Below are 57671 nucleotides of genomic sequence, written 5' to 3' on the forward strand. Positions count from 1 at the left end.
TGTCGACGACGACCGTGTCGCCGTCGTTGCTCACCCGGATTGCGACGTCGGCGGGCAGGCCGACCACGAAGCTCCGGGCCACGGCCGATATCGTCACCTCGTCCTGACCGTCTGTCACCGGGTAAGGTGCAGTAAGCTGCCAGTCGCGACGGTCGAGCACGGTTTCGACGGCGTCGACGACGGTTTCGAACGGCAGATTGTAGCTGTGCCCGGTGACCAGTGGATAGGCGTCGGCCTGCAGGCGCGCCTCGCCCGGCGTTGGCGGCGCGAGCACGTTCATGTCCTTGGTGCGGTCGCTGGTATCGAGATCAGGCGGATTGTCGAGATCGGTCGAGATGTCCCGGAGCGGCGGTGTCGTCGCCGCCCAATAGGCGGCGACGCCGTAGGGCGTCAGCACCAGCAGCGCCAGCAAGGCGCCAACCGAGAGGTCGCGGCCGCCGCGGTCGCCGAAATGCCACAGCCGGGATAGAGCGAGGCCGGCAAACAGCAAAGCGAACGCGGCAAGCAGGGCGACAATCGCCACTACCCACAGGAAGGCCGGCGTTTCAACCAGTTCGAAATGATGGCCGGCCAGCACGGTCAGCAGCAGCACCAGGGCAAAGGCGCCCGTGCGCCGCGACCAGCCGGCCGCCTTCGATGTCTGCCGCTCGTCAACGTCCATTGTCTTCAGCACCGCCCCAACCCGCACAGAGGCTTAGAACGGTTCAACGGTTGATGGAACCGTTGAACCGTTCCAGCTCTTCTTTTTGCGCGCAATTCCGGACGGAAAACCGCTGCGCACTTTTCCTGGAATTGCTCTAGAGCAACGGATGCTCAAATTGAACATCCCCTGCCTAACGTTTTTGAAGGTCAAGGAATCGCACGGTCCCGATCAATCCGTTGGCAGGCGATAGTCGCTGAACTGCTTGCGCAAGGTGATCTTCTGGATCTTGCCGGTGGCGGTGTGCGGGATTTCGCCGACAAAAGCGACGTCGTCGGGCATCCACCACTTCGCCACCTTGCCGTCCATGAAGGCCAGTATGTCGGCCTTGCTCGGCTCCTTGCCCGGCTTGGCGACCACCACCAGCAAGGGCCGCTCACCCCATTTCGAATGGTGGACGCCGATGGCTGCGGCCTCGGCAACGTCGGGATGGCCGACGGCGAGGTTTTCCAGGTCGATGGTCGAGATCCACTCGCCGCCCGACTTGATCACATCCTTGGCCCGATCGGTGATCTGCATGTAGCCGCCCGGATCGATATGGGCGACGTCGCCGGTATCGAACCAGCCGTCCTTGTCGAACTGCTCGGCGCCGACGCCGCCATAGTAGGCGCGGGCGATGGCCGGACCGCGCACCTTCAGCCGGCCGAAGGTTTTGCCGTCCCAGGGCAGTTCCTTGTCGTCGTCATCCGTCACCTTCATCTCGACGCCGAAGGGCGGGTAGCCCTGCTTGCCTTGGACATCGAGCCGCGCCTCGCCCTCGAGCCCTTGATATTGCGGCTTCATGGTGCACAGGGTGCCGAGCGGCGACATTTCGGTCATGCCCCAGGCATGGATGACCTCGACGCCGTAATTGTCCTGGAATTTTTTCGTGATGGCGCGCGGACAGGACGAGCCGCCGATGACGACCTTCTTGAGATGGGGAAGTTTCTTGCCGGTCTCCTCCAGATGCTGCAGCAGCATCATCCAGACGGTCGGCACGGCGGCGCTGAAGGTCACCTTCTCGGTGTCGAGCAGTTCGCAGATCGAGGCGCCGTCCATCTTGCAGCCGGGCATGACCAGCTTGGCGCCGATCATCGGCGCGCTTTGGCCAAGGCCCCAGGCATTGGCATGGAACATCGGCACGACGGGGAGAATCGTGTCTCGCGCGGAGATGCCCATGGCGTCGGGCATGGCGGCGATCATGGCGTGCAGCACATTCGAACGGTGGCTGTAAAGCACGCCTTTGGGATCGCCTGTCGTGCCCGAGGTGTAACACATGCCGGCGGCGGTGTTTTCAGGGAACGTCTTCCAGGCGAAGTCGCCATCGGCCTCATTCAGCCAGTCCTCATAGGCGACCACATTCGGCAGCGTCGTCTCGGGCAGATGCGCTTTGTCGGTCAGCACGATCACCTTTTTCAGCGATTTGACGGCGCCGGCGATCTTTTCCAAGAGCGGCATGAAGGTGAGGTCGACGAAGATCGCCTTGTCCTCGGCATTGTTCATGATCCAGACGATCTGCTCGGGAAACAGGCGCGGGTTAAGCGTGTGGTAGATGGCGCCGATGCCCATGATGCCGTACCAGGCCTCGATGTGGCGCGCCGTGTTCCAGGCCAGCGTCGCGATGCGGTCGCCGAGCACAAAGCCGTCGCGTTCGAGCCTTTGGGCAACCTTCAGCGCGCGGCGATGGATCTCGGCATAGGTGGTGCGAACGATCGGACCTTCGATCGAGCGCGACACGATCTCTCGTGTCCCGTGCTGCCTCTCGGCATTGTCGATCAGCTTGTGGCAGAGCAGCGGCCATTCCTGCATCAGTCCGAGCATCTGGTTCCTCCCATTGGTTCCTCGTTCTCCCGTTTTTTGTTCCATTGTGAGACGAACGGACGGATTGTCCAGTCATCAAGTCTCCAACCGTTAACGGCTGAAGCAAGCAGTGATCGAATCCCTGGGAAAACCGCCACAATCCGGCCATCCTCGGCGTTAACGTTCGTTAACGGGGCAAGGGGTGCGATAGGCGACTGAAAGAGGTTCGCATGGACGCGCAGCTCGACGACACGCAGGTGGAAGACAGGCCGTTGGACGACAACCAGGCCGGAGACGTGCTGCTGGACGATATCCAACTCGACGACAAAGAGCTGGAAGACACGCTGGCCGCAAGCCTGGCCGATCTGGTGCCGGAGGCCAAAAAGGTTTCCGAAGACGAATTTGTCGAGGTGGTCGGCGGCGCCCTCGAGGCGGTCGGCGGCACGCTGCTGTTCAAAATGTGCGTCCAGAACGAAGGCGAAGGCCAGCATGTCGCGGCCGCATCGATCGGCGATGGCGGCAATCGCCAGTTCCTGCTGCTCACCTTGCCGACAGGCGGCGGCGCGCTGAAGGTCGAGACCACGTCAAGAAGCACCAACCCGGTGGCCGGCATTGCCGCTGCCTATGCCGGCCTGATGGACGTCTTCAAGACCGCGGCCTGACGTTCGCATATTTGTGATCGTTTCAACGACAGACCAGGCTCACCTGCCTGTCACGATGGCCTTGCGCGACAGGTTCTCCGAACACACTTGAGGGATATGGGAAGCAATCCCCCGTGCTCCCAATCGGACAAGGAGAACCCCCGCATGGACCAGATCGCCAACCCCGCACCCGGCTTCCAGAGCAATCCCGGCAAGGTCATCACCGTCGAGCCCTATCGCGGTACCGTCGTCGTGCGTGCCGGTGATGCGGTGATCGCCACGTCAACGCGGGCGAAGCTTCTGTCAGAACCGCCCTACCCCCAGCATTTCTACATCCCCTTCGAAGACATCGATTTCACCCAGCTCGGCAAAACCGCCCTGTCGACGCACTGCCCCTACAAGGGCGACGCCAGCTACTGGAGCGCGCTGCCGGCCGGCGAGACCGGCAAGGACGCGATGTGGGCCTATGAGCGGCCTTTCGACGAAATGGCCGAGATCCGCGATCACGGCGCGTTCTACGCCAACAGGGTGACGATCGAAGCCACGCCTGCCTGACAGGCCGGACGCGGCTTGGTATGGACGAACGGCTCTGTTCGCATCGCTGAAGGGCAGCCAAACGCCCATCGCGATGCGCAGCCAGGCGACGATGGGCACCGCCTGCGCAGCAGCCCATCGGACCCTTGTTGCCGACACCATCGGCATCATCAAGTCTGACGAAGGTAAGGCCCTTGGCCTTGAGCGCCAGTATACCTTGCGTGGGCACGCCCGGCGGCGTCTGCTATCAAACTCTCAGCGGGTTCCGTGGTGATGTTCAGCGTAGGAACAAAGCACTAAAGTTGCCCATCATGAATCACATGGCCTCCCTGTCACGCGCACGTCTGCAGAAGACGGTGCGCGGCGTCGGGCTGCGCCAGATCCGCCTGATCTCGGGCACGATCATGTTCGCCTATCTGATCAGCCATTTCCTCAACCACGCGCTCGGCAACATCTCGATGGCGGCGCTGGCGACCGGCATCCACTACCACACAATGCTCTGGCATTTTCTGCCGGTCGCGATCCTGTTCTACAGCGCCTGTCTGGTGCATACCGCGCTCGGCGTCTGGGCGCTGTACCAGCGTCGGGAATTCAGCTGGAAGGCGATCGAGCCGCTGCAGCTGGTACTTGGCCTCAGCATCCCTATGCTGATCGTCGCCCATGTCGTCGGCGTCAGGCTCGGCCAATCCTTATACGGGCATGAGAAGTACTACCCGCAGGAGTTCTATCTGTTCTTCATTGCCTCGCAGTACCGCATCTGGGTCATGCTCACGGTGCTGGTGGTGGCGTGGGTGCACGGCTGTATCGGCCTGTATTTCTGGCTACGGCTGCGGCCTTTCTTCAAACGCGCCTCGCCGTTCCTGCTTGCCGCAGCCGTACTGGTCCCGACGCTGGCGATGCTCGGCATCTACCAGGGCGGCCGTACCACGGTGTCCAATTACCAGGATCCCAACTGGCGCCGTCAGGAATTGTCGACGCAGAAGCTCGGCACGGAGGCGCAGGGAAACATGCTCGACCGCGTCACCAGCGGCCTGACGATCGGCTATCTCGGCCTGCTCGGCCTTGCCCTGGTCGCACGCGGCGGGCGCGCTCTGCTGGAGCATCGCGGCGGAATGATCGCGCTGTCCTATGGGAACGGCCGCACCGTCCGGGTGCCGAAGGGATTGAGCGTGCTGGAGGCCAGCCTGCGCAACAACGTGCCGCACGCCAGCGTCTGCGGCGGCCGCGCGCGCTGCTCCACATGCCGCATCCGCATCATCGGCGACCACACCGCCCTGCCCGAACCGTCGCCGCGCGAGGCCTTCGTGCTGCGCCGGGTCGGCAGCGTCGATCCGTCGATCCGGCTAGCCTGCCAGTTGCGGCCGGCTACCGACTTGACCTTCTTTCAGTTGTTCCTGCCGCACATGATGTCAGCGCATGCGTTCGGCAAGGCGCCTGCGCGAATAGGCGAGGAGCGTTATCTGGTCAGTATGTTCGTCGACATGCGCGGCTCGACCCGGCTTGCCGAGAAACGGTTGCCGTTCGATACAGTGTTCATCGTCAATCGCTTCCTCGGCGCGGTCTCGCAGGCGGTGATGGAATCCGGCGGACGGCCAAACCAGTTCCTCGGCGACGGCATGCTGGCATTGTTCGGGCTCACCACCGGCCGGACGGAGGCTTGCCGGCAGGCGCTGCGGGCGGCGGCTTTGATTGCAGCCAATATCGACGAACTGAACCAGTTCCTCAGCCACGATCTGCACGAGCCGATCCGCTTCGGCATCGGCATCCATGGCGGCGAGGTGATCGTCGGCGAGATCGGCTATTCCGAGCACATGGTGTTCACCGCGCTCGGCGATGCCGTCAACGTTGCCGCCAGGCTGCAAGACATGACGAAGAGCCTCGAATGCGAAGCCGTGATCTCGGACGAGGTACGCGCGACCGCTGAAGTGGCCGAGGATGCCCTGCCGGCGCAGGACGTCGCGATCCGCGGCCGCAACGAGCCGATGACCGTGCGCACCGTCATATCGACGCGCGTGTTGTCGGCACTCGTCAACAACAAGCGCGCCGTTGTGGCCTGACCGGCCCAACCCCGCTTCTGGAAGCGTTAATCTGTAGTTCCGTCATTGCCGACGCCATCGGCGTCGTCGAGGCGCACGAAGGTCAGCCCCTTCGCCTTCAACGCCAGCAGACCTTGCACGACGCCCTCGCCGGCTGCGTGGGTCGGCTGGTTGATGTGGGCGATGATGACGTCGCCATCCTTGGCGGCGCCAATGCGACGGGCCGTTTCCTTGGCGCCGAGCAACGAGCCGCCATCGCCGTTGATCGAAAAGCCGGCGATCTTGAAGCCGAGTTTGCGGATCATGGCGATGGCCGATGGGCTGTACTCGGCGGTCGCGCCGCGGAACCACTTCGGCGCCGGCTCACCTGTGCCGGCAAGAGCGGCCGCGCCCGACTCGACTTCGGCCTGCACCGCTTCAGGGCTGCCGGCGCTGCGGATGCCGTAGATCTTGCGCGGCATGTCGACCGCCGGGATGTGACGGCCGCCATGGTTTTCCAGTTCGAACAGATCGGGATGCGCGCGCATGATTTCGACGGCGGCGGCGTTGCGCTTGAGCCAGATGCCGGTGACGAAGATCGTCGCCGGAATCCGGTTGTCCACCAGGGCCGAGAGTATCCGCGTATCGGTCTGGCCGCCGCAGGCGTCGAGCGTGAGCGCGACGCGGCCCACATTGCCGTCCGCATCCGCCTTGAGGCGCAGCGTCGGCTCGACAAGCGGCGCGGCATGGGCCGAAGGCACGGCCAAGATAGATAGCGCCAAGGCGCAAAGCAGCTTTTGCAAGGGATGCCTTGTTCTGTTTCCGGATCGGCGCTGTCATAGCCGCACCCCAAGACCCGCAACAAGGCGGAAATCGGGATATCGGCCGTGCAAAAAGCTGATATCCCGACAATGTGACCGCCGCGCACCGTCAGACGGCGTGTTCCAGCCCCACTTGCGTGCGTGACAGGATCTCGCGCACCGCGGCGACGACCGGTTCGACCTCGAGGCGCCAGACGCAGCAGGCCTTGCTGGGATCGAGCGGATTGCACAGGCTGCCCGCCACGCAATTGCACGGCATGGACGGCTGCAAAGCGAGGCTGGGCACGCCGACCGGCCCCCAGATGGCCGGGCTGGTCAGGCCGTACAGGCCGACAACCGGCGTTCCGGCGGCGGCTGCCATGTGCATGGGGCCGCTCTCATTGCCGACAAACATGCGCGCCTGCTCCAACACCGCCAGCAGCGTTTCCAGCGACAGCGCGCCGACGAGGTTGACGATCGGCGCGCCACTGGCGAGGATCTGCTCGGCCGGCTTGCGCTCGTCCGGACCGCCGACGAGCACAAAATCCAGTCCGGTTTCGCGCGCAATCGTGTCGATCACAGCGGCAAAGCGTTCATGCTGCCAGCGCCGGCCGTGAAAACTCGCGCCGGAATGCACGGCGATGAAGCCGTTGGGCCGCAAATGGTGCTTGTCCAGCAATGCCTGGGCCTTCGCCGTCTCCAGCGGCAGGGGCCGGATCGACGGCACGCGCACGCGCAGAGGCACGCCAAGCGGCTCGAGCGGCGACAGATAGCGGTAGAGATAGTGCTGCTCGCCAAAACCGAACGGCTCGGCAAACAGATTGGCCGGCTGACGCTCGTGCCAGCGCAGCGGCCTTTCCGGTGGATTGTAGCCGACACGGGTCCTGGCATTGAGGAACCTGACGATGATGCGCGAGGTCTTGGAATCGGTGAGGTCGATGGTCAGGTCGAAGCGAAATTGGCGCAGCTTGCTGGTCATCGAATAGAGTTCGCGTCCCCGCTCCAGCGGGGTGCCGCGCATGGCAGCGCGGCGGAAGGTCACGACCTCGGCGGCGATGCCGTGCGCGGTCACGAAACTGGCGAGGCGGGCTTCGCAGAGGAAGACGATCCGGACGCCGGGATATTCGAGCTGCAGGTTCCTGGCGAGCGTGGAGGATAAAACAATATCGCCGATGAACTTGGTCTGGAGGATCAGGATCGAGCGGAAGGGTTTGGGCGAAATCTGCAACATCTGTTTTCGGCACCGGGCGGGTTGGGGGACCGCGAAAGTGGGTAGAAACGATGTCGGGATTGCGTGTTAAGGCGGGCAAATCAGCGTGAATTTCCATACAAATTCGTAAGCTTAGCGCCAAACGGCCATGTCTGGGATGGCCGTTTGCGCGACGCCGAGAGGACTATGTCAAAATCAGGATGCGGCGGCGCTTTTTTTGGGGCGAGGCGCCGCTACCTTGGCAATCTGCACCGCGGCCTGCGCGGCAGCCAATCTTGCGATCGGCACCCGGTAGGGCGAGCACGAGACATAGTCGAGGCCGACCTCCTCGCAGAAGCGGATCGAGGCCGGATCGCCGCCATGCTCGCCGCAAATGCCGAGCTTGATGTCGGGCCGCGTCGCCCTGCCCTTTTCAGCCGCCATGCGCACCAGTTCGCCGACGCCCTCGATGTCGAGCGAGACGAACGGATCCTGCTCGATGATGCCCTTCTGCCGGTAGGTCTCAAGGAAGGACGCCGCATCGTCGCGCGAGATGCCGAAGGTGGTCTGGGTGAGGTCGTTGGTGCCGAAGGAGAAGAACTCGGCCGACTCGGCGATGACATGGGCGCGGATCGCCGCGCGGGGAAGCTCGATCATCGTGCCGGTGAGATACTCGATCTTGACGCCGGTCTCCTCCATCACGCTCTTGGCGACGGCATCGATGCGCGCCTTGACGTAATCGAGCTCCTTCACCAGGCCGACCAGCGGCACCATGATCTCGGGAACCACCAGCGCGCCGGCTTTCCTGCCGGCCTCGACGGCGGCCTCGAAAATGGCGCGCGCCTGCATCTCGGCGATCTCGGGATAGGAGACGGCGAGCCGGCAGCCGCGATGGCCGAGCATCGGGTTGAACTCGTGCAAGGCCTCGGTGCGCTGCCTGAGCTTGTCCGGCGACACGTTCATGGCCGCAGCAACCTCGGCGATCTCGGCTTCGGTCTTGGGCAGGAATTCGTGCAGTGGCGGGTCGAGCAGCCGGATCGTCACCGGCAGGCCGGCCATGATCTCGAACAATTCGAGGAAATCCGAGCGCTGCATCGGCAACAGTTTGGCCAGCGCCGTGCGGCGGTCCTTCTCGGTGTCGGCCAGGATCATCTCGCGCATGGCAACGATGCGCTCGCCGTCGAAGAACATGTGCTCGGTACGGCAGAGCCCGATGCCTTCGGCGCCGAAGGAGCGCGCCATGCGCGCATCGAGCGGCGTCTCGGCATTGGTGCGCACCTTCATGCGGCGCACGCCGTCGGCCCATTCCATGATGGCGGCGAAATCGCCGGAGAGTTCCGGCTGCAGCATCGACACGGCGCCCTTCAGCACCTGGCCGTTGCTGCCGTCGATGGTGATGATATCGCCCTTGCGGAAGGTCTGGCCCATCGACATCAACGTGCCGGCCTTGTAGTCGACGCGCAGCGAGCCGGCGCCCGACACGCACGGCTTGCCCATGCCGCGCGCCACCACGGCGGCGTGGCTGGTCATGCCGCCGCGCGTGGTCAGGATGCCCTCAGAAGCGTGCATGCCGTGAATGTCTTCAGGGCTGGTTTCGGTGCGCACCAGGATTGCCTTGCGGCCTTGCGTCTTCAGCTCTTCCGCGTCGGCGGAGGAGAAAACAATCTCGCCGGTCGCCGCGCCCGGAGAGGCCGGCAGGCCGACGCCGATGACGTCGCGCGCTGCCTTGGGGTCGATGGTGGGGTGCAGCAGCTGGTCAAGCGAGGCCGGATCGATGCGGGCGACCGCCTCCTCCGTGGTGATCAGCTTGTCGCGCGCCATTTCGACGGCAATCTTGAGCGCCGCCTTGGCGGTGCGCTTGCCGGAACGGGTCTGCAGCATCCACAATTTGCCGCGCTCGATGGTGAATTCGAGATCCTGCATGTCGCGGTAGTGCTGCTCCAGGCGGTCGGAGATGTCGACGAAGGAGCGGAACGCGTCCGGCATCAGCTTCTGCAGCGACGGCTTGTCGGAGCCGGCGGCGATGCGCGCCGCCTCGGTGATGTTCTGCGGCGTGCGGATGCCGGCCACGACATCCTCGCCCTGCGCGTTCACCAGGAACTCGCCATAGAGCATCTTTTCACCGGTCGAGGGGTTGCGGGTGAAAGCGACTCCGGTGGCTGACGTCTCGCCCATATTGCCGAACACCATGGCCTGGACATTGACCGCCGTGCCCCAGCTTTCAGGGATATCATGCAGGCGCCGGTAGGTGATGGCGCGGTTGTTCATCCAGCTCGAGAAGACGGCGCCGATCGCGCCCCAGAGCTGCTCGTGCGGGTCCTGCGGGAACGGCTTGTCGAGTTCCTCCTCGACCTTGGCCTTGTAGAGCGCAATGACGCCCTGCCATTCCTCTGATGTCAGCTCGGTATCGAGCTCGTGGCCGAGGCTCGCCTTCTGGTCCTCGAGGATTTCCTCGAACACTTCATGGTCGAGCCCCATGACGACATCGGAATACATCTGGATGAAGCGGCGATAGCTGTCATAGGCAAAGCGGGCATCGCCGGAATCGGCGGCCAGTGCCTCGACCGTCTCGTCGTTGAGGCCGAGATTGAGCACTGTGTCCATCATGCCGGGCATCGAGGCCCGCGCCCCGGAGCGGACCGAGACCAGCAGCAGCTTCGACGGATCGCCGAAACGGCGCCCGGTCAGCGCGCCGATATGGTCCAGCGCCTTGACGACGTCGGCCTTCAACGCGGCTGGATACGAGTTGCCATTGGCGTAATAGGCGTTGCAGACGTCCGTGGTGAGGGTGAAGCCCGGCGGCACCGGCAGGCCAAGACTGCACATCTCGGCCAGATTGGCGCCCTTGCCGCCGAGAAGGTTGCGGTCGCCCGCGCGTCCCTCCGCGGCGCCATCGCCGAAGGTGTAGACCCATTTGGTCATGCTCGCCCTCCAAGTCCTGGAAGATAGACAACACCGGAGCCAAAAGCCCGGTTCCCCCGCGTTACGACCCGAGCGTTATTATGCTGCAGTGCGAAAGGCAAGGCGTGGTCAGCCAAGCCCGGTCACTACAATCGATTAAGCAAAAGCTGCGTCAAAAAGACTTGCCGGCTAGTCGTCCGCGATATAGAACATACCATGAACAAGTTGGGAGTAGCGTGATGAAACTCAACGGAAAACTCGACTATCTCGAATTGCCTGCGACCGGCGGGACGCTGGACAGCGTCAAGGCTTTCTACAGCGCGGCCTTCTCGTGGTCGTTCACCGACTACGGGCCGACCTATTCGGCCTTTGGCGAAGGGCTCGACGGCGGTTTCCAGGCCGATGGCGCGGAGGCGCCGGCCAAACCGTTGCCGGTGCTTTATTCGCAAGACCTGGAAGCAACCCTCGACGCCGTCGAAAATGCCGGCGGCACTATCGTCAAGCCGATCTTCTCGTTTCCGGGCGGCAGGCGGTTTCATTTCACCGATCCGGCCGGCAATGAGCTGGCGGTCTGGGGCGAATAGCGAGCATCGCACCAAGAGGTGGATCAGTTTTGCACAGGGACCAACTCGGCATTGAGCTTTCGTGCCGCTCGTCCTATAAGGCCGCGCGCAGCGGGCAAAGCCCGCCTGCTGGGGCGTCGCCAAGTGGTAAGGCATCGGTTTTTGGTACCGACATTCCCAGGTTCGAATCCTGGCGCCCCAGCCACCATAGTTTAATTTAACAAAATCAAATGCTTACAGAGATTTCAATTTCTGGACGTAGAGTATTCTAGGTCACCTGTTTAGGCCTGCTGGCAAACTCAGCCTCTGGCGATCAAATCTGCTAACTCCAGCCCTTGCTGTATGCAGCAGCGTAGGCGGTGCCAGTCGCTCACAAGCACCTTGGTTATCTCGTTCATCTCTTCCAAAGCGTCTGGGCCGAGCTTCAGACCGCTGCCCAACATTCCGCCTTTACGTGCACGAAACTGCATCCAAAACCAGACAACTTGAAAGCCAGCTTCTTCCTTACCTACCGGCATTGGTTTGCCGTGTGCGATGAAATTCCGGAAATCGCCGGCAGCCTTGTTCGTGCGAGCCAACAATTTATCGGCTTGGCTCACTAGCTCTTTCCCGAATACATCCTCGCGGACATGCATTAGCCCTTGTGCCAGGTCTAGCTTGGCCTTGGCTGCTAGATGCGCGGCTACCGCCCAACCGATCAATTCATCGCCTCTGACAAGATCCTCGATAAAAAAGTCGATCTGTTGCTCTAGAATGGCCCAAGAGATCACGAACTTCCCGATAGCTCGCTCTAGCTCAAGTGCTTCGGGGGGCCATTCTGGCGTAGTGGGAGCAACTCGCTTTGCCATCGTTATCTCGACGATTCGGTGACTACGTCGGAAATGAGCCGATTATCTGCAGCACGAACCCGGTCACAATAGACAAAATTCCTAGGCCGATTGGGGGTCGATGAGCCCGAGGCCGATCTCGGGCATCCGCTAGCTTCTTCTCAAGCTCTGCGATCGCCAAAAGGCGCGAGTCAACGGTATCCAAGGGTCCAAGCGCGCCTATGGGGTGCGACAGCTGTAGCGAGGCATATAGGATCGAAGCACGGGAGTTCGTGCCGAAGTGATCCAACAATGTTGCGTCATCGTAGCCGGCCCGCACAATGCCCTTCGCATTAGCTACGTTCTGCCTTTCCATCACGTCTTTGTAGGCAGCTACCTCTATCCGAGCGCTACCGAGCGCTTTAGCGGCCACGTAAAGCCTATACTCCGGGATCAAATCCCAAGCTAAGATTGCGACTCCGGCCATGTCAGCCGTCAGGCCTGCGACCGACCACCAGCCCGATGCTATTTGGAAGACTGCAGCCAACGATTTCTCCTGACCTGCTCTGCGAGCCGAGTCCCCTTAGATAAGGGCATCGGGGCTATTCTGGAGATGATCTAGCACAGAAGGGTGCGAAGTGTTCCGCGCCCTTCGTATGTGTGGTCCGACCGCCGGTGTAGCTATCGTTATCGGGCATTAGCAGCACACCGGATCCGTTCACGGGTATTATGAGAGCGAAGGCATCACCGGTGCTCTTGAATTCGTCGAACGTGACAGGGGCGACATGCTCGACGACGCCTTGATGTCGAGAGCAGCGCTAATCGAGCGGAACCTTCCCTTCGTCGGGCGTGAGGGTTTGGCTATCCATTATGCCACCTGTCGCGTTTCTGCCTGGACGCGGATACGCGGCTTGATTCTTGTCGAGCGACCCCTGGCGGCCCTAGGTGTGCCCTCGAAATCAGGGCCAGCCTCTAACCAGTCTCGGCTCTTCGCCGCGAACCACTTCTCGTCTGTAGCACACGGTCTGTTTGTCACACCGCCTCGGTGGCTATAGAAGCCAAGATTGCTAGCGGTGTTGATCCGCTCTTGCTTAGTCCCGATCATTTCCTTGACCATTGCGTCGGTGAGTCCTGGCCACGGGTCGCGAGGTGCCCCGACAATCGCAACGAGGGCATCAATTGCGAGGTAGCAGTCTTGCACTTGTCGTAACAGGCGATCAGCAATCAGTTCGGTTACCCCATAGTTGGAGTTATTTCCTGAGCGTCGGGCGTCGTCGATCTCGGTCCGCACGCGGTCGCGAATAGCATCTAGGGGTGTGGTCATAATGTTGGAACTCCTTGGTCAGCCGACAGGAGCGTCGACATTTACCCTATAGCGGCCTTGCTGTTCTCGATCTGGAACACACTGTTCATCATTTGTTGACAGACAGCATAGGCTCCGCACTTGCCGGCCATATCTCAGCCGACGGCAATGTTCAGGGCGAGCCGTTCGCGATTTTGATAGGAATTGAAGCCCACAGTGCCAGGTGCGGCCTCGCGGAGCCTTTTAGATCCGGCCAAAATCCGGGTGGATGTTCGTGGGGGCCGCGGCCGCTACAGCTCTCTGCTTAGCGGATTGCGTCACGCGCAAGGCCTTTGCCCGCTGGCGCTTTGCCCGCTTCCGAGACCGGTAGACTACTACCGATATCCCAAGGGTCGCAGCCTCGCCAGCCTCCTTGGCAAGGAAACGCCGTCGATGCTCGCCGGCTGCGCGCCTCTGAATAGCATCGCTGGCCCAATGCCGAATGATCCGTATATGGCGCCAGCGATCATCGAGCGTGTTGAGTTCGCATTGTGTAATGCCTGCGTTCCATTGGGGTCTTTCGATCTGGGGGAATCGACACTTCATATCGCGCTCCCAAATCGCCATTTGGAGGGCTGCTCGGCCGAGCGGCATGACAAGCAGCGTGTCAACAAATCGATCGAGGTCCGGCGTCATGGTGAGAGCCGATGGCTTATCCTTTAGTCGCTTGCGCTGCATTCGTTCACGACTTTGCACGCGCTGGTGTTCTGCGCGTTCGTCCGCGTTCATGTGCTTAAGTGATTGACGGGTCATAATTGCGCTATAGCGGAAAATGCACGGCACCTGATAACGAAATGCTGCCGCGTTGAAATGTTCCGTGATCTAAGTGCTATTCAACTGGCTTCTTAAGCATCACAATGCTCGAAGTGGCCAAGGACACCCCAACCGCCGTCGCGGAGATATCGTCCCGCGAATAAACCCTGGCCGCGATTCAACCATTATCGAGTAATAACAAATACTTAAAAACCATGGAAAATTAGCGTAACCGAAATCGCCTCCTAACAAGAAGTAAGATAAGGAAGAAAGGAAGAAAGGAAGAAAGAACTTCGTTAGGAGAGAATTCGGTTACGCTAGCGTCTGATGTAGGACATGCGTGGAACTGAAATCTCCGGTCCAGAAGGCAGGCGCTCACATCACGTCATAGGGTGGCCGTGAAGCGCTTCCTCCTTGAAAGGTGCGCTGGGGGCCGCAGATACGTCTATGATGGCTGGCGGCCATTGCAGACTGCTTTACGCCGGCCTGAAAGCGGAGCGTGGAAGTGTTGTGCCCCCTCGCAGTCGCGCCATCGCCGACAAGCCCGCCGTCCGCAGCCAAACAGCTATCGCCTAGCACATGAGACTAGCAGAAGAAGGGCGCGGAGCGAACAAGGTTTGATCGCATACTGAGTGCAACGAAGCTGTCCGCTAAGCCGTCCTATTAGGCCTGAACCTGAAGGTTCCTGCGACGCATCACAACCCAACCCAAGCCGCACGCAAGTGCGACATCAAGGCGAGTCCGGAAAGAGCCGCCAGGACACCGTGGGCGCCCGTCTGCTCAAGCAAGAGCGCGCCGACGGATGGTGCCGCCGCTTGGGCGATCAGGCTCGGCAATTCTAGGCGACCCATCAGCTTTGCATAGCCTAAGGGGCCAAACAGTGCGAGCGGCAGGGTTCCCCGCGCAATTGATTCCAAGCCGATGCCGGCGCCGTAGAAACCGAGCGCTACCGGAACGAATGGCCTGCCTATCCAAAGCGCCGTGACGCCGATCACCACGAAGGTGACGGAAGCGAACTTGGTCCAGATCTGGTGATGGTAGCGCGTAATCACCATTTCGATCGACCGGGCAGCCACCTGGGATGGCCAACCAACGCACCAAGCCCTACGGTAGCAGCAAGCGCCATGCCCCTGCTCTGCAGGATCGTGAGCAGGTGCACGGACAGGGTCGGAGCCGGCAGCAAGCGTTAGCGTGGTGGCCAGAACGACCATTATCGCGAGCTTGGAACAGATGCCGTTGTATCTTTCGACACCGATTTGACAGGTGGCTGTGGGTTCTCTCGTGGCAAGATCACGAGATAGAGCGGAAGCGCGATCAAGAGCTGAACAGCGGCGTAAGCAAGACAGGCTCCACGCCAGCCTACCTCGCTCATCAGGAAGGCTGAAATGGGCCAGCAGATCATGCTGGCGAAGCCGCCGAACAGCGTCAGGGTGGTGATGGCGGAACGCGCGCCGTGGCCGTAGAGGCGGCCCAGCGTCGCGAAGGCCGCGTCGTAGAGCCTGCGCCCATGCCGAGCCCGATCACCAGCCAGGCGACGATAAAGATGGCAACGTTCGGCGCTGCCGCCAGACCGATCTGGCCAAGCCCTATTGAGATGGCACTGAACGCAAGCACATTTCGGCCACCGCGCCGTTCGATAGACGAGCCAACGCGCGGCGAGATCAAGCCGGCGACGAGCAGCCCGAGCGACAGGCCGCCGACCACCCAAGCCAGCGGCCAACCGGTATCGGCCGCCACCCGGGGCGCGATAGCCGCAGGCAGGTAGTAGGACGACCCCCCAAGCCATGATCTGGGTCACGCCAAGCGTCGCGATAATCATGCGCCGACTGCGCACAATGGTCGTTGAAGGTGGCAAAAGGCTCATGCTGCGACGCTGCAGTCACAACCGCTCTTGCGATCGCTTTTGCGTCTGCGTCCGCGACACAACAAGCGTCCGCCTCGGCCGGGGCCGGACCGCCACAGCAGCCTTGGGATGAGTTGCCCAAAATAGACACCGGCACCGTGCAGACGCCGGTCTCAGGCAACACCAGTTGCACCGCGTCGGCTGCAGCAACATCTCCCGCTATTGCGGCCGCGACCGAGCGAACCTGCTCGTAGCCAGTCAGCAGCAGAAAAGTGGGCGCCCTGCCGTAGCTCTTGATCCCGACAGTGTAGAAGCCGGGCTCGGGGTGACTTAGCTCGCGATGGCCATGGGGCGGAACACTGCCGCAAGAGTGCTCGTTGGGATCGATGAGCGGCCCGAGAGCCTTGACACCTCATCACCCTTTGAACCTTTACATCAGTCCATGCGCTATTAATCGCGCAGCCGGCATTCGCCGCAGCGCTATCATTGCGACAACCCCAAACAGCGGGCCGGGCACGAGGATCAGGAAGCTCCAGCGCCAGCCCAAAGCCTCCGCCACCGATGAGGTCAGGTGGATCGAGACAAAGGTGAGCGCGATGCCGACGCTCAATTGCAACGAGAGCGCCGTGCCGACATAGCGCGGGTCGCTCAATTCGGTGGTCATTGCGGAAAACTGCGCGGAATCGCCGATGACGGCCATCCCCCAGAGAATGGCGAGGGCGATGAACAGCCAAAGCGGCCCGTCGAAGGCGAGGCCGATCGTCAGCGCACAAAATCCCGAAAGCGTCATCATCATTGCTGCTGTTGCCGTGCGGCCGATGCGGTCGGCGACAATCCCGCCCAGGATCGAGCCGATCCCGCCAGACGCGACGACAAGGAAGGCAAGCAGGGACGCCATTCTTGGGCCATCGATGCCTAGGCCGGGGCTTCCCGCCCTGATATAGGCCAGGATCCAGCCCCACATGGCGTAGAGCTCCCACATGTGTCCGAGATAGCCGAGATTGGCGAGAGCCAGCGGGCGGTTCTGCAGGACCGCCCGGATATGGCGGCGGTCGAAGGTAGATTTGGCGAAGGGATAAGGGCCTTCACTGCCAAGACACAGGATCAGGATTGCGCCTGCCAATGCAGCGAGCGAGGTCGCGATGATGACATCCTGCCAGGAGACATCGGTCGCAAATGCGGACAGCAGATGCGGAAAAGCCGATCCCAGCGTCAGCGCCGCGAGCAAGGCACCCAGTGCCACGCCGCGCCCGCGGTGGAACCAGGTCGAAACCAGTTTGAGCGCCGGTGGATAGACACCTGCCAGGGCAACACCGGTGGCGAAGCGGGCAAGCAGCAGCAAGCCGATGGACGGGGCGACCAGCAGGCAGAGATTGGCAATGGCGGTGATCAGGGCACTGATGCCGATCACCTTGCGAAGCGAGACGATGTCCAGCAGGCCAGCAATGCTGGAGGCGAGCGCGCCAGCCGCGAAGCCGACCTGCACGGCGCCTGTCATCCAGGCGCCTTGCGCCGGCGACAACCCCCAGACTTGCGTCAGCTGCGGCGCGATCGCGGTAGCCGAAAACCAGGCAGTCATGGGCAGGAAGGCGCCGGCGCAGATCACCGCCAGCATCGACCAGCGCCGGCCGGCGCCAATGCCGGCCGGATTCGTGGCGGCCATGGGTTCCATCTGGTGGTCTCAGACGGTGACGACGTTTTGCAACCGCTTTAGCAGCGGAAGCAGACCGGCCGGGTCGGGTCGGATTGTGTAGTCCGGGCTCACCTCCGCATAGACGACGATGCCATCGTGCCTGATCACGAACCGCGCCGGCATCGGCAATGTCCATGACGGGTCTTCGTTGATGGCAGGCAGATCGACGCCGAAGCTCTTGTAGAGCGCGATCAGATCGTCGGGGAGGCGGAAGCGCAGGCCAAAGGCGCTGGCGACCTCGCCGTTCGGATCGCTCAGCATCGGGAACGTGACCTGCTTGTCGCGCTTGGCCTTGCGACCGTTCGCCGGTGATTGTGGGGAGATCGAGACCAGTTGCGCGCCGGTGGCGTTGATTGCCGGCCAGGTTTCCTGCAGTGCGCCAAGTTCGATGTTGCAATAGGGGCACCAGACACCGCGGTAGAAGCTGAGCACCAGCGGGCCGAGCGCCAGCAGGTCGGCCGACGAAACGAGGCCGCCGTCAGCCTCCATCAATGCGAAGTTCGGGGCCACAGCACCGACTCCCAGGGCGCGGGCGGCCTGACCGGAAGCGATAAGCTCGGCGGTGGCGCGATGCATGATCTCGACCGCCTGTCTGGGCGCCTTCTTGCTCTCAAAGTCGGCCTTAAAGGCATCAAGCTTGTCTTGAAGCGACATGGAATTACTCCGAAAATTTCTCACCGCTCTCACAGCGGCGGAAACGTCCTCGCCTATTTCCCAAAACAGGGGTAGCCTGCCGGAAAGGATAGCAATCATTCGGAAAATGGATGGCTGACCGGCTCCAGGAACTTGAAGTGTTTGTTCGGGTGGCGGAGCGTGGCAACCTTTCACAGGTCGCCCGCGAAATCGGCCTGTCGCAGCCCTCAGTGTCGCGGATACTGAACGATCTGGAGGGGCGCATCGGCGCCCGCCTCCTCGTCCGCACCAGCCGGAAGGTCGGGCTGACCGAGGCGGGGCATGGTTATCTCGGACAGGTCCGGCCGCTGCTTGCCGAGCTTGGGGCGGCGGCCGATACCGCGGCCGGCAATGAGGAGTTGCGCGGGCTGCTGCGCGTCGAGCTGTCCGTCACTTTCGCCGTGCGCGCGCTCATTCCGCGGCTGCCCGGCCTTCTTGCCGAGCATCCCAACCTCTCCATTGAACTGATGATGGACGATCGCAGGCGAAGCCTTGTCGAAGAAGGCGCCGATATCGCGGTGAGGCTCGGTCTGCTCGACAGTTCCAGCCTGATGGCGCGCAAGGTTGGGCAGACGCCGCGACTACTGGTGGCCTCACCGGACTACATTGCCCGGCGCGGTTTGCCGCAAAGCCCTGGCGATCTGGTTCAGCACGAGGTCATCTTCGGCCCCTCCGATAGCACCGGCGCTACTTTTCAAGAACTGATCGGTCCAGAGGCCAACTTCACTCTGCCGGAAAGCCCGCGCATCCGGGTATCGAGTTCAGCCGGCGTCACCGCCTGCGTGCTGGCCGGACTTGGCGTGGCCTTCGGTTCCGGCTGGATGTTCAATGCCGAACTCGCGGACGGCCGCCTTCGCCGGCTTCTGCCGGAGTTTCCGCTGCCGACCATACCCATCCACGTCCTGTTCCCGGCCGGGCGCCAGCCGAGCAAACGGGCAAGGGGATTTGCCGATTGGCTCAGCAGATCGCTCGGTTCCTCATGACTCGGGACTGTCAGAATCTTGATTGTCTTGCCGTCGGCGGCCATTCGCACCATGGTGCAGGCCACTTTGCTGAAAACGATTTATTGCGTTAATCTTCGAATATGCACCATCGCTGAATAAGCCATGTCGCTGAGGGGGCGAAAATTCATGGAGATGCAGCAGGTCCGCTATTTTCTGGCCCTGTCCAACACGCTAAATTTTACCAGAGCAGCGGAAGAGTGCAATGTCACGCAGCCGGCACTGACGCGCGCAATCAAGACCCTTGAAGACGAATTGGGCGGGGAGCTGCTTCGGCGCGAGCGCCAGCATTCCCATCTGACCGAGCTCGGCCGGCGCATGCTGCCCCTTCTGCAACAATGTTACGATGCTGCCACCTCCGCAAAATCTCTTGCCAAGGCAGTGCAAAGCAGTGACATCGCTCCACTCAACGTCACCATTTCCAATAGTATCAACATAGCGCTGCTGGTTTCACCGTTCACCGAGCTTTTCCGGGCCTACCCAGGTGTGCATCTCAAAATCAGTCGCGGTTCGCCGACCGCTGTCATCGAAGCCCTCAAGAACGGTGAGGTTGAACTAGCGGTTGCCGGCCCGCTGGGACAGGCCTGGGATCGGCTCGACACATGGCCACTTTTCCAGGAAGGGATCGAGCTCGTCGTGAATTCCGATCACCCTCTTGCCCGTCGAAACGAAGCGGACGTCGCGCTGAGCCAGTTGGCCGCAGAACCCGTGCTCAGCCGCATTGACTGGGAAACGAGCGAAGATCTGTCGCGCGGTCTCGCGGCCAAAGGAATTACGCCTCGCACTGCACATGAGGTTGAAACCGACCAGGATCTGCTGGCGCTGCTGGAAGCAAATGCCGGCGTTGGCTTTGTCTCGATGACTGCACCCCGCTCGCCCAACGTCCGCAGACTCAAGCTACGTGATCTGGATGTTTCTCGGATCGTCGCCGTCTACGCAGTCGCCGGCCGACATCGCTCGCAGGTCGCCATGACCCTCCTCAACCTGCTGCGATCGACCGACTGGTCTACGTTTGGCGTCAGCGAGCCCGCCTGAGCGCCGCGATCAAGTCGTCGATGTCCATCCGCCGACGGTAGTCGGGATCGACGAACCTATCTGTGATGACGCCATCCGTTCCGACGACGAAAGTAGCAGGGATCGGCAGGAACCAGCTGTTGTTGCCCTGATAGTTCGGCAGGTCGAGGCCAAGGCCCATCAGCGTCTCCATCTCCGCTCCCACCCAGATCGCCAGGTTGAGGGACAAAGCGTAGCCATTGTCCATATCGGTCAGGAAAGGAAACTGCGCACCAACCGATGCCTTCATCGCCTTTGCGAATTTGCGCCGCTCCGGCATGATCACCACGACCTGGCCGCCCAGTGTCGCAATCTCCTGCTGGGCTTCGACAATGCCGATCGCATTCAGGCGGCAATAGGGACACCAATGTCCGCGCTGAAAGGTAATGACGGCCGGTCCGTGGCTAAGGATTTCCGATAGACTCACGAGCCTGCCCTCGTCATCAGGCAGCAAGAATGCGGGCATGACATCGCCGGGGGCGGGAGCACTTGCGCCAGCTCCCTGCTCCCGAAGGCGCGCAACCAGCCGGTCAACCGCGTCAGCGAAATCCGAGTTCAGTCGGCGCACTGCGCTCGCGATCACCGCCAGCCGCTCGTTGAGAGGTGCATCGAGTTCGATGGCGGCCTGAACGGACTGTTCAAATGTCATTGGCTGTTCGTCGGCGGCCATGTCTGCACTTTCGCAATTTTCAAGCAGCCTATCATTGAAGCCCCGTGAATATGGCCATGCTTTTCCTGCATGGAGTCGATGCCTTGCCTGCATCGGACCCGCGCAAGTTCATCTTCTGTTCGGTATTGCGGGGTGAATCGTTACAGCGTGTTCCCGATATCTGAGTTCCGCCAGACTGCACGCCTCTACCATCGGTATCGACAGCCCGGGAATGCATATACTCGCCTTCCCGAGACTCAATGCAGTTTCACCCGCGGCCTGGCGCGACGTGACAGGAAACCGATTGCCGTGTCCAGCACGGTCTTGAAGGTCCCGTGCACCGCCTTGAGATGCATCTTGTAGAGCGAGCGATACATCAGCCGGGCAACCAAGCCCTCGACCTYCAGTCCGCCCATCAGGCTGCCGAAGGTGCCGTAGTCGGCCAGCGAAACGAGAGAACCGTAGTCGCGGTAACGGAACGCCGGCGCCGCCTGCCCTTCGAGGCGTGCCGCGATCACCTTGACCATATGATCGGCCTGCTGATGGGCCGTCTGGGCGCGCGGCGGCAACGGATCTTCACTGCCGGGCAACACACAACGCGCGCAATCGCCGATGGCAAACACGTTTTCGTCCCCTTTTGCCCGCAGCGTCTCGTCCACGACCAGGCGGCTGATGCGATCCGTTTCGAGGCCATCAAGGCTCGTCAGAAAATCCGGCGCCTTGATCCCGGCGGCCCACACGACGAGTTCGGCAGGCACGAACAGCTTCTCGCCAAGCCTGATGCCGTCTTCTGTCACTTCGGTGACCTTGATGCCGCATCGGATCTGAACGCCCAGATCAACAAGCCGGCGCGCCGAAGAGCGCGCAAGGTGTTCCGGCAAGGCCGGCAGGATGCCGGGTCCTGCCTCGACGATGGTGATGCGGATCAGCCTTTCGAAATCGATGTTGTCGAGGTTGTGCGAGGCTATTTCCCGCATCGACTTGTGCAACTCGGCCGCCAGTTCAACGCCGGTCGCCCCGGCGCCAACGATGATGCAATGGAGCTGCCCCGGTGAAAGCTTCTCGTATTGAGCGTTAGCACGCAGGCAGGCGTCGATCATGCGCTTGTTGAAACGGGAGGCCTGACCGGTCGTGTCGAGCGCAATGGCGTGACGTGCCGCCCCCGGCGTGCCGAAATCGTTGCTGACGCTACCCACGGCCAGCACCAGCGTGTCGTAGCCCAACACCCGCGGCGGAATGATCTGTCTGCCGTCGTCGTCGAAGCTCGGCGCAACAAAGACCTGGCGCTTGGCTCGGTCAATGCCGACGACTTCGCCAATCCGGTAGCGATAGTGGTGCCTGCTGGCATGCGCGATGTATTCCACAGCATCGCTGGACGGATTCAACGTGCCGGACGCCACCTCGTGCAAAAGTGGCTTCCAGACATGTGTGCGATTGCGATCGATCAGCGTTATGGAAAGCCGCCGCTTGCCGAATTTCCTGCCGAGCCGTGTTGCCAACTCGAGTCCACCGGCACCTCCGCCGACGATGACTACGCGATGCCGTGAACTGTCGGCATGAGATGGTGTCTCCGGTATCGTGCGGAAAAGCGCGGCGTCGTTGGCGAGCACGGCTTCCGGAACCAGCCGCATCCCGGGAGTGATGATTTGCATCGGTAGTCTCCGTCTTTCCTCGGGCTCGCCACTGGAACAACTCACTCTTGCGATTCGTGAATAACGATGCCCTGGAGCATGTCGACTTCGCATTCCCACGGTTTTTCCGAGAGGACGCGCTGCCCATGCTCGTATCCGGCCTGCCAGCGGGTGCGGATGCCTGCGCGGGTGAAGTCGATGTCCTTGGTGTGGTCCTCGCCGTCGAGGCGCGGTGAAAGCAACCGAACAAGGTGCATGACCGACGGACATCCATAGGAGGCAAGTTCCTTGAACATCGGATCCTCACGTCGCTCCTCGGGAACCAGCCTTCCCATTTCACGCACGACGTGGCGCAGACGGTGCAGTTGCTCCTGCCTGGCAACATGGCTCCGGCCCCGGCTGGCGTATTGAAGGTCCTTTTGCCGGCCCATGACCTGCCAGATCGATTTCGGCTCAGTGGCGCGAGGCTGCCACATGTTGACGGCAAAGATCAGCGAGTCGCGCCGCGGGCGCGCGTCGAGCACGACCTCGATGGGCGTGTTCGAATAGATGCCGCCATCCCAGTAAGGCTCGCCGTCGATACAGACCGCCGGAAACGCAGGCGGCAAGGCGCCCGACGCCATGATGTGCGCCGCCGACAACGTCATCTCTCGGGTGTCGAAGTATCTGAGTTCACTGGTGTTGACGTTGACTGCGCCGACCGTCAGGCGGGTATGGCGCCGATTGAGATAGTCGAAGTCGATCAGATCGTTCAGCGTCCTCTTGAGCGGGTCGGTCGTGTAGTAAGAGGCGTTCTCGACACCCACTTCGCGGTTCACGCCGAACATGGCGCTCGGATTCGGTTCGAAGAATCCCGGTATGCCCCGCATCACGGTGCCCATATTGGCAAAGACATTGCTTGGAACCATCATCCGGAAAAACTCATCGAGCGGGCTGATGCGGCTGACGCTTTCCCAGAATTCCTCAAGCCTCGCGAGCCGAACCGTCGGTTCGTTTCCGGCAATCAACGCCGCGTTGATAGCGCCGATCGAGGTGCCGATGACCCAATCCGGCTCGATCCCGCCTTCGACGAGCGCCTGGTAGACACCGGCCTGATAGGCACCCAGAGCGCCGCCGCCTTGCAGCACCAACACCGTTTGTCGCTGAACGGCAGCATCAGCCGGATGGGCGACCTCCGGCAAAGGTTCGGCGATCGGAGGATTTCGGGTGATCCTGTTCATGGTCTTTGCTCCTCGTTGCCGGTTCAATGAGCGGTCCAGCCGCCTTCGATCGGGATAATGGCGCCGGTGATCGAGGCCGCATCGGTCGAGGCCAGGAACAGGCAAAGCGCCGCGACCTGTTCCACCGTCACGAACTGCTTGGTCGGCTGCGCAGCCAGCAGCACATCCTTGATCACCTGCTGCTCGGTGATACCGCGGGCCTTGGCTGTGTCCGGTATCTGCTTCTCGACCAGCGGGGTGAGCACGTATCCGGGGCAAACCGCATTGACGGTGATACCCTGTTCGGCAACCTCCAGTGCGACCGTCTTGGTCAGACCGGCGACACCGTGCTTGGCAGCGACATAGGCCGATTTATAAGGCGAGGCGACAAGGGCGTGGGCCGACGCAACATTGATGATGCGGCCCCATTTGCGTTCTTTCATTGCCTGCAGCGCGCGCCGGATCGTGTAGAATGACGACATCAGGTCGATCGCCACGACTGCTTCAAATTTTTCGATCGGAAAGTCATCGATCGGGGCGACGTGCTGAATGCCGGCATTGTTGACGAGGATGTCTACCGCCCCGAACTCGGCGATTGCATTGTCCATCATCGCGGTGATCGCGCTGCCCTTGCTCATGTCCGCACCGTCGTAGCGAACAGTCACCCCATGGTCCGCGGCAAGCTTTGCCCGCAGCAACTCGATCTCGCCGCGATCGCCGAAACCGTTCAGAACAATGTTGCAGCCCTTCGTAGCGAAGGCCTCGGCAATGCCTTGGCCAATGCCGCTGGTCGAGCCTGTGATCAGTGCCGTCTTTCCTCTGAACATCGTTGTTTCCTACGGTTGAAGCTGCGGCCGAAATGGCCTGCAAACGGCTGCGAGCAACGGGCGTTAGCACCCGGGTCTCGACTTCTGGGCAAAGTATGGCGGCTGGCTCGGGACAGCGGAAATGCCGTTGAGACATGGATTCGATAGCCCACGGTCAGATCGTCAATCTGTCGCCTGGGATATCAATCGCCGGATCTGGTTGTTTGACGTTGGGGCAGCTAGTAAGATCACCGGGCAACGCGGGTCGTGCCGTATGCCAGCCGCTGGGGGAGCGCGCAGTGGAGATCAGCCAGGTCAAATATTTCTTGGCCGTCGCCAAGGAACTGAATTTCACCAGGGCGGCCGAGCTATGCAACGTTACGCAGCCGGCCCTGTCGCGCGCAATCAAGCTGCTCGAAGACGAGTTCGGCGGCGCGCTTTTTCACCGTGAGCGACGCTTTACCCATCTGACGGAACTCGGTCGCATGGTCGAGACCTATCTCGAAGGCGTTTTTGAGAACTCCCGGCAGGCAAAGCAGATCGCCGAGCAATATGTGCACCTCAAGAAGACGCCTCTCAGGGTCGGCATCATGAGCACGATAGCTCCGGATGAAATCATCGAACTCATCTCGTCCGTGCGCACGCACCATCCCGGCGGGGAGCTTCACCTCTGCGATGCCGATGCACCGAGCTTGCGACGGCGCCTCCTCGAAGGCGACCTCGAGGCGGCAATTTACGCGCTGCCGTCAAAAGTGCCCGATGAGGAGGTTCACTCCTTGCCGCTGTTTCAGGAGCAGATGGTGATGGCCGTTCATCTGAACCATCGACTGGCCAACCAGCGTAGCGTGCGGGTGACGGATATGAGCGATGAGACCTACATCCACCGCAACAATTGCGAATTTGCAGGTTATGCTGATGCCGTTCTGGCCGACCAGGGCGTCACGGTCAGTCCCGTCTACTGGAGCGATCGTGACGATTGGACACTCGCTATGATCGCCGCCGGGCTTGGTTTTGGGTTCATGCCCGAGCATACCGCCAAGCACCCTGGAGTGGTGCCGTTGCCGATCACCGATCCGGAATTCTGGCGCGAGGTCAATCTGGTCACGGTGCGCGGCCGCAGGCATTCGCCGGYGGTTGGCGCACTCGTGCGCGAGGCCACGCAGAAGAAGTGGTTCGGCGAGCGTGCAAAGGCGTTATCCGCAGCTGAATAGCCTCTGCGCGCAAACACATTCTTTCCCATGCCAGAGCGACGGATCTCCGGCGCCTGTCCACGCTCAGTTCTTCCTGATCGTCGAGGTCACGGACTGGATGACCTCGGTCGCCATCTTGAATTGCGGGGCGCGGTCGGTGATGCCATGGCGCTTGGCGATCCAGTCGAAATCGCTATAGGCGGCATAAACCGTGCCATCCGCAGTCTGGTAGACCAGCACGCGCACGGGCCAGTCGAGGCCGGCTTCGGGGTTGGATGTGATGAAGGTTGTGCCGAGCGCCGGGTTCCCGAACATCACCAGCCGCGACGGCCTGACGTCGTTGCCGGCATTGTTGCCAAGCTTTGCCTGGTCGATGACGCCGAAGAACTTGATGCCCTTCTTGAGGACATCCTTCTTGATGCGAGCGACGGTTTCAGTGACGGAATAGTCGCTCTTCACCGTGACAACGCCATCCGAAGCAGCGGCCGGGATGACGGCAGCTATCAGTATGGCGGCTCCGGCAATCATGGTCTTCAGGTAGTCGGTCATGTCAGTCTCCTTTGTTGAATAGCCACTTTTCGGTTTTGGGTGTCACGTCTTTGAGGGTTGCAGAATGCGCGCCACTGCGATGGCGCCGGCAAGGAAGGCGGCGAGCACGGCTACGCATGCGGTCCACCCGATCCGGTCGTAGATCTGTCCGATGACGAAGCTGCCAGCGAGCCCACCTGCATAGTAGGAGGCCAGGTAGATGCCGCTCGCGGCGGTGCGATCACGCGAGGCGGTCCGGCTGACGTGTCCCGTAGCTATCGCTTGCGCCAGGAAGGTTCCCATGGCGACCAGCGCCATCCCTGCAAGGACGATCGGCAGACTGGCCGTGAGCAACAGCAGCAGCCCAACGATTGCCATCGCAAGCGTTGCACCGATGCCGATCCTCGGGCCGAGACCGGCCGTGACACGCCCGGCGAGAGGCGTGGTCAACATCGATGGCAGGAACACGAAATAGATCAGTCCCAATGCCATCGGCGACAGCGACAGCGGCGGGGCGACAAGCTGGAAATTCACATAGGTGAAGGTGCCTATGAAGACGAAGAGGATCAGGAAGCCGATCGCGAAACAAGCGCACAGTTCGGGATTTTCCAGCGGGCCCTTCCAGGACGCACGGGCAGATTGACCTTCGGCGCGCATAGTTGCGGAGGTCTTCTGGAGCGTAAACCAAACCAGCGCCGCTCCAAATAGATTGAGGGCCGCGAAGGTGAGGAAGTTGGTGGAGATGCCGAACGTGTCGGCTACGGCGGCCGACATCAGTCGTCCGAAGAAATTGCTGGCGACATTGCCCGTCACATAGGCGGCAAGCGCACTGGTCGTCTGCCGCGCGGAGAAATGTTCTGCCAGGTAGGCCATCGTCAGCGTGAACGCAGTCGACATGCACAGGCCTTGCGCTACGCGCAGGAGGGCGAAGATGACTATGCTGTCAGTCTGCGAAAGCAGTGTCGTCGGGATCGCCAATATGGCCAGACTGATCCAGATACCGTTGCGGCGATCAATCCCGCGCCCGAAGAGGGCAACGGCGATACCTGCCACCGCCATGCCGAATGTGCTGGCGTTGACGGCGAAGCCCATGGTTGCACGGCTGACGCCGAATTTTATCACCAGTGAGGGCAGTATTGCCTGGGTGGCGAACAGATCGACAAGCGTAAGAAATGCAATCAGCGCAACTAGGCCAAAGCGCCAGCTGTCTGCGGCCACCGTGTGCAACCGCGTCGTCTCTGTGTGTTCACTGGTTGTCATGACGACGCTCCGTGGCCCGACGTCCTCAGGTGATCACCTGAGGACGCTCTTTCGATTGCTGAGGGTTGGACTGCTCGCCGCAGGCGCGGCTCACATCATGTGGTCGTCGGGCATCGCGGGCGGCAGGACGTCGGCGGAATAGAGCACGGCGGGCACCTTGCCGTTGTTCTTCCACCAATGGGCGAGCTGGCCGAACTCGGCCGTCACATCGCCAGCCGGATGCTCGATGCCCACTTTACAGGTGCTGCGGTATTCGGTGATCGAGCCTTCGACGATCAGGATGTTGGCCGGGCGCAGATTGTGCTCATGCCATGGCACGACGCCGCCGGGCTGAACGACGAGCTTGCGAAGACGCAGCATGTTGCCTTTCCAGGCCTCGCCCTTGCTGCTCAGATCGATCGCCGAGAGAACCGTGTCGACGACGCCAACCGGTTTGCTGGGATGTTCCTGGACATCGGTCGTTGCGGCCTGGCCGGCAGGGCAGTCGCCGGCGAAGGCTGGAGCAGAGGAAAAAGCAGCGGTTGCCGAAAGCAGACCTGCCGCAAACGCAAGGGTGAGTTTTTTGGTAGCCATCTTGTATTTCTCCTTTGTCGGTGCCCAAACGCGGGAGGCGGGGCATGACGAGGAGAGTGACGGCAGCGATCCGAAAAGAGAAATGCTGACTGGCTCTGAAATCGATACCTGAAAACTATGGTGGACCATTGCAACTGCATGTGGGGCACACGCGGAAAGCCGCCAGGTGCGATCCCCTTAATTCTTTGATTTGCTTTACGCAGCGGTCTTTTGGATGGCCTGAACGATTGCGCTCTCAGGCCAGCCATGCGCCTTGACGCTGTTTACGAAAGCCGCTGCGGCAGGCGAGAACCTGCGCCCCGCAACGACAACCAGCGACACTTCCCGCCAGACCTCAGGATCAATCACGGGACGGACCTGCAGCCCTGGAATTACCGCACTGAATTCCGGGATGAAGCAGATGCCCAGTCCTCCGGACACCATATTCTGGATCCAGTCCTCGCGTTCGCTGGCGTAGGAGATCCTGAGCTTCACGCCGCGATCCGTGCACAGGCCTGCGAGGTGATCACGATATTCGCAGTTGAGACGCCTGAGATAGTTTTCGCCATCGAGCTCGGAGATGGCCACGTTGTCATTGCGAGCCAGCCGGTGGCCATTTGGAAAGGCGAGAACAAAGCGTTCGCGATAAAGCGGTGTGACGTCGAAGCGGTCCGGGAAGCTGTCGCTCGACGCCATGATGGCGACGTCGATCTCGCCGGACTCCAGAAGTTGGGAGAGCGATGCCGGCACGCCCTCAACCAGTTGCAGCTGGATGCCCTGCTGCCGCCGGTTGAAGTCGGTCAGCAGGCCGGTGAAGCGACGGGGCCCTATCGTGCACATGACGCCGACCTTCAGGTTGGCGTTTTCCAGGCACAGGAACCTCGACGCCTCTTGCCGCACTCCAGTCAGTTCGTCGAGAATCTGCTGAAAACGGGGGCGAAGCAGCACACCCAGGTCTGTCAGGTGGGTCAAGCTTCGTTCGCGGCGAAACAGCAGCCCTCCCACCTCTTCCTCGAGCTGCTGAATGGCGCGGGACAGAGCCGGTTGAGTGACGTTGCACTTTTCACCTGCGCGCGTGAAGTTTCGCGTCTCGCACACGGCCAGGAAGTAACGGATGTGGTGAATGTCCATGCCGATTGCCCCCGAATTGCAGACGTGACTATTCGTGCTTCGGAGACTGCCGCAAGGCACGCTTTGGCGCCAATGCACTGCGGCTATAAAGTCGATAGCAGTCCGTCATGGCGCCGTGACATCGCGCGCTTACGGACAGATTGTGTTGCGCAGCAGCTGACCAGCTTCAAACAGAATGGCAAAGCAGATCAATTGGCGCCTCCGAGCGCCAATACATTGGCGCAGAACGCAGCATGCGGCTTGCTCATGGCGGCGTCATTGCACATCTTCATCATCCTATCCCGATCCTTCCGAGGCGCCGCCAGCCAGGCCTTTTTGAAACCGGCCATCGGCTTCATCGCTTTCATGCCGGCATCGCTATAGAATGACGGCAGCGACGCCAGGTCGCTGAAGGCATCGGCGGATGCGGGCCCGGCCAAAAGAGCGAGGGCGAACGCACCCAAACAGACATTTCGTATTCTCATGACACGCTCCTCCTTCTGCTGAAGGCTTGCCGGCGGCTGTTGGCGCCGGTTCCAAGGCTAGATCGCGGGATCCTCGCCTGGCAAACCATGGCGCCGCGCAAGGGATTGCAGCCAATGCAATCTGCCTATGGAGTTCATGCCACCTTGGCATTTCGCGAACAGAGGATCATGCGGCAGTGTCTCCATCAAACGCCTTGCCTGGCGTTCTTCGGGAGGAGACCCAAGAGATGCAAATCCAGGCCGCAACCGACCAAGCCTTTATTGCCGGTGCAGAACTGGTGATTGAAGACCACCAGCCGATCGACATTACGCTGGCAAACGACGCGCACGGCGCATTTGTCTGGGGCGTGCTCGATCGCTTGCTGGATGAACCTCGCCTCTCCTTTCGCACAATCACGGCATCGGGTTTCGGAGGCATGGAGGCAGCGGTTCTTGCCTACGGACTGGCTCTGGGCGGCCGGCGTGGGGCAAGGACGGCGCTCACCAATTTCTGGCGGCGCGTCAGCCATGCATCGATGTCTGTGGCCACGACAGCCAATCCACTGAGATCGATCCTGGAACAGTCGATCGACATTGCCGAGTTGCACAAGAACAGCTGCCCGCTGAAGCTCAACATCCTGGCTTCAAATGCCCGCACCGATACCGTGACGATTTTCTCCGGCGATCGATTGTCGATCGACGCGATCCTGGCGGGAGCGACAGTCCCATTCCTCTTCCCCGCCGTGGAAATCGATGGCGATCCGTATTGGGGTGAAGGCGATTTTTCGGCCTTGCCAGCGGTCCAGCCAATCGAGGCTGGGCATCGGCTGATTGTCAGCGGCAAACCCTCGGGGTGCATCACGCCTTGCGCGGCTTACCGCCCCGCCGCACATGCCGCGAACTCTGCATCTGTCCACACCATCTTCGACGGTCATCACAGACCAGGCGCTGCGCTGTTTTCCAGGCCCTGGACCGACTGGGGCGAATTGACCGAGATGCGTGACCGCGGACGGCAGCGAGCCGAGGACTGGCTTCTCGCGGACCATCCAACCTTCAGCAAAAGCCCGGTCGTCGTCGACAGCAAAAACCGATACGTCTAGGCGCCTCCCTCCGCCTGGCCGCGCCCGCTTCGCCCCGCTCACGAAGTGCAGGCGCTAAAGCCCTCCGGTTCCCCGCCGGAGGGCTTTTGCTCGTTATCCTCCTCAACATAGTGACCGCGTATCAAATCCATGCCGAGACAGCATTTCAGCTTCATCGCACGTTCGACGACACTGTTTGCAGACAGGCCGCTAGGTCAGTCTTCCCTCGAAACCCAATCAGGAGAAACGACCGTGATCAACACCAAGACCCTCATCGGATCGGCCCTCGCGGCCGCCACCTCGCTTGCTGCAACTGCAGCCTATAGCGGCCCCGCCGCTCAGCCCAGCTTCTCGTTCGAGAAGTGCTATGGCGTCGTCAAGGCTGGCCAGAACGACTGCCAGACTGCGACGCATTCATGCGCCGGCACCTCGACCGCCGACAACCAGCCGGACTCCTGGCTCTACGTGCCGGCCGGCAGCTGCGCCAAGATCACCGGCGGCAGCGACAAGCCGAAAGCCTGACCGACCCAGACTTCAAGCCAACCCCCTTTGGAAGGGAGCAGACCGATGTCCCGTGCATTTCAGCCCCTCACGATCCCGGCATCCGCTGGCATCGGTCTGCGCTCTCCTCACATCAGCGAGATGCTGACCCGCAGACCCTCCGCTGGCTGGCTCGAAGTTCATGCCGAGAACTATATGGGCGACGGCGCCCCCGTCGAGGCGCTTGAACGGCTGCGCCAAATATATCCGCTGTCGGTGCACGGCGTCGGCCTGTCTCTGGGCAGCGCACAAGGCGTGGACCGCAGTCATCTGGAAAGGCTGCGCAAGGTCTGCGAGCGGTTCCAGCCTGATCTTGTTTCGGAGCATCTTGCCTGGAGCGTTGCCGACGGAGCCTATCTCAATGACCTGCTGCCCCTTCGCTATGACGAAGAGGCGCTGGCGATCGTGGCGCGCAATGTCGCAAGCGTCCAGGATACGCTGAAGCGGCGTGTGCTGATCGAGAACCTGTCCGCCTATGTCGCGTTTGCGGACTCCTCCATGAATGAAGCTGAATTTCTGGCTGGGCTGGTGGCGCAAACTGGCTGCGGCCTGCTTCTGGATGTCAACAATGTCCAGGTTTCGGCGCACAATCTCCAATACGACGCCAAGACCTTCATCGACGCTTTGCCTGCCGATGCCATCGGCGAAATTCACCTTGCCGGTCACGCGACCAATCAGGTCGGCGGCGACACGGTGCTTATCGACGACCACGGCTCTCGCGTGCCGCCAGTTGTCTGGCACCTCTACCAGCATGCCATCACCAGTCTTGGACCGCGCCCTACGCTGATCGAATGGGATACCGATGTGCCGGTTCTCGACGTTCTGCTTGGTGAAGCCATGTGGGCCGACATGCTCACCGCTTCGGTCATGTTCAACCGCGAGCAGGCCACGCGGCACATCGCCACGACTATGGCCCCGCCGGCGCCCACGCTACCGGCTTTCGAAAGCTCTCAGACCAGCATGCCTGTGCTTGCGGCATTTGCCGCTGCCAGACCCAAACCGGCCATGCACATGGCCTTGCCGACAATCGAGGGAGGATATCATGCTGCCGCTTGAACATCTGCAGACCATCGTGGCGCGCTCGGTGCTGGCCATGGAGCCAGTGATCGACGCAAAAATGCTGACCGCCGGCAAGGCCGACCCAATGGCTCGCCTGCGCATCTACCAGAACAATACGCGCAGTTCGTTGACTGCTGTGCTGGTGGCGGTCTTCCCCGTTACGGCTCGCCTCGTCGACGAACGTTTCTTCCGCTTTATGGCGAGCGAATTCATTCGACGGCATCCGCCGGCGGAATCACGCCTGGCGCGTTATGGCGCGGGCTTCCCTCGCTTCCTGAAGACCATCGACACGCTGTCCGACATGCCAATCGTGGCCGAGACCGCGCGGCTCGAATGGGCCATTGCCGAAGCGCTCGATACAGCTTCGCTGCCGGCCCGCAGTCTCGCAGAATACGACAGCACCGACCTTGGGCTGTCGCCGGATATCCTGCTCCAGCCTTCACTGCGACTGATCGTCTCCCACTGGTCGATCCTATCGGTATGGATGGAGCATCAAAAGGAGACTGCGGTTGATGAAAAAATCACCTGGACAAGGCGCCCCGAGCGGGTGGCGCTGTGGCGATCTGGGAACTACGTGCGGCTTTTTCTGCTCGACCGCGCGAGCTTCGCCTTCTGGCATTCGCTGAAGCACGGCTTCGGCCTTGAGCATGCCACTGGCCGCGCCTTGGCGCTCGACCCCGCCTTCGACCTGGTTTCAGCGCTTGTGCGTCTGTTCCGCGACAGGCTCGTCACCGACGTGCGCGTCCCGGTGCATCCCCTCTCAAACTGAAGGAGACAATCATGACTGCAATACCAGACTATTCCACGCCTCGCCCTGCCGGGCTTGTTGGTCTTTACCGACGTGTGACCAAGTTGCCGGAGCGTATCCCGTTTTCGCTGGTCCAGCTCGCAGCTCGCGTGGCGATTGCGCATGTCTTCTGGCAGTCTGCACAATCGAAGCTCGCGTCCTGGCCCGTGACGCTGCAGCTGTTCGCCAGCGAATACAATCTACCGCTCATTGATCCGTCGATCGCGGCGCCGCTTGCTACAACGGCGGAGATCACCGGGGCGGTGCTGCTTTTCCTGGGGCTGTTCTCGCGTCTCGGCGCACTGGTGCTGCTCGGCGTTGTTTCAGTGATCCAGATCTTCGTTTTCCCGGAGAACTGGGCCGAGCATTTGCTGTGGGCCTCGCTGCTGCTTCTGGTGCTGACGCGCGGCGCCGGCGTCTTCTCGTTTGACTACGTTGCTGACCGTATCACCAGCCAGAGCAAGTGAGGAAACCGCAATCTATTACGATGCGAGCGCTGGTCCTTAATGTGGCGACTGCTGAGCGGCTTTGATAAGCCTTAGCCAGTCTAGTGGCAGTCGGATCTCCCTTACAACTGCCCTTTGTCAGCGCGTTCCAAGACCATGTAGTTGCTGTCGAGGGAACTGAGCCCTCGCGCGTCCTGGCCAGCGCCATCTCACTGCGGGCTTGCACAAGTTCGCTCTGCGCGATTCATCCCGCCTTGCATGAGGTCCTGGGGTGCGCAATGCTACCGGGATGGTCGGAAGCAAGTCGATGTTGAAGCGCCTCGTAGCAACCTGTGTGATAGGGTTGTCGGCGTGTCCCGCGTTAGCCCAACATCAAATGAACCGAGAAGAGACCATCGCGCAAGTTGCGGCCGACATAGCGTTTATTGAGGAGACGCTGCCGTCATATCAGATTTCCAACGGCGAAGTCGCTCCGGAGGTTCTGCGAGAGAACCTTCAAAAGGCCGTTAAGAGGGCGATGGAGCTTCGCGATCGACTTGCTTCCAATCCTTACGTTCGCGTTTCGGGGCTTACGATAGGATACCCCGCCGGCTTGACCATCCAATTGTCTTTCCCCGATCAAGCTCCCTGATTTCGCAACCGCAAAAATCTTATGATGCCGCGCCTGCGGCGACGGCTATCATATCGTCCCGTAACTCAAGGAACAGACACGGCAAGGCGTCGCACGCAATGGTAGGACGTGAGTTCGGCACGGCTGTAAGAGACCGCTCTGCCATCAGCCATGCTTTGGCGGCACCAGGGCTTTACGCAAACGCGGGGCTACAAAATCAAGAAAGAATCGCATCTTGAGTGGCAAAAGTCCCTGACCTGCATGGACGAGGCTGACCGCCATTGGTTCCGGTTCGAACTCTTCAAGAACGGCCACCAGCTTTCCCTGTTCGATCGCCTTTGCCGCTTGATAAGAGAGGACCCTGGTGACGCCTACACCTGCAATGGCAGCGTCGATCGCGGCTTCCGCGGTATTCACCGACAGGCGTGACCGGATCGCTACGGTCTGCTCAGCACTTGAGCTTGGCGTGGCAAAACTCCAGGACGTGGCCGACGCCAAAACGTCAAACGTGACGCAAGAGAGTCCGGAGAGATCGGCCGGCGCCCTCGGCAGGTCGTGGTCGGCAAAATAGGTCGGACTGCCGCAAACCACACTGCGCACGGATCCTACCCGTGTCGCCACCATGCTGCTATCTGGCAAAGCGCCAATCCGCACAGCCATGTCGACATGATCGTCGACGAGATTCACATTGCGGTCTGACAACACCAACCGCACATTGATGTCCGGAAAGTGCGACAAGAAATCATTTATCGTCGGCAACACATGCAGCCGTCCGAATACAACAGGTGCCGTAATAATCAGATCGCCCTTTGGCACGTTGTATTCGCCGGATGCAGTTCGCTCCGCCTCGCCCACCTGCTCCAGGATTCGCCTGGAGGCGGCGACGTAGGCGGCTCCGCTCTCGGTGAGGATAAGTCGGCGTGTCGATCGGACGAGCAGGCGGGTGTGGAGATAGGCCTCCAATTCCGCCACCTTGCGACTGACAGTTGGAAGCGGCGTTCCGAGTTTCCGCCCTGCCGCCGAGAGACTGCCGGTTTCGACGGCGGCGATCAGAATTGACATGGCTTCTAGGCGGTCCACGCGCGAGCCCTTCCAGATATTGAGAGGTGACTTCTCCTAGGTATCCAATACTCTCGCCCTTTGGAAGATAATACGTAGCTGCCTGTCGCACCGACATCATCGAACAGGAGAGCTATAAAATGTCCCGCATTGCCATCCCGACCCGTGAAGCAGCCCCGACTGCCTCGCAACCCATTCTTGACGCCGTGAACAAGCAGCTTGGCGTCGTTCCCAGGCTTTTCCGCCTCGTATCCATAAGCCCTGCCGCTCTAGCGGGCATGACCAGCCTGTCTGGCGCGCTCACCAGAGCATTGGATGTGAAAACCCGCGAGCGCATTGCATTGGCCGTTGCCCAGGTGAACGGCTGCGACTACTGCCTGTCCGCTCATACCTATCTCGGCCTTAACCTGGCAAAGATCAGCCCCGAGGAGATCGCGCTCAACCGCAAGGGCAAGTCGAGCGATTCGAAAGCTGACGCGGCGGTGCGTTTCGCTGCCAGGGTGGCGGAGACCCGCGGCAAGGTAACGGACGTCGACATAGCGGCCGTGAAATCGGCGGGTTTTACCGAGGCTCAAGTCATCGAGATCGTCGCCATCGTAGCCGAGAACTTCCTGACCAATCTCATCAACAATGTTGCAGAGACCGATATCGACTTTCCCGTCGTTCTCGCCGCCGAAGCTGCCTGACCGACCCCGCTTCACATTACGCTCGGTCCGCCGCCTAGGGTGGGCCGGGCGATTTCGGTTCTGGTCTCGTGGAGGCTCCCGCAGCGGCGGTAACGATGCCGTGAGGCTGTAACGGTCGGTTCCCATGGGGCGAACAAGAGGCCGTCTCCCTAGCTCGCCATGGCGCGCTTTTTTCGGATAGTGCCGAGCCTCAGGCGCGCCGCCCACAGAAAGGTATACCGGTAATGCATCTCTATCTCCGTGGACTTATCACGAGAACTACACTCTTCTCGTCCACCACAGCCGGATGGGCGCCGTTGCCGATAAGGTTGATAGTGGGCTTTGGCTTCCTTGCCCATGGCTATGCCAAACTCAGCAGAGGGCCAGGAAGCTTTGGCGTCGTGCTTCAGACACTCGGAGTCCCTGAGCCTCACGCGCTAGCATGGTTGACAACGCTGGTTGAACTTGTCGGCGGCGGTGCTGTCCTGGCGGGCGCATTCATTCCGCTCGTTAGCGTGCCGATGGCGATCGTGCTTTTGACTGCATTGTTCACGGTCCATTCCCAGTATGGATTCTTCTCGGTGAAGTTTGCTGAGGTAACGGCCGAGGGGATCCGGTTCGGGCCTGTCGGCTACGAAATCATCCTGCTTTACCTCGCCGGCCTTGCAACGCTTGCGCTGGGCGGTCCTGGCCGTTTGTCGCTTGAGACGGTCTTGTCTCGACCCAAGGGAATCGAGCGCTCGAAATGACCACCCTTGCCCAACCCCAGCACGATCTTTCGGCAATTGAGATCGATGCCTTCGAAGACAGGATCTACGCCTTCAACCGGGAAGCTGTAGGGCGTGATGACGCTCAGGGCCTGGGCTTTGTGATCCGCGACGCGGTTGGACGCATCGTCGGCGTTGCAACGGGATTTTCCTGGGCAGGCACTTCTGAACTCAAACAGATGTGGATCGACGAGGCGCATAGGGGACGTGGCTATGCGCGAGCGTTGTTGAACGCCTTCGCGGCCGAGGCCGAAGCTCGAGGCGTTCGGCGGATTTGGGTGCAGAGCCATGATTTCCAAGCGCCAGGAATGTATGAAAAATCCGGCTTCGTGCGCGTAGCTGAATTTGCGGATTGGCCGGAGGGACACTCCAACGTCATTCTCTGCAAAATACTTGAAGAGACGACTGCAACTCAATGACCATCATCCGAATTGCGCAAGACCGTGACGCGGAAGCGTTACCCGATATCGAACAGTCGGCGGGTGAAGCTTACCGTGGGATCGAGGAGCTTGCCTGGATTGCCGATGACGATAACCAGACCGTCGAGCGCCACCGTGAACTCATCGCCAGGGGCACGTGCTGGGTCGCGGCGGAGCTCGACGACCGGCCGGTCGCATTCCTGAGCGCCGAGATCCAGGATGACACATTGCACATCTGGGAACTTGCCGTGCGCCTTGATCGCCAACGCTCGGGTATCGGACGCGCCCTGCTAGAAAAGGCAATTGCGGATGCGAGGCGTCGCCGCCTTGTCGCTCTTACGCTGACGACGTTCCGAGACGTGACCTGGAACGCGCCATTTTACCAGAAGCTGGGCTTTCAAGTGCTAGATGATGCGCAGGCCGGAGAGCGGCTTCGCCAGGCCCTACGCCGAGAGGTCGAACACGGAATGCCAGCAAGCCGACGTTGCGCCATGCGCCTTGTGCTCACTGAAGTTTAAGCTTATTGGCGAAAATCAAACTGGAGTCTACGCGGCAGAGCCGAATGTTTCAAGATTTCTGGATCTTCTCCGCCGGATCGCCTCGGCGATGAACAGGCGAGATAGAGCGTGGTAGAGCGGCTCGTGCGAAATCAATCGCGCTGTCCCATAGCCCAGCATCGATGCGCACATCAGCGCAATGACATTATCGTGGTTGCCGGTCATTTCGAGGATGATGACGAAGGCCGTCATCGGAGCCTGCACGACGCCGGCAAAATAGCCGGCCATTCCAAGCAGCGCAGCGGTGCCAGTAGCGGCGCCGAGGATTAGCCCAAGTGTGCTGCCAAGGCCGGCTCCTACAGCCAGCGATGGCGCGAAGATGCCGCCCGGAATGCCCGAAACCATCGAGAGCAAGCCAGCCGCGAATTTCTCAGCAAAGAAGAACGCCGGCAGCGGCGTGCCTTCGATGGCTCCCCGCGCCTGAGCATAGCCGGTGCCGAAGGTGAGGCCATTCGAGGCGATCCCGATGGCGGCCACCGCCAGCCCGCAAATGCTTGCCACAACCAATGTGCGCCAGAGCGGCTGCAACGCATTCCAACGCCGGATGCGGCGCATCGCCTTCAGCGCCAGCAGCGAAAACAGCGCGCCGACGCCGCCGCCGATGATGCCGCAGGCAAGCACCAGCGGCCAGTCGCTGGCAAAGGCCACCGTTTCTTTGGCGATGCCGAAGTAAGTGTAGTTTCCGACCAGGCCCAACGAGGCGAGTCCGGCGAGGATCACCGCTGTTAACACCAGCCCATTGGTGCGGGATTCATAGGCGCGACCCATCTCCTCGATAGCGAAGACAATGCCGGCAAGCGGTGTGTTGAAGGCAGCCGCTATGCCTGCCGCCGACCCGGCCAGGATCAGCCCGCGCGCCTGCCCCATGCCGCCCCAGCGCGCGACCTGCAGCATCAGGGAGGCGCCGACCTGCACTGTCGGTCCCTCGCGGCCAATTGAGGCCCCACAGCCGAGACCGACGACGGTGAGCGCGATCTTTCCCACCACCAGCCGCAACGACAGGATGTGGCGGCGGTCTTCGTCATCGCGCAGATGGCGCGCGGCGATGGCCTGCGGAATGCCACTGCCCTGCGAGCCTGGAAAGAAGGAATGCGCAAGCCAAGCGCAGAGAACGAAGCCGAGCGGTGTCAGCACCAGTGGCAGATAAAAGCGCCACCCGCTACCGCTGTCGATGACGGTATGGAATAGCGCCTGCGTTTGGTCGGCAAGCAGGGCGAACAGCACGCTGATCAGTCCAATCGAAATGGCGCCTGCCCAGAAGACAATGCGTGGCTGCCAGACGCGTCGAGAAACCCACATCGCCTGCGAGCGCCGCAGCATCGGATGTCGTCGCGATATGCGTGCCATGCTGAGTCCCTTGGTTATACTCGGCCTAGCACACCCACCGAGCCGATCAACCTTGCGAAGCAGTAGCTGTGGCGGGCGAATTATCAGCAACCAGCGTAGTGGCATGATTTCGATAGCGCAGGATCGATAGGACATCCCGCCGGCGCGTGTGCCGGCGGGATGGAAGCATTGACTGGGCGCGATGCCTCCTCACATCGCCATTTTTTCACACTCGGCCTGGGCCTTCTTGGTCGATGTATCGACCATGTAGGTTTTGCCCTTGGCGTCGGTCATCATCATCATGCAATGCTTGATCGGCTTGGCCATTTTCATCATTTCGGCGCCCATTTTGGCGTCTGGCATCATGGTGCCCATATGCCCGTCGGGCATGATTGCCGTAACTTGCCCGCCCTTCATCATGGACATCGTGCCCATCGTATCCTCGGCGAACGCCTGCGACACGCACAGAGAGGCAATGCCAACGGCGACAAAGATCTTGAACGAATGCATTCGGAATACTCCCATTTTTTTGGGGGGCACAGTTGCCCCATTCGTGGGTTCGCCGGACATTACGGTCAGTTACATCGACACGAAGATGTGATCGTCTGTTGCCTGTTTGACTGGCGTGGAAGGCGGAACCGGAGACCTACAGACCAGTCGATTCCGCCGTTATCGGTATGTGCCAGTCATACTCCATCACCGCTCTCGCGAATGCCGAGATGGCGGGCGATGGCAGGCGGTCTGCGACGGAAACCAGCGACACCTCGCGCACGATCTCGGGATCGACGACGAGCCGGTGGCAAACGCCGGGCTGGCTCGCGGAGAATTCGGCGATGAAGCAAACACCCATTCCGGCAGCGACCATGGCCAGGATCCAGTCCTCGCGCTCGCTGCGGTAAGCGCTCTTGATCTCGAAGCCGAGATTTTGGCAGAGCTCGTCGATATGATTGCCGTATTCGCAGTTGATGCGCTCGAGATAGGGCTCACTGCGCACGTCGGCGAGCTGTAACGTGTTGCGCGTCTCGAATGGATGCCCTGTTGAGAAGGCGAGCCCAAAGCGTTCCGCATAGACCGGCTCGGCCTTCAGCCTGTGGTCGAACGGCTCGGGCCGCGCCAGCAGCGCAATGTCGAGCTTGCCTTTGAGCAGAAGATCGGTGAGGTGGTCGGCGGCGCCCTCGATCACAGTCACCTCGATGCCCGGAAAGCGCTCGCGAAACGCGTTGAGGAAACCGATAAAGCGCAGCGGACCGATGGTGCACATAACGCCCAGCGTCACCGGCGCGGTCTCCAGCGACAGGAAGCTTCTGGCGGTGCGTTTGGCATGCTCCGAGCGCTGCGCGATCTCGTCGAGGTGGCTTCGCATTAGCCGGCCGAAATCGCTTAGTTGGACATGGCTCTTGTCGCGATGGAAGAGTAGGCCGCCGAGTTCAGCTTCCAGCTTCTGTATGGCGCGGGTGAGCGCAGGCTGAGTGATATGCACAAGGTCCGCCGCCTGGCGAAAGTTGAGCGTCTGGCAGGCGGCCAGAAAATAACGAATTTCGTGCATTTCCATGACACATCCCCGCTGATGCCCGGCATGCATCGCCGCAATCAGAACTCGGCATTATCGGCGGGTGCTATCCTTAGGTAAACTTTCTCCGCTGTCCATGGTGGCCGAACCAGGTGCGCCGGCGTGGCGAGTGTTTGGACCGAGCCGGAGGAGAGAGCCGATGCTGGAGCGCAACAAGGAGAAACAGCCCGACCAGGAAAAACTGGAGGCGCTGCTTGGAAAGATGGTCGGCGATCTCGGCGCCATCACCACTGGGGCGGCGGTGTTGTTGGGCGACAGGCTCGGCCTTTTCGCGGCCATGAGCGAGGGCGGCAAAATGACTGCCGGACAGCTTGCCAAAAGGACCGGCACGCAGGAGCGTCTGGTCCGCGAATGGCTTTCCGCGCAGGCGGCCGCCGGCTATGTCGAATATGACGAGGCTAGCGACAGCTTCTACCTCAGCCCGGAGCAGGAACAGGTCTTCGTCAATGAAGACAGTCCCGCCTTCATGGCTGGCGCCTTCGAGGTCGTCTCGACACTATGGCTTGACGAAGAAAAAGTGCGGCAGGCGTTTCGCTCGGGCAAGGGCTTGGGCTGGCACGATCACAGCGCCTGCCTGTTTCGCGGCACGGAACGGTTCTTCCGGCCCGGCTACAACGCCAATCTGATCGGTTCCTGGCTGCCGGCGCTCGATGGCGTGCTCGACAAGCTCCAACGGGGCATAGACGTTGCCGACGTAGGCTGCGGTCACGGCGCATCGACCGTGCTTATGGCCAAGGCATTTCCGAATTCGCGCTTCACCGGCTTCGACTATCATGCCCCGTCAATCGAACGGGCACGCGCCGCCGCCAAGGAGGCCGGCGTCGCCGGCAACACACACTTCGAGGTGGCGGCGGCCAAGGATTTCCCGGGCACCTACGATCTCGTCGCCTTTTTCGACTGCCTGCACGACATGGGCGATCCGGAAGGTGCGGCCAGGCATGTGCACAAGGCGCTGAAACCGGACGGCACATGGATGATCGTCGAACCCTTCGCCCACGACAAGCTTTCAGCGAACCTCAATCCGGTCGGCCGTATCTACTACGCCGCCTCGACCTTCATCTGCACGCCCGCCTCGCTGTCGCAGGAGGTTGGGCTGGGGCTCGGCGCCCAGGCGGGCGAGGCCAGGCTACGCAAGGTGGTGACAGGCGGCGGGTTCAAGCGGTTCCGCCGCGCCACCGAGACGCCGTTCAATATGGTGCTGGAGGCGCGGCCATAAATCCGGTCATTCACCAGTTGGAGAAAGACATGACGGCTTACAACGTCGTCCGGTTCCGCACCAAGCCCGGCAAGGAACAGGCCTTCATCGACGCGCACAAGAAGGCGAGCCTCGACGTCAAGGGCTTCCGCAAAGCCGCGCTCGTCAGGACCGGTGACCGAACCTTCTGCGTTGTCGGTGAATGGGACGACATGGACAGCCTCGCCGCGGCCCGGCCACAGATGATCGGCCTTCTCGATACGATGCGCGATATGCTGGAGGATCTCGGCGGCGACCTCGGCGTGACGGACCCCGTCTCCGGCACGTCCGTCGTCGAGATCCGGACCTGAAGCGGCCCAACTGCAGGTTTGGTCTGCACCGCTCGAGCATCAGTGTGGGGGCCAATCCATCAAAGTCGGCGGGCGACGCACGAACTGCTGGAGCGCGACCAATCTTCGACGTATAATTAGGCCCACTTTCGGGAGGACGAGCCATGAATGCAGTGCCTCAATGGCGGCTCGCAGGCGACTGGTTCGACATCTGCAGCTGCGACATCCCTTGCCCCTGCGAGTTCGCCCAGCGGCCAACCGGCAACCACTGCCAGGGCGTGCTCGCCTGGCATGTGCGTGAGGGTCAGTATGGCGGCGTGAAGCTCGACGGCCTGACGCTGGTGGCGCTCGGCGAATTCGAAGGCAATCTATGGGCCGGCGAGGCAAAGGCCGTGATGGGCCTGTATATCGACGAGAAGGCGGATGAGCAGCAGCGCGAAGCACTGCAGGAGATCTTCGGCGGCCACGCCGGCGGCTGGCCGGCTGGCTTTGCGGCTAATATCGGCGAGATGCGTGGCATGGAGTTCGTGCCAATCACTTTCGACGTGGCGGGCGACCTGGCCACCTGGCGGGTCGAAATTCCGGGTCTCGTCGTTGGACGCGCAGAGGCGCTTTCCGGTCCGACCACACCACCCGGCAAGCGAGTGCAGACGATCAACCCGCCGGGTTCGGAGGTCGGCCCGGGCCAGGTTGCCACCTGGGGGCGTTCCGTCGAGGTGAGCACTAAGGGCTTCGGGCTCGACTGGACTGGCACGGCCCGCTCAAGCAAGCACATTCCGTTCGACTGGACCGGCCCGAACTAGGGCGTGACAATGGCTGAGGCGTTCCCCAGGAAATCGCGGCGGTTCACCCGGAATCTGCGCGGGATCCCGCTCGGTCTACTCGCATCGCTCGTCGGGCTGACAGCAGCGGCGTGGACGCTCACCCTATACCAGACATTCAGCATGGATATGCCCATGGGCATTGCCGTGCGCGGCGGTATGGAGGGCATGGAAGGCATGGCCGGCATGGCGATGGCCGGAATTGCCGCCGACGACTGGTCATTTGCCGGCGCCGCCGCTTTTCTCGCTGTGTGGACCGTGATGATGGCGGCTATGATGCTGCCAGCCGCGGCGCCCATGATATTTATGTTCGCGGCGGCGCAGGCTAGGCGCGAACAACATGTGGCCATCCCGACGTGGACCTTCGTCGCGGGCTATCTGCTCGTCTGGGCGGGGGCGGGCCTTCTCGTATATGTCCTGGTCCAGCTCGGTAGCGACGTTGCAACGAACCTGGATCCGCCCCAGCGTTCGAAATGGGCTCCGCTCGCGCTCGGTGCCACACTTGGCGTCGCCGGCCTCTACCAATTCACGACCTTCAAGCACATTTGCCTGAGCCATTGCCGTTCGCCGCTTGCTTTCGTTGCGCAGCACTGGCGCGACGGGCGTGTTGGCGCGCTCAAGATGGGGCTGCGCCATGGCCTCTATTGCTTTGGCTGCTGCTGGGCGCTGTTTGCCGTGCTGGTCGCGACCGGAGTCATGAGCATCGCCTGGATGCTGCTTTTGACGCTGCTCGTCTTCGTCGAGAAGCTGTTCCCCCGCGGCCGCCTGTTCGAAGGTAGTTTGGGCGTTGCTTTAGTGGTCGTCGGGATCGTTGTATCGCTCGGGGCGATCGATATGCCTTGGATGCGCGGCTAGACGAGCAAGCATCTCTGCTGTGCCGGCAGACGCTTTCGACGGCAATCCATTCGCATCGCGCTTGGTTTTTTAGTAGGCTGTCGCGCGGCAAGGCGGCAAGGTTGGGGGCCCGACGTGACGGTAGTCGACGATCGTCTTCTCGAAAGCAGGATGACCAAGGTGGAGCAGGCGCGAGCCTGGAGCCCACGCGTCATCTCGAAATTCGAGACGCTGATCAGGAGCGCCGACGACCACGCACTCTATCGCGTTAATCCGCTAACCTTTGCTCGCGACCGCGCAATCGCCGAGCCTGAAGCAATCGACCTCTTCCTTCATGCCGCCCGCTGTGGCCTGTTCGACATGAGCTGGGATGTGCTGTGTCCTCAGTCCGGGATGGTGCTCGATAGTTTCGGCGCCCTGCGAACGCTGAAGACCCACTATGTCTGTGGCTTGTGCGATGTATCGGGCGACACCGACCTGGACGACTTCATCGAGGTCACCTTCTCGGTATCGTCGAAGTTACGGCGCCTGCCGCACCACGATCCCGAGACGCTCCCAGTCGAGGATTTTCACTGGAAGCTCCACTTCGGACATGACGGGCGGCTACCGGGGCAAAACGTTCGCTTTCTTGACGTCCTGCGCGGCTTCGTCAGAGGCATGACGTTTCTACCGCCCGGCACCACCACAGTGCTCCGCGCCGACCTAGGACCGGGTGCCCTTTCGGGCGTCAACGTGCAGACGCAGGCGGCATTCGCCGTGCCAATATCTGGCGATCCGGTGTTGGCGCCGACACTTCTGAAGGTCGATTATGACGGCAACCGCTTCTTGCCGGCGTTGGCCGCTGTTCCACCTGGTCCGATTGTCATTGAGGTAGCGAATAAGGGGCCAGTGCGGGGTTCGTTGCTCGTCATCAACTGGCCGCCCGAGCTTGTCGCGCTGACCACCAAGCCGGCCCTCGATTTCGACCCTTATGTTTCCGGTGGAGCGCTGCTTGCGAGGCAAACCTTCCGCCAGCTCTTCCGGTCCGAACGCGTCGACGAGAAGGAGGGGCTCGGCATCCGGCAGATCACCTTCCTGTTCACGGACCTCAAGGGCTCGACCGCCATGTATGAGCGGCTGGGTGACCTCAACGCCTATGCTTTGGTCCGCGAGCATTTCGCTCTGGTCAACGCGGCGGTTCAGCAACATTGCGGTGCGGTGGTCAAGACGATAGGCGATGCGGTGATGGCTGTATTCTCGCAGCCGTCGGATGCGATTTCGGCTGCACTCCACATCTTTGCAGAAATCGATCGCTTCAACGGCGACCATGACGGGCCGGGGATCATTCTCAAGATCGGAGCCCATTGTGGACCATCGATCGCCGTAACGCTCAACGACAACCTCGACTACTTCGGTCAGACCGTGAATGTCGCCGCGCGCGTGCAGTCCCTGGCAGAAGCCGGACAGATCTGCATTTCCGAAGCGCTCTATTCCGCGCCCGGGGTTAGCGAAATGCTTGCCGGCCATCGCGTCGAGGCTTTTGACGCGCCTCTTCGGGGTGTGGAGGGTGATGCAACTGTTTATCGCATTATGCAGGGATAGACACGATTGCGCGCCAACGCCATTTCGCACCGCCTAGAACCGAAACTTAGGGCGTCCGTCAAGGTCATGAGCAATTCAATGGATAGGCTGGGGCTGTGCGAGGTTCGGTGAGCAGAAACGCCGGAGAGCTTTCGGCAGGCTTGCCGGCGGTTCATCTACACAATGAACCTCGTTCTTGAGACGACCGCTGCAGGCGCCAAAGCTGGGCCACGAAGCCATTGGAGACACCGGCTCATGCTTCGCGCATTCTCAAAAGGATCATGTCCGAGAAGGAAGAAGAGGACGGGTGAATCGCCTTCGGACAGCTTGGAAACCTCCTCGCAGATTTTGCACCCGATTTCGAGCCACGAACCTACGGTTCCAAGAAGCTCAGTGATCTTGTCTGCAAGATTGAAACGTTGGAGGTGAGCCAGTCAGAGACAGGCCACCCTCGTGTGCGCTTTAAGCCTACGTCTGGCACGACACTGGCGAGAAAATAGGCCTCTTCCAAATTCGCCAAATTCCAAGACATCGGATAGTTGGATTCTCTCCGCGGTCTCTCAGAGAAGGTCGGCCTGCAATAAACGATCATTAAAAGCGAAAAGCCGGGAATCTCAACACTCACCATCACGCCACACCTCTGACCTGAGCCTCTCTACGATCCAGGTCCCTGCAGCTTCGTGGGCTCGTGCGTGTCTCTCTGCGTCTTTAGCTAATTCGCCATCTACGGTGCCGGTATCGGTCTCATGCTGGTCAAGCTGTTGCCGTATGTATGCGTGTTCGACCAGGGTTGAGCGCCAGATAGCTTCCGTTGTGTATCTTGACTCATCGCTGCGTTGACGGTGCTGTTGGTGTCTGGTGAGCTTCTGTGTCTGTTTCGGTGTTCTAGCCTTGGGTCGGGTCTCAGGTTGCGTTTGTCAACGTAAACGGCAAAAAGCTGGTTTTGGGCTCTGGTTGTCAACTTAAGGTAAACTTAGCGTCAAGCGCGCTCTTAAACCGTAAGAGAACGCTTTACATCTTGGTTGACAGAACGGTCTGGGTTCGATGCCCTTTCGGGGTCTTTTGGGTGGCTAAGTTGACATTGTCAACGTCGCGCTTCTTCACAACCGTCTGCTAAAAAGGGGACTGGATCTCAACTATGATCGTCTAGGACATGCACTGCCTCCCATCGAAAGCGGAGCATTGTCGGAATTTTGTCTGCCGTAACAGGCGGCATCCCCACCGCTGTCCAAGGCAACCCTAAGACTTCACTGTGGGGCATCCCCTCAAGTGAACGAAGTCGATTGGTTTCTAGGAACCAAGGCGAATGTCGTCAGCTTCCTTGCATGGCACCTAGATCTACCACCACGTTGTCATAGCGTCTGCCCGTTGGACGCTTTGGTTACCCCTGCGCTCGATGAGCGGGACTGACCGTCGCCAGCTGGTGAGCCGCGCTCGAGCTGGAGAGCAATAGGGGCGAAAATCAGCTGTCGGCAATTTCCTCCGACGGGCGGAATGTCGCCAACCGTCAGGTTGACGGGAGCAAGTAACGCCAAATTCGGACATCGCGCGCAATGCTTGGTCCGACAGGCAGCGCCTCTTCCCCTGCATAGGCTGACCTACGCGGATCACCCCAACATTCCCTGAGATTCGTGTTCAAGGTATGGATACTGCGGGTGCGACTCCGAATAGAGTGTCCGGACCGAAAACAGCCCTCGGACCGGCTCGCATGGCAATCGACTATAAGCTCTCGAAGCTCGTCATAAAGAACTTCCGCGGGATCGCCGATCTGCAGATGGAGCTACGCGATGAATTTCCATCAGTGCTTATTGGTTCGAACAACGCGGGCAAATCCACCATCCTCAACGCGATTGCGCTCGCACTGAACAGTGCCGCTTTCTATCAGTGGTCACCTGAGGAGACCGACTTCTATAGCGACCGGAAGGGGGCCCGCGCGACAGACTTCACGGTGCAGGTCCATTTCGCGTCCGATCGGGACGAGGGTTATCCTGCCGTCCACGGCGTCGGCAAGGTCTTCGTGGTGCACGGCGTCCAGGTCAAGGGCAAGATGACTAAGGGAGGCCGGATTAGCCACAGCCGCACGCTGCTTGATGCCGACCTGAAGCCCATTGTCATCTCTACCAGGTCGCCGCTGGCCGAGGCGGATAAGAAGCGGTTTTCGGATCATGGCGTCGACTATCGGCCTGTGAACGCTCGTATTGACGATATCTACGAGCACGTGCCTGAGGTCTGGTTCTTCAGGCCGCAGAACATCGAGGCCTCCTTATATGTCTGGAAGACCGGGCCTATACAGAAGTTGTCGCGGCTGCTGGCCCAGCGCTTCCTTGTCGACAAGTGGACGCTCAAAGTTCCGGGCGGCCAGCGCGAGATGCCGGATTCCCTTCAGAACGCCTACGGTTTCTTCAGGCGGGCGGTCGAGGCATTCCCTTTCTGGGTAGATGACATGAAGCCCACTCTCGAGCGGATCTTCGGTCGCTACGTCGGCTCCCACGCCCAGATTGATCTAAAGCCGAGCACCCAGGTGATCGAGGAATGGCTGGCGCAGCAGCTCGCCGTTTCCCTGGCCACGGACCCAGACAGCGCGCCGACGCCGCTTCGCAGCATGGGCGATGGCTGGCAGGCGGTTATCCGGCTGGCCGCCCTCGAGGCGTTGGCCGAATACAAAGAGCTGATGCGCGAGCGCGTGGTCTTGCTGCTGGAGGAACCGGAGACGCATCTCCATCCTCATCTACGGCGCCGAATTCGGAAGGTGTTAGGCGAACTCGCATCAAAGGGTTGGACAATCGTTATCAGCACGCATTCGCCAGAGCTCATCAGCTTCGACGAGAAACAGGTCATCACTCGGCTGGTTCGTAAGGAAGGCCAGGTCAGCCAGGGCACCGTCCACACCGACCGGATCAATTCTGAGGCAAAGTTGCAGTCGAAGCTGGACGATCGCGGCGCCCACGATTTCTTGTTCGGCAACTGTGCTGTCTTCTGCGAGGGCAAAGACGATGGTTTCGCTACACGCCTCGGCTTTGACAAGTGCAACGTGGACTACGACGGGCGGTCGGTCAGCATCACCCAGTGCGGTAGCGTAGGATCAATCCCCGCCTTTGCGCAAATATCTAGCCAGCTAGGTATCCGCTGGTGCGCGCTGACCGACGAGGATCTGCAGCCAGATGGAACGGTGAAGCCGATGACCGAGAAAGTCCGCAAGAACATCGAGAAGCACCGCGGCGAAGCCGACTTGCAGCTGATGTGGCCGGTCGATCTCGAGACCTGCTTCGGGGTAGCCACAGGCAAAGCCACGCCCGAGGTTGTGACGGGCAAGCTCTCCGAGGACGCATGGGCAGCCAATCATCCTGAGTTCAAGACGACCTTAGCCAGCGTAGCCGCTTGGATAGACCCGGCGATCAAGATTTAGCGCACCGACTGTGGAGGCAACAGGAAAGCTCAAGCACCTAGTCCTGGACTTCTGTCGTTCAAACGCGGCGGCACGCTCTGGCGCTCCACAATCAGCGGCAGCGCTTGAGCAGCTCTGAGATGGGTTCTACATTCGAGATGGCCTCGGATCTAGGACACCGAATGGGTGGGGCCGTCAGTCGATGCTGAGAGACAGTTCGCGATTCCTAGGGTGCCAGCTGGAGGGTCGCACAAGACGACCCGTGGCACCTGCAATCATCGGCACCACGGCTATCATTGTTGCACATGCGATGGCACGGACATCTACCTCCTTCGCGGAATTGACGCTCCACGGGCAGCAGCCGTTCCGTTGGACGAGGTGACCCTCACGCGATGGATTGGGCACGCATTAGCTGTCATTGACCCGGGTATGGTCCTATCTTCCCGAAAAGCGCGCGCAAGATCTTTGCCCGCCTCGCGGTCACGGGTGGATCTGTGTTGTCTGACGCTTTGCGAAGCACCTCGATCCAAGACACCTCGTTCTCGCTCACGACAGTTCCGAAGATTTGCTTGATCGCCACCAACGCGCTGCTCTCAAAGTATTGCTCGAGCGCCAAGAGGAAAAGTCTCGCAGGGTCGCACTCCAGCGCTTTCGCGAGCCCGGGAACACGGTCGAATGGCACCTTGGTCGCGCCCGACTTCATCATCGACAGGACATTTACATTGGTGAATCCAGCTTCGACCGCAACGTCTTTCTGGCTTTTGCGACCCTTTAGCTGGTCGATGCGACCATCAATGAACTTCGCGATTTCCGTATTCGCATTTGGGCGACCTGAAGGTGTCTTCATGATATCTCTCGCTTTCTTTTACATAAGATCAGTTACATCTTATGTATAGCGAGATTATAATGGGATATTTACGGATAACTCAGATTAGCGCTTGCATCTAAACTGCTGATTCTTCGATCCTCTACAGGATAGCACCCTTATAGCCAGCCGCATCCCGGATGGGACGCGCCGGGTCGCTGGCCGGCGAAGGCGCGTATCGCCACCATCGGTTCTGAGATCGGCCTGTGCGTTAGACTGTCGGCCCCGTAGCGCGAAGGGAGCGAGGTCCGTGGCTTGGGGTTTGGCCTTTAAGGCTGAGGCCCCTTGGTCGGCACAGCTAGTGGTAGAGGTGTTTGAGATCCAGCCCCGGATATGCGACCCGGTTGATCATCTCGACACGCTGGCGCAACATGCCTTGAGGCAAGCTGCCATATTGTTCAGTCATCGAATGGGCTTTATGGCCAATCAAGAACCCAAACTGTTCATCAAGGTATTCGGCTCGGCGGAGGGCGTCTACAAAGCCGTGCCGGAAGCTGTAGAGCGAAAGCCCTCGTCCGACCTTGACTCCTATCCGCGTCAGATAGCGGCCGAAGTCCCGTGAGAAGTCGGCGACCATCTGCCCGCGCTGGTTTCGGACGGCCTTCGGGAATAGGCGGGTCTCAGCGTTCGCCTTCATCCGTTCACAGTAGGTAATGAAGCCGAGCGCGACCAGGTGCCGGTGCACCGGAACGACGCGCATTGAGCCCTTGGTCTTGGTCGATTTGCCTCCGCCGCCTTCCGTGGTGATATGGATTATCCATGAGCCGTGATGCTCTCGCACGTCCTCGACATGGAGCTGGGCGATCTCTGCCGGCCGCGCACCGCTGTAGAGCATCACCAGCGGCAACCAATAGCGGTGATCGCGAACAGCGTGATTGCCCGGAAGGTGCCAGTCGTCATCGTTTTGGCATCCGGTGAATAGCGGCGATGCAAACAGCGTGTTCATTTGGTCGGAGGAGAACGGCTTTTGCGATCGCTTCGCTTTGTCGACCTTCTGAGAGAAACCGTCGACAGGATTGCGGTCGAGATACTCGTTATGGGCAAGCCATTCACAGAACGCGCCAAGCGATGAGAGATACCGATTTACGGTGCGATCTGTGATAGCGGGCTTCTTGACCAAGACGTTAGCCTCAATAACCTGCTTCATGGTCATGCCACGGAAGACCGCGATCTCGGCGGCCTTCACGGGATAATCCATCAGGAGCGCTTTCCAATTGCGAACCGCCTTCTTATCAATCTTAGAAGCTGGAATATCGCCTGTCGTGCCGGCAAACAGCTTAACGTCGCGCCGGGCTTGCGTCAGCGTGTCCTGGCTGATGCCTTTGGAGTTCTCGCGCGAATACCTGTCATAGAGGTCCATGATGCCCGCGCCCGCTTCAGCGACCACAGCTTCCGGCTCTACGTCGATCAATAGCGGGTGCTTCGGCGTCCCGGTAAAATCGCCGCCATCGCGCTCATCTTGCCTGCTACGGGCTTCATAGGTGGACGCGCAGAGCGCTTGCGCGATTGTCCGCCACTCGGCGCTGCCTTTCGGCGATCGCTGGCCTAGCGCTGCCATGTGATGGTCGACGCGAGCGCCAACGATCCCTTCAAGCTGGTCGTCGGAAAGGATACCGGAATAGCCATCGCGGAACCGGCGGGCTTCGTCATAGTCGACACCGATCTGCGCCCAACGATGATCGGCTTCACGTAGCTCAGCGTCGAAGGCGATCTGAGACTTGTAGTCGCGCATAGCTATCTGCGCGACCGACAACTGCTGGCGTTGCTCTATGGCGATCGCCGCTTGACGGCGGGCTTCGCTAAACAAGCGATCCCACTCATCTAAGACGGGACGCACGAGACGTTTCGCTTCGCGCGGGTCTTTGGTGCGTAGCGACCTGTCCATGGTCTTTCTGTTCATGATCGACTGCACGTCGAGTGGCACTGCGACTTGAGCGTAGTAGGTCGAGCCGCGTCGTTTGATGTGTGAGGTTTGGGCCAATGTGTCCGATCTGACGGTGCAACTTAGGTCACCTGTCTAGGTCAGTTGTGTGATGAAAACGTTAGATAAAGCAATAGCTTATTAAAAATCAGAAGCTTATGGCAGGCTGGGTTAATGTCCTGGCGCCCCAGCCAACATGCTTCCTTTTCCTTGATGTAGGGTATTCTAGATCACCTTCTTAGGCGCCGTTTGGCCGGCTTCTCGTTGAAGTGCTCGACCACCCAGGCCGTCTCAGATCCCGTAAGAAAGTGCAATGTAGACCACCGGTGCCACGATCAGCAAAATCCCCATCGCGATAAGCACGGCGATCGCCAGGCGCTCTGTTCGCCTGACAAGGTCGGCGACCTTGTCTTCGTCAGCCGCCGGTATCAGGTCAAGGACCGAAAAAACGTCCGAGGTACGATTATCGTTGTCGTTTGCGGGCCGGGTTTCGCCGTCACGCGCGGATCTCTGGACAAAGGTCACTGTTAGCCTCGTTGTTGAAACGTCACGCCGCTTGGCGGTCCCACGACAATCGGGTGCCCGCTAGTCTCTTGGAGAATGGCGGGCACCCGATTGACCACCGATGAAGGGACTCATACTCGGCAGCCTGGTTGGAATGTATTGGGAGGGCATAGGTTGCTCGCCTTCGACCTATGGCTCCAACGCCAGGACTTCAGTCATACGATGTTCAGACCTTAGCCTGACGGCCGACGAAGGGATGGCGGCCATTTGTTTCGACGCAAAAAACGCGGGAACATTAGTAGGCTCTGACGAGTTCACTCCCAGCAACAAATTTTCGGGAGAGATATCGTGAACAACATAATTTGGCTCGTCGGAGCGGTCGTCATCGTGATTGCGATACTGAGCTTCTTTGGCCTCCGATAAACGGGCGTCTGCCGAATGCCGACAAACACGAACTCGTTTCGCGCAACTTTATTTGGATAATGAGTTGAGTTGAGGGCGCCATGCGTCCCATCATTTTCAAGCGGCCGAAGGTTGCGCGTTGATCCGCACAACAATCAGTTCGTCTTGCGGCCAAAGACACGGGCGACGCGGCCGAACAGGCCGGGACCTACTTCAGTCGGTTTGACCGGCGATGCTTGCATCGGAGTCGTCTCGGATGCGGGACGATTTCTGGGGTCGGAGGTCATTGCCATCACGGCCTTGTTGACGTCGAATTTCGATGCCGGCCGGGCGTTGCTCATTCTCTGCCGGGTCAGATCCGAGCATGTCGGCTTGCCGTTCGCGTCGAGAATCTCGCCCATGGTCAGCTTCCTGGTGAAGAGAAGAAGGTCATACACGGCGTAGCGGACGGCTTCCGCACCATAGGTGCCACTGGCGGCCTTGGCATGGATTTCCATCAATTTGGGGATCAGAAAGTGAGCCTTGCCCGCATCCGCTTCGCCTTCGTAAGGCAGCGTGCTCCAGTCCGCCTTTATGATTGTCGATCTCAGTTCCGGTCTCTCGCGCCAGAGCGCAACGGCGGTTGCCGGATCGATGAAGGCCGCGACGTAGTTGCCTTTCATGTTGTGGGCGATCTTCTGCCCGTCCAGCAGCTCCTTGCATTCCGGGACAAGCCAGACGGCTTTCGGAAAGATCGATTGCATCTCAAAATCGTAGTTCAGGTCCACCGCAAGCCTCCCGCGCTGTCGCCTTGACGTGGCGTCAGCCTCGCAGCTTGCGCTTAAATTTCCCTCACTTCGGCCGCGAAATCGCACCGAATGGGCGGCGGGCTGGCTTCCGGCAATCAGCACTTTGCCGACTTCGCCATCCATTCCGACCGGTACCAGTCGACGAATTTCTTCAAGCCGTCCTCGATCGAAACACTGGGCCGGAAGCCGAAATCGCGCTCCAGCGCCGTCATGTCGGCATAGGTCTGCTCGACATCGCTGGTCTGCATCGGCTCATTGTTGCGCATCGCGGTGACGCCGAGCAGGCGTTCCAGCGTGGCGATGAAATCGTCGAGCCGCTCCGGGCGGTTGTTGCCGACATTGTAGATCCGGCATGGCGGCACTTCCGCCGGCGGCTTGTCGAGCACGGCGACGATGGCGCGCACGACATCGTCGACATAGGTGAAGTCGCGCCACATCTCGCCATCGTTGAAAACCCGGATCGGCCTACCCTCGAGCATCGCCTGGGTGAACAGCCAATAGGCCATGTCGGGCCGGCCCCAGGGCCCGTAGACGGTGAAAAAGCGCAGGCCGGTCTGCGGCAAACCGAAGAGATGAGCATAGGTGTGGCTCATCAGCTCGTCGGCCTTCTTGGTGGCGGCGTAGAGCGAGACCGGCCTGTCGACCTGATCGGTCTCCGCAAACGGCACCTTGCGGTTGCCGCCATAGACCGAACTCGACGAGGCATAGACCAGGTGCTCGAAGCCGACTGCCGCGCGGCAGAATTCGAGCACTTCGAGGTGGCCGACGACGTTGGAGCGGACATAGAGCCGGGGATTGTCCAGCGAATGGCGCACGCCCGCCTGTGCCGCCAGATGTACGACCCTGACGATGCCTTGTCCGGCGAGTGCATCGGCCAGCGCGCCGGGTTCGGCGATGTCGAGTTGGTGAAAGGAAAAGCCATTATGCGGCGTGAGGCGGGCGAGCCGGCCCTGCTTCAGCGCCAGGTCGTAATAGTCGTTCATATTGTCGACGCCGACGACCGCTTCGCCGCGGTTCAGCAAATGATGGCAGACATGGCTTCCGATGAACCCCGCGGCTCCGGTGACGAGTACAGGCAACAACGTTCTCCAGGCACATGACCAAGCCAGCCATCAGAGGCGATTGGCTGCATTCCGTTGGTGCTATAGTCGAAAGCCGGGATTGAGGCCATTGCCGACTAAATCAATAGAGCATGATGTCGTCCGAAAACCGCTTCACACTTTTCGGCATCATGCTGTGACGAGTCAGCTCGCCTCGCGCATCGCCTCGGCGGCTTGCAGGTCGACCGAGACCAGCTGGCTGACGCCCTGCTCGGCCATGGTCACGCCGAACAGGCGGTTCATGCGCGCCATGGTGATCGGATTGTGGGTGATGATGACGAAGCGCGTCTCGGTGGTGGCGGCCATTTCGTCCATGAGATTGCAGAAGCGTTCGACATTGTGATCGTCAAGCGGCGCGTCGACTTCGTCGAGCACGCAGATCGGCGCCGGATTGGTCAGGAACACGGCAAAGATCAGCGACATCGCCGTCAGCGCCTGCTCGCCGCCGGAGAGCAGCGTCATGGTCTGCGGCTTCTTGCCCGGCGGACGGGCCAGGATTTCGAGGCCGGCTTCGAGCGGATCGTCGGATTCGATCAGCTGCAGTTCGGCCGTGCCGCCGCCGAACAGATGCGAGAACAGCCGCTGGAAATGGCCGTTGACGACATCGAAGGCGGCGAGCAGCCGTTCGCGGCCCTCGCGGTTGAGACTCTGGATGGCTTGCCTGAGCTTGCGGATCGCCTCGATGATGTCCTCACGCTCGGAAACGATGGTCTCCAGCCGGTCGGACAATTCCTTCTGCTCTTCCTCGGCGCGAAGGTTGACGGCGCCGAGCCGCTCGCGCTCGACCTTCAGCCGGTCGAGCTGGCGCTCGATGTCGGCCATTTCCGGCATCGGGCTGTCGACCTCCAGACCGGTGTGGCGGATGACCAGATGCGGCGGCGTGTTCAGCGTTTCCTGGATGCGCGCCTCGACCTCGAGCCGGCGCTCATCGGCAGCGGTCAGCCGCTCTTCGGCGCGGACGCGGGTTTCGCGGGCATCGGCCAGCGACTGGATCGCCGCGGTGGCGGCCTTGTCCAGTTCCGCCTGCTTGTTCTCGGCGTCCTGCAAACGGTCAGCGGCCGCCTTGCGCAAGGTTTCGGCCTCGGTCAGCTGCGACAGCAGCGCGCGCCGCCTGGCGTCGATCTCGTCGGGGGCGTCGGCCAACGTTTCGCGCTCGGCCTCGGCTTCGGCCCTGCGTTCGCCAAGCGAAGCGATCTGGGTCGAAGCGTTTTCGGCCCGCTGCAGCCAGCTGCTGCGCTCGGCGCCGATCGCGTCGAGCCGGCGCGTGCGCGCCTCGGCCTCGCGGCGCAGGCCCTCATGGACGGCGCGCGCGTCGGCCAAGGTTGCGCGGTCCCTGCCGACATTGGCGGCGGACTGTTCAAGCTGCAGTTGCAGGTCGCCGAGATCGGGCGCGTCCTGCAGCAGCATTTCGGCCTCGGCGAAGGCGGCAGCCGTCTCTTCATGGCTGTCGACGATGCGCGCGCGCGCCTCGTCCAAAGCGGCGCGCCGGCTTGCCAGTTCGCCGCCTGCCTTTTCGGCTTCAGCCAATGCGTTGCGGGCGGCGTCCACGCCGTGCTGGGCATCGCGGCCGGCCTGGCGGGCGTTGCGCTCGGCCTCGCTTGCCTGGCGCAGCGCCTGTTCGGCCTGGGCAAGGGCCGCTTCGGCCTCGCGCACGATCTGCGTCGCCTGCACCGCCTCGGCATCGAGCTCGGCCAGCCGGTTCTTCTGCGCCAGCCGCTGCGCGGCCGCTGTCGGGGCATCGGCGCTGGCCGTCAGACCGTCCCAGCGCCATAGCGCGCCGTCCCGGCTGACCAGCCGCTGGCCGGGCGCAAGCAATGCCTGCAGGCGTCGGCCCTCAGCGGGCTCGACAATACCGATCTGCGCCAGCCGGCGGGCGAGCTGCGAAGGCGCGCGCACCACGCTGGCGAGGCTCTTGATGCCTTCGGGCAGAGCCGCATCGCCTGATTGAACCTGGCTTTCGCCCCAATGAACCGGCGCGCTGCGGTCGAGCGGCACGTCGAGATCCTCGCCAAGGGCAGCACCAAGCGCGGTCTCGTAGCCGCGTTCGACGCTGAGCTGTTCCAGCACCGATGGGAACAGATCGCCGCTGGCGGCGTTCAGGATCTTGGCCAGCGTGCGGGCTTCGGTCTCGATCCCTGCGAGTTCCGCCTTGGCGTCCTGCAGCGGCGGACGGGCGGCACTTTCAGCGGCACGCGCCTCGGCGACCGCTTGTTCAGCTGATATGGCGCCGCCCTCGGTTTCCTCCAGCCGGGCGAGCGCGTCCTCGACCAGAGCGCGCTTCTCGGCGGGGTCGGGCAGGCCGGCGACCTTCGATAGGATCTCGGACAGTTCGCGGTCGACGTCGGCCAGCTGGCGGGCAAAGCGATCGCGGCGTTCTGCGGTTTCGCGCAGCGTGCGTTCTATCTGGTTGCGCGAGGCGGCGGCCTCAGCGCGTTCGGCGGTCAGCGCGGCAAGCCTGGCTTCGCTCTGGGCAAGCGTGGCGCCGGCCTGTTCGAAAGCCGCCCGTGTGGTGGCCTCGCGTTCGGCGGCACCGGCATTTTCGGAATTGAGCGTGGCCTCTTCCTCGCGCAGGCGCTCGAGAATGTCCGCATTGTCGCGCACCATGCGCTCTTCGCGGGCGATGTCGCCATCGAGTTGCTGCAGCCGGCGCTCGAGTTCGGCCTGGCGGGCGCGGATGCGGCCGGCCTCTTCCTCGATCTGCGCCTTGGCAATCGACAGGCGCTGGAAGGCGGCAGCGGCGGCGGCCTCGGCGTCACGCAGGTCGGGCAGCCGGTGCGCGGCGATGCCTTGCTCCCGGGCGGCGGCCATTTGCGCCGAGGCGCGGTCGCCGACCAGAGCGGTGGCAACGGCAAGTGCCGAGCGCGCCTCGCCTTCCTGGGTCTTGGCCAGCGTCCAGCGCAGATGCAGGAGCGTCGCCTCGGCCTTGCGGATATCGGCTGACAGGTTCTTGAAGCGCGAGGCCTGGCGCGCCTGGCGCTTCAGGCTTTCGATCTGGCTCTCCAGTTCGCCGACGACGTCGTCCAGCCGCTCCAGATTCTGTTCGGCGGCCTTCAGCCTAAGCTCTGCCTCGTGACGGCGCGTGTGCAGGCCGGAAATGCCGGCAGCTTCTTCGAGCAGCGCGCGGCGCGCCTGGGGCTTCGCCTGGATCAGCTCGCCGATGCGGCCCTGGCCGACCATGGAGGGCGAGCGTGCGCCGGTCGACTGGTCGGCGAACAGAAGCTGCACGTCCTTGGCGCGGGCTTCCTTGCCGTTGATGCGGTAGAGCGAGCCGGCCTCGCGCTCGATGCGGCGCGACACCTGCAATTCGTCGGCATCATTGAAGGCGGCGGGCGCGGTGCGGTCGCTGTTGTCGAGGAACAGCGTGACTTCGGCGGTGTTGCGCGCGGGCCGCGTTCCCGAACCGGAAAAG

50 protein-coding genes, 1 tRNA gene and 2 pseudogenes (1 of these 53 running past the window's edge) are annotated in these 57671 nt (G+C 61.2%); 24 read left to right on the forward strand and 29 right to left on the reverse strand.

Going from position 1 to position 57671, the window contains the following annotated elements; all coding sequences use genetic code 11:
- Both AC1DZ8_RS27835 and AC1DZ8_RS27840 read right to left on the reverse strand, forming a co-directional pair.
- The coding region (locus AC1DZ8_RS27835) for a DUF1499 domain-containing protein (protein ID WP_477401948.1) at window positions 1-661 on the reverse strand (661 nt) is incomplete at its 3' end.
- Between the two features lie 210 nt (window positions 662-871).
- Window positions 872-2500, reverse strand: a complete 1629-nt coding sequence (locus tag AC1DZ8_RS27840) for a fatty-acid--CoA ligase (protein ID WP_477302653.1) — start codon at window positions 2498-2500, stop codon at window positions 872-874.
- 209 nt (window positions 2501-2709) lie between these two features.
- Between AC1DZ8_RS27840 and AC1DZ8_RS27845 the strand changes: the two genes are divergently transcribed.
- The 3 genes from AC1DZ8_RS27845 to AC1DZ8_RS27855 all read left to right on the forward strand — a co-directional run bounded on the left by AC1DZ8_RS27845 (window position 2710) and on the right by AC1DZ8_RS27855 (window position 5711).
- Window positions 2710-3141 (forward strand): hypothetical protein, encoded by a 432-nt coding sequence (locus tag AC1DZ8_RS27845; RefSeq protein ID WP_477302655.1) that lies wholly within the window; start codon window positions 2710-2712, stop codon window positions 3139-3141.
- A 144-nt stretch (window positions 3142-3285) separates the two neighbouring features.
- Window positions 3286-3675 (forward strand): DUF427 domain-containing protein, encoded by a 390-nt coding sequence (locus AC1DZ8_RS27850; RefSeq protein WP_477302657.1) that lies wholly within the window; start codon window positions 3286-3288, stop codon window positions 3673-3675.
- 299 nt (window positions 3676-3974) lie between these two features.
- On the forward strand, window positions 3975-5711 hold the full coding sequence (locus AC1DZ8_RS27855) for an adenylate/guanylate cyclase domain-containing protein (RefSeq protein ID WP_477302948.1): 1737 nt from the start codon (window positions 3975-3977) through the stop codon (window positions 5709-5711).
- A gap of 26 nt (window positions 5712-5737) precedes the next feature.
- Here AC1DZ8_RS27855 and AC1DZ8_RS27860 read toward each other — a convergent pair whose 3' ends face one another.
- The 3 genes from AC1DZ8_RS27860 to ppdK form a co-directional block, all read right to left on the reverse strand.
- Window positions 5738-6472 (reverse strand): polysaccharide deacetylase family protein, encoded by a 735-nt coding sequence (locus AC1DZ8_RS27860; protein WP_477302658.1) that lies wholly within the window; start codon window positions 6470-6472, stop codon window positions 5738-5740.
- A gap of 127 nt (window positions 6473-6599) precedes the next feature.
- Window positions 6600-7700, reverse strand: coding sequence for a glycosyltransferase family 9 protein (locus AC1DZ8_RS27865; RefSeq protein ID WP_477302660.1), 1101 nt, complete (start codon window positions 7698-7700; stop codon window positions 6600-6602).
- A gap of 174 nt (window positions 7701-7874) precedes the next feature.
- Entirely contained in the window at window positions 7875-10580 is a 2706-nt protein-coding gene (ppdK, locus tag AC1DZ8_RS27870) for a pyruvate, phosphate dikinase (RefSeq protein WP_477302662.1), read from the reverse strand.
- 218 nt (window positions 10581-10798) lie between these two features.
- On the opposite strand from ppdK, the gene AC1DZ8_RS27875 reads away from it, so the two are divergent.
- The gene (locus AC1DZ8_RS27875; RefSeq protein ID WP_025583591.1) at window positions 10799-11143 is read left to right on the forward strand and encodes a VOC family protein; all 345 of its coding nucleotides are present in this window, start codon (window positions 10799-10801) and stop codon (window positions 11141-11143) included.
- 109 nt (window positions 11144-11252) lie between these two features.
- Window positions 11253-11327, forward strand: a tRNA-Gln gene (locus AC1DZ8_RS27880).
- A gap of 94 nt (window positions 11328-11421) precedes the next feature.
- Here the strand turns inward: AC1DZ8_RS27880 and AC1DZ8_RS27885 are convergent.
- From AC1DZ8_RS27885 to AC1DZ8_RS27905, 5 genes and pseudogenes are all read right to left on the reverse strand, one after another.
- Entirely contained in the window at window positions 11422-11970 is a 549-nt protein-coding gene (locus AC1DZ8_RS27885) for a hypothetical protein (protein ID WP_477302664.1), read from the reverse strand.
- A 2748-nt stretch (window positions 11971-14718) separates the two neighbouring features.
- Window positions 14719-15887, reverse strand: a pseudogene (locus AC1DZ8_RS27890) (MFS transporter).
- A pseudogene (locus AC1DZ8_RS27895) lies at window positions 15884-16275 on the reverse strand (flavoprotein); the annotation flags it as partial. The pseudogenes AC1DZ8_RS27890 and AC1DZ8_RS27895, both read right to left, overlap by 4 nt.
- 21 nt (window positions 16276-16296) lie before the next feature.
- The gene (locus AC1DZ8_RS27900) at window positions 16297-17529 is read right to left on the reverse strand and encodes an MFS transporter (protein WP_477302666.1); all 1233 of its coding nucleotides are present in this window, start codon (window positions 17527-17529) and stop codon (window positions 16297-16299) included.
- A gap of 18 nt (window positions 17530-17547) precedes the next feature.
- On the reverse strand, window positions 17548-18213 hold the full coding sequence (locus tag AC1DZ8_RS27905) for a peroxiredoxin-like family protein (RefSeq protein ID WP_477302668.1): 666 nt from the start codon (window positions 18211-18213) through the stop codon (window positions 17548-17550).
- A 110-nt stretch (window positions 18214-18323) separates the two neighbouring features.
- Between AC1DZ8_RS27905 and AC1DZ8_RS27910 the strand changes: the two genes are divergently transcribed.
- Together AC1DZ8_RS27910 and AC1DZ8_RS27915 are read left to right on the forward strand one after the other, a co-directional pair.
- Complete coding sequence (locus tag AC1DZ8_RS27910; protein WP_477302670.1) at window positions 18324-19214, forward strand: LysR family transcriptional regulator; 891 nt, start codon at window positions 18324-18326, stop codon at window positions 19212-19214.
- A 147-nt stretch (window positions 19215-19361) separates the two neighbouring features.
- Entirely contained in the window at window positions 19362-20267 is a 906-nt protein-coding gene (locus AC1DZ8_RS27915) for a LysR family transcriptional regulator (RefSeq protein WP_477302672.1), read from the forward strand.
- Here the strand turns inward: AC1DZ8_RS27915 and AC1DZ8_RS27920 are convergent.
- The 4 genes from AC1DZ8_RS27920 to AC1DZ8_RS27935 all read right to left on the reverse strand — a co-directional run bounded on the left by AC1DZ8_RS27920 (window position 20251) and on the right by AC1DZ8_RS27935 (window position 24591).
- Complete coding sequence (locus AC1DZ8_RS27920; protein WP_477302674.1) at window positions 20251-20955, reverse strand: peroxiredoxin-like family protein; 705 nt, start codon at window positions 20953-20955, stop codon at window positions 20251-20253. The two genes, AC1DZ8_RS27915 and AC1DZ8_RS27920, sit on opposite strands and share 17 nt — an antisense overlap.
- 236 nt (window positions 20956-21191) lie before the next feature.
- On the reverse strand, window positions 21192-22586 hold the full coding sequence (locus AC1DZ8_RS27925; RefSeq protein ID WP_477401953.1) for an NAD(P)/FAD-dependent oxidoreductase: 1395 nt from the start codon (window positions 22584-22586) through the stop codon (window positions 21192-21194).
- 41 nt (window positions 22587-22627) lie between these two features.
- Window positions 22628-23785 carry a patatin-like phospholipase family protein gene (locus AC1DZ8_RS27930; RefSeq protein WP_477302678.1) on the reverse strand — a complete coding sequence of 386 codons (1158 nt, stop codon included), beginning with the start codon at window positions 23783-23785 and terminating at the stop codon, window positions 22628-22630.
- A gap of 23 nt (window positions 23786-23808) precedes the next feature.
- Window positions 23809-24591 (reverse strand): 3-hydroxybutyrate dehydrogenase, encoded by a 783-nt coding sequence (locus AC1DZ8_RS27935; protein WP_477302680.1) that lies wholly within the window; start codon window positions 24589-24591, stop codon window positions 23809-23811.
- 134 nt (window positions 24592-24725) lie between these two features.
- On the opposite strand from AC1DZ8_RS27935, the gene AC1DZ8_RS27940 reads away from it, so the two are divergent.
- Complete coding sequence (locus AC1DZ8_RS27940) at window positions 24726-25781, forward strand: LysR family transcriptional regulator (protein WP_477401956.1); 1056 nt, start codon at window positions 24726-24728, stop codon at window positions 25779-25781.
- Between the two features lie 63 nt (window positions 25782-25844).
- Here AC1DZ8_RS27940 and AC1DZ8_RS27945 read toward each other — a convergent pair whose 3' ends face one another.
- From AC1DZ8_RS27945 to AC1DZ8_RS27965, 5 genes are all read right to left on the reverse strand, one after another.
- On the reverse strand, window positions 25845-26309 hold the full coding sequence (locus AC1DZ8_RS27945) for a DUF302 domain-containing protein (RefSeq protein WP_477302684.1): 465 nt from the start codon (window positions 26307-26309) through the stop codon (window positions 25845-25847).
- A 42-nt stretch (window positions 26310-26351) separates the two neighbouring features.
- Window positions 26352-27548 (reverse strand): MFS transporter, encoded by a 1197-nt coding sequence (locus AC1DZ8_RS27950; RefSeq protein WP_477302686.1) that lies wholly within the window; start codon window positions 27546-27548, stop codon window positions 26352-26354.
- Between the two features lie 90 nt (window positions 27549-27638).
- The gene (locus AC1DZ8_RS27955) at window positions 27639-28121 is read right to left on the reverse strand and encodes a cupin domain-containing protein (protein WP_477302688.1); all 483 of its coding nucleotides are present in this window, start codon (window positions 28119-28121) and stop codon (window positions 27639-27641) included.
- Between the two features lie 195 nt (window positions 28122-28316).
- A complete protein-coding gene (locus tag AC1DZ8_RS27960) occupies window positions 28317-29231 on the reverse strand; it encodes a LysR family transcriptional regulator (RefSeq protein WP_477302690.1) in 915 nt (304 codons plus the stop codon).
- A 188-nt stretch (window positions 29232-29419) separates the two neighbouring features.
- Window positions 29420-29695, reverse strand: coding sequence for a hypothetical protein (locus AC1DZ8_RS27965; RefSeq protein WP_477302692.1), 276 nt, complete (start codon window positions 29693-29695; stop codon window positions 29420-29422).
- Window positions 29696-29922: 227 nt separating this feature from the next.
- Here AC1DZ8_RS27965 and AC1DZ8_RS27970 point away from each other — a divergent pair, with 227 nt between their 5' ends.
- The 5 genes from AC1DZ8_RS27970 to AC1DZ8_RS27990 all read left to right on the forward strand — a co-directional run bounded on the left by AC1DZ8_RS27970 (window position 29923) and on the right by AC1DZ8_RS27990 (window position 33606).
- Window positions 29923-30774, forward strand: coding sequence for a patatin-like phospholipase family protein (locus AC1DZ8_RS27970; RefSeq protein ID WP_477302694.1), 852 nt, complete (start codon window positions 29923-29925; stop codon window positions 30772-30774).
- A 231-nt stretch (window positions 30775-31005) separates the two neighbouring features.
- Entirely contained in the window at window positions 31006-31275 is a 270-nt protein-coding gene (locus tag AC1DZ8_RS27975) for a BufA1 family periplasmic bufferin-type metallophore (RefSeq protein WP_056594632.1), read from the forward strand.
- A 45-nt stretch (window positions 31276-31320) separates the two neighbouring features.
- On the forward strand, window positions 31321-32349 hold the full coding sequence (bufB, locus tag AC1DZ8_RS27980; RefSeq protein ID WP_477302696.1) for an MNIO family bufferin maturase: 1029 nt from the start codon (window positions 31321-31323) through the stop codon (window positions 32347-32349).
- Window positions 32336-33121, forward strand: coding sequence for an HvfC/BufC family peptide modification chaperone (locus tag AC1DZ8_RS27985; RefSeq protein WP_477302698.1), 786 nt, complete (start codon window positions 32336-32338; stop codon window positions 33119-33121). Before bufB ends, AC1DZ8_RS27985 begins: the two co-directional genes overlap by 14 nt.
- A gap of 11 nt (window positions 33122-33132) precedes the next feature.
- The gene (locus AC1DZ8_RS27990; RefSeq protein ID WP_477302700.1) at window positions 33133-33606 is read left to right on the forward strand and encodes a DoxX family protein; all 474 of its coding nucleotides are present in this window, start codon (window positions 33133-33135) and stop codon (window positions 33604-33606) included.
- A 754-nt stretch (window positions 33607-34360) separates the two neighbouring features.
- Here AC1DZ8_RS27990 and AC1DZ8_RS27995 read toward each other — a convergent pair.
- A complete protein-coding gene (locus AC1DZ8_RS27995) occupies window positions 34361-35275 on the reverse strand; it encodes a LysR family transcriptional regulator (protein ID WP_477302702.1) in 915 nt (304 codons plus the stop codon).
- Window positions 35276-35394: 119 nt separating this feature from the next.
- Here AC1DZ8_RS27995 and AC1DZ8_RS28000 point away from each other — a divergent pair, with 119 nt between their 5' ends.
- The 4 genes from AC1DZ8_RS28000 to AC1DZ8_RS28015 all read left to right on the forward strand — a co-directional run bounded on the left by AC1DZ8_RS28000 (window position 35395) and on the right by AC1DZ8_RS28015 (window position 37623).
- On the forward strand, window positions 35395-35940 hold the full coding sequence (locus tag AC1DZ8_RS28000) for a carboxymuconolactone decarboxylase family protein (protein WP_477302704.1): 546 nt from the start codon (window positions 35395-35397) through the stop codon (window positions 35938-35940).
- Window positions 35941-36164: 224 nt separating this feature from the next.
- A complete protein-coding gene (locus tag AC1DZ8_RS28005) occupies window positions 36165-36668 on the forward strand; it encodes a DoxX family protein (protein WP_477302706.1) in 504 nt (167 codons plus the stop codon).
- Window positions 36665-37105 carry a GNAT family N-acetyltransferase gene (locus tag AC1DZ8_RS28010; protein WP_477302708.1) on the forward strand — a complete coding sequence of 147 codons (441 nt, stop codon included), beginning with the start codon at window positions 36665-36667 and terminating at the stop codon, window positions 37103-37105. The genes AC1DZ8_RS28005 and AC1DZ8_RS28010 overlap by 4 nt, the downstream gene beginning before the upstream one ends.
- The gene (locus AC1DZ8_RS28015) at window positions 37102-37623 is read left to right on the forward strand and encodes a GNAT family N-acetyltransferase (protein WP_477302710.1); all 522 of its coding nucleotides are present in this window, start codon (window positions 37102-37104) and stop codon (window positions 37621-37623) included. Before AC1DZ8_RS28010 ends, AC1DZ8_RS28015 begins: the two co-directional genes overlap by 4 nt.
- A 27-nt stretch (window positions 37624-37650) precedes the next feature.
- On the opposite strand, the gene AC1DZ8_RS28020 is transcribed toward AC1DZ8_RS28015, so the two are convergent.
- The 3 genes from AC1DZ8_RS28020 to AC1DZ8_RS28030 form a co-directional block, all read right to left on the reverse strand.
- The gene (locus AC1DZ8_RS28020) at window positions 37651-39009 is read right to left on the reverse strand and encodes a chloride channel protein (RefSeq protein WP_477302712.1); all 1359 of its coding nucleotides are present in this window, start codon (window positions 39007-39009) and stop codon (window positions 37651-37653) included.
- A gap of 189 nt (window positions 39010-39198) precedes the next feature.
- A complete protein-coding gene (locus tag AC1DZ8_RS28025) occupies window positions 39199-39498 on the reverse strand; it encodes a hypothetical protein (protein WP_477302714.1) in 300 nt (99 codons plus the stop codon).
- 136 nt (window positions 39499-39634) lie between these two features.
- Window positions 39635-40540: a LysR family transcriptional regulator gene (locus AC1DZ8_RS28030; protein WP_477302716.1), complete on the reverse strand. Its 906-nt coding sequence runs from the start codon at window positions 40538-40540 to the stop codon at window positions 39635-39637.
- Between the two features lie 157 nt (window positions 40541-40697).
- Between AC1DZ8_RS28030 and AC1DZ8_RS28035 the strand changes: the two genes are divergently transcribed.
- The 7 genes from AC1DZ8_RS28035 to AC1DZ8_RS28065 all read left to right on the forward strand — a co-directional run bounded on the left by AC1DZ8_RS28035 (window position 40698) and on the right by AC1DZ8_RS28065 (window position 48703).
- Window positions 40698-41774 carry a class I SAM-dependent methyltransferase gene (locus tag AC1DZ8_RS28035; RefSeq protein WP_477302718.1) on the forward strand — a complete coding sequence of 359 codons (1077 nt, stop codon included), beginning with the start codon at window positions 40698-40700 and terminating at the stop codon, window positions 41772-41774.
- Between the two features lie 29 nt (window positions 41775-41803).
- Window positions 41804-42103 carry a putative quinol monooxygenase gene (locus tag AC1DZ8_RS28040; protein WP_477302720.1) on the forward strand — a complete coding sequence of 100 codons (300 nt, stop codon included), beginning with the start codon at window positions 41804-41806 and terminating at the stop codon, window positions 42101-42103.
- 143 nt (window positions 42104-42246) lie between these two features.
- Window positions 42247-42885 carry a DUF1326 domain-containing protein gene (locus AC1DZ8_RS28045; protein WP_477302722.1) on the forward strand — a complete coding sequence of 213 codons (639 nt, stop codon included), beginning with the start codon at window positions 42247-42249 and terminating at the stop codon, window positions 42883-42885.
- 9 nt (window positions 42886-42894) lie between these two features.
- Window positions 42895-43758 carry a DUF2182 domain-containing protein gene (locus AC1DZ8_RS28050; protein WP_477302724.1) on the forward strand — a complete coding sequence of 288 codons (864 nt, stop codon included), beginning with the start codon at window positions 42895-42897 and terminating at the stop codon, window positions 43756-43758.
- A gap of 114 nt (window positions 43759-43872) precedes the next feature.
- Window positions 43873-45318, forward strand: coding sequence for a DUF5939 domain-containing protein (locus AC1DZ8_RS28055; protein WP_477302726.1), 1446 nt, complete (start codon window positions 43873-43875; stop codon window positions 45316-45318).
- A gap of 290 nt (window positions 45319-45608) precedes the next feature.
- Window positions 45609-45797, forward strand: a complete 189-nt coding sequence (locus tag AC1DZ8_RS28060; protein WP_477302950.1) for an OST-HTH/LOTUS domain-containing protein — start codon at window positions 45609-45611, stop codon at window positions 45795-45797.
- 1208 nt (window positions 45798-47005) lie between these two features.
- Window positions 47006-48703 (forward strand): ATP-dependent nuclease, encoded by a 1698-nt coding sequence (locus tag AC1DZ8_RS28065; RefSeq protein ID WP_477302728.1) that lies wholly within the window; start codon window positions 47006-47008, stop codon window positions 48701-48703.
- A 394-nt stretch (window positions 48704-49097) separates the two neighbouring features.
- Here the strand turns inward: AC1DZ8_RS28065 and AC1DZ8_RS28070 are convergent, their stop codons facing one another.
- From AC1DZ8_RS28070 to smc, 6 genes are all read right to left on the reverse strand, one after another.
- Entirely contained in the window at window positions 49098-49529 is a 432-nt protein-coding gene (locus AC1DZ8_RS28070) for an XRE family transcriptional regulator (protein ID WP_477302729.1), read from the reverse strand.
- Between the two features lie 316 nt (window positions 49530-49845).
- Window positions 49846-51528, reverse strand: coding sequence for a DUF6538 domain-containing protein (locus AC1DZ8_RS28075; protein ID WP_477302731.1), 1683 nt, complete (start codon window positions 51526-51528; stop codon window positions 49846-49848).
- 231 nt (window positions 51529-51759) lie between these two features.
- Entirely contained in the window at window positions 51760-51993 is a 234-nt protein-coding gene (locus AC1DZ8_RS28080) for a hypothetical protein (RefSeq protein ID WP_477302733.1), read from the reverse strand.
- Between the two features lie 536 nt (window positions 51994-52529).
- A complete protein-coding gene (locus AC1DZ8_RS28085; protein ID WP_477401965.1) occupies window positions 52530-53141 on the reverse strand; it encodes a hypothetical protein in 612 nt (203 codons plus the stop codon).
- 116 nt (window positions 53142-53257) lie between these two features.
- The gene (locus AC1DZ8_RS28090; protein ID WP_477302737.1) at window positions 53258-54241 is read right to left on the reverse strand and encodes an NAD-dependent epimerase/dehydratase family protein; all 984 of its coding nucleotides are present in this window, start codon (window positions 54239-54241) and stop codon (window positions 53258-53260) included.
- Window positions 54242-54406: 165 nt separating this feature from the next.
- Window positions 54407-57671 carry the 3' portion of a chromosome segregation protein SMC gene (gene smc / locus AC1DZ8_RS28095; RefSeq protein ID WP_477302739.1) on the reverse strand. It continues 194 nt past the right edge of the window, so only the last 3265 of its 3459 coding nucleotides appear in the window; its start codon lies beyond the right edge, outside the window; the stop codon is at window positions 54407-54409.

This window comes from Mesorhizobium sp. P2_F7 (assembly GCF_056403695.1).

Coding starts and splice junctions, on each gene's coding strand:
- AC1DZ8_RS27840 (WP_477302653.1), bottom strand. CDS start 2,500: ATGCTCGGACTGATGCAGGAATGGCCGCTGCTCTGCCACAAGCTGATC.
- AC1DZ8_RS27845 (WP_477302655.1), top strand. CDS start 2,710: ATGGACGCGCAGCTCGACGACACGCAGGTGGAAGACAGGCCGTTGGAC.
- AC1DZ8_RS27850 (WP_477302657.1), top strand. CDS start 3,286: ATGGACCAGATCGCCAACCCCGCACCCGGCTTCCAGAGCAATCCCGGC.
- AC1DZ8_RS27855 (WP_477302948.1), top strand. CDS start 3,975: ATGGCCTCCCTGTCACGCGCACGTCTGCAGAAGACGGTGCGCGGCGTC.
- AC1DZ8_RS27865 (WP_477302660.1), bottom strand. CDS start 7,700: ATGTTGCAGATTTCGCCCAAACCCTTCCGCTCGATCCTGATCCTCCAG.
- ppdK (WP_477302662.1), bottom strand. CDS start 10,580: ATGACCAAATGGGTCTACACCTTCGGCGATGGCGCCGCGGAGGGACGC.
- AC1DZ8_RS27875 (WP_025583591.1), top strand. CDS start 10,799: ATGAAACTCAACGGAAAACTCGACTATCTCGAATTGCCTGCGACCGGC.
- AC1DZ8_RS27885 (WP_477302664.1), bottom strand. CDS start 11,970: ATGGCAAAGCGAGTTGCTCCCACTACGCCAGAATGGCCCCCCGAAGCA.
- AC1DZ8_RS27900 (WP_477302666.1), bottom strand. CDS start 17,529: ATGGCCGCCACGAATCCGGCCGGCATTGGCGCCGGCCGGCGCTGGTCG.
- AC1DZ8_RS27905 (WP_477302668.1), bottom strand. CDS start 18,213: ATGTCGCTTCAAGACAAGCTTGATGCCTTTAAGGCCGACTTTGAGAGC.
- AC1DZ8_RS27910 (WP_477302670.1), top strand. CDS start 18,324: ATGGCTGACCGGCTCCAGGAACTTGAAGTGTTTGTTCGGGTGGCGGAG.
- AC1DZ8_RS27915 (WP_477302672.1), top strand. CDS start 19,362: ATGGAGATGCAGCAGGTCCGCTATTTTCTGGCCCTGTCCAACACGCTA.
- AC1DZ8_RS27920 (WP_477302674.1), bottom strand. CDS start 20,955: ATGGCCGCCGACGAACAGCCAATGACATTTGAACAGTCCGTTCAGGCC.
- AC1DZ8_RS27930 (WP_477302678.1), bottom strand. CDS start 23,785: ATGAACAGGATCACCCGAAATCCTCCGATCGCCGAACCTTTGCCGGAG.
- AC1DZ8_RS27935 (WP_477302680.1), bottom strand. CDS start 24,591: ATGTTCAGAGGAAAGACGGCACTGATCACAGGCTCGACCAGCGGCATT.
- AC1DZ8_RS27945 (WP_477302684.1), bottom strand. CDS start 26,309: ATGACCGACTACCTGAAGACCATGATTGCCGGAGCCGCCATACTGATA.
- AC1DZ8_RS27950 (WP_477302686.1), bottom strand. CDS start 27,548: ATGACAACCAGTGAACACACAGAGACGACGCGGTTGCACACGGTGGCC.
- AC1DZ8_RS27955 (WP_477302688.1), bottom strand. CDS start 28,121: ATGGCTACCAAAAAACTCACCCTTGCGTTTGCGGCAGGTCTGCTTTCG.
- AC1DZ8_RS27960 (WP_477302690.1), bottom strand. CDS start 29,231: ATGGACATTCACCACATCCGTTACTTCCTGGCCGTGTGCGAGACGCGA.
- AC1DZ8_RS27965 (WP_477302692.1), bottom strand. CDS start 29,695: ATGAGAATACGAAATGTCTGTTTGGGTGCGTTCGCCCTCGCTCTTTTG.
- AC1DZ8_RS27970 (WP_477302694.1), top strand. CDS start 29,923: ATGCAAATCCAGGCCGCAACCGACCAAGCCTTTATTGCCGGTGCAGAA.
- bufB (WP_477302696.1), top strand. CDS start 31,321: ATGTCCCGTGCATTTCAGCCCCTCACGATCCCGGCATCCGCTGGCATC.
- AC1DZ8_RS27985 (WP_477302698.1), top strand. CDS start 32,336: ATGCTGCCGCTTGAACATCTGCAGACCATCGTGGCGCGCTCGGTGCTG.
- AC1DZ8_RS27990 (WP_477302700.1), top strand. CDS start 33,133: ATGACTGCAATACCAGACTATTCCACGCCTCGCCCTGCCGGGCTTGTT.
- AC1DZ8_RS28000 (WP_477302704.1), top strand. CDS start 35,395: ATGTCCCGCATTGCCATCCCGACCCGTGAAGCAGCCCCGACTGCCTCG.
- AC1DZ8_RS28005 (WP_477302706.1), top strand. CDS start 36,165: ATGCATCTCTATCTCCGTGGACTTATCACGAGAACTACACTCTTCTCG.
- AC1DZ8_RS28010 (WP_477302708.1), top strand. CDS start 36,665: ATGACCACCCTTGCCCAACCCCAGCACGATCTTTCGGCAATTGAGATC.
- AC1DZ8_RS28015 (WP_477302710.1), top strand. CDS start 37,102: ATGACCATCATCCGAATTGCGCAAGACCGTGACGCGGAAGCGTTACCC.
- AC1DZ8_RS28020 (WP_477302712.1), bottom strand. CDS start 39,009: ATGGCACGCATATCGCGACGACATCCGATGCTGCGGCGCTCGCAGGCG.
- AC1DZ8_RS28025 (WP_477302714.1), bottom strand. CDS start 39,498: ATGCATTCGTTCAAGATCTTTGTCGCCGTTGGCATTGCCTCTCTGTGC.
- AC1DZ8_RS28030 (WP_477302716.1), bottom strand. CDS start 40,540: ATGGAAATGCACGAAATTCGTTATTTTCTGGCCGCCTGCCAGACGCTC.
- AC1DZ8_RS28035 (WP_477302718.1), top strand. CDS start 40,698: ATGCTGGAGCGCAACAAGGAGAAACAGCCCGACCAGGAAAAACTGGAG.
- AC1DZ8_RS28040 (WP_477302720.1), top strand. CDS start 41,804: ATGACGGCTTACAACGTCGTCCGGTTCCGCACCAAGCCCGGCAAGGAA.
- AC1DZ8_RS28045 (WP_477302722.1), top strand. CDS start 42,247: ATGAATGCAGTGCCTCAATGGCGGCTCGCAGGCGACTGGTTCGACATC.
- AC1DZ8_RS28050 (WP_477302724.1), top strand. CDS start 42,895: ATGGCTGAGGCGTTCCCCAGGAAATCGCGGCGGTTCACCCGGAATCTG.
- AC1DZ8_RS28065 (WP_477302728.1), top strand. CDS start 47,006: ATGGCAATCGACTATAAGCTCTCGAAGCTCGTCATAAAGAACTTCCGC.
- AC1DZ8_RS28070 (WP_477302729.1), bottom strand. CDS start 49,529: ATGAAGACACCTTCAGGTCGCCCAAATGCGAATACGGAAATCGCGAAG.